The sequence below is a fragment of the Gammaproteobacteria bacterium genome, from assembly GCA_032250735.1.
In the GTDB taxonomy this organism is placed as follows: Bacteria; Pseudomonadota; Gammaproteobacteria; order SZUA-152; family SZUA-152; genus SZUA-152.
The window spans coordinates 115,344-172,265 of the sequence record JAVVEP010000003.1; the positions used below are offsets into that span (position 1 = coordinate 115,344).

General features: G+C 60.7%; 59 protein-coding genes and 2 pseudogenes (2 of these 61 running past the window's edge). 22 read left to right on the forward strand and 39 right to left on the reverse strand.

Annotated elements, in window-relative coordinates:
• The 5 genes from RRB22_03000 to RRB22_03020 form a co-directional block, all read right to left on the reverse strand.
• Positions 1-702: the 5' portion of a TolC family protein gene (locus RRB22_03000; GenBank protein MDT8383361.1), read on the reverse strand. 687 nt of this gene lie to the left of the window's left edge; the window shows 702 of its 1,389 coding nt (coding positions 1-702); it begins with the start codon at positions 700-702; its stop codon lies off the left edge, out of view.
• A 32-nt stretch (positions 703-734) separates the two neighbouring features.
• Positions 735-1,199: an outer membrane lipid asymmetry maintenance protein MlaD gene (gene mlaD, locus RRB22_03005; protein ID MDT8383362.1), complete on the reverse strand. Its 465-nt coding sequence runs from the start codon at positions 1,197-1,199 to the stop codon at positions 735-737.
• A 57-nt stretch (positions 1,200-1,256) separates the two neighbouring features.
• Positions 1,257-2,033, reverse strand: coding sequence for a lipid asymmetry maintenance ABC transporter permease subunit MlaE (mlaE, locus tag RRB22_03010; protein ID MDT8383363.1), 777 nt, complete (start codon positions 2,031-2,033; stop codon positions 1,257-1,259).
• Positions 2,033-2,872, reverse strand: a complete 840-nt coding sequence (locus RRB22_03015; protein ID MDT8383364.1) for an ATP-binding cassette domain-containing protein — start codon at positions 2,870-2,872, stop codon at positions 2,033-2,035. Before RRB22_03015 ends, mlaE begins: the two co-directional genes overlap by 1 nt.
• A 143-nt stretch (positions 2,873-3,015) precedes the next feature.
• On the reverse strand, positions 3,016-3,723 hold the full coding sequence (locus RRB22_03020) for a DUF72 domain-containing protein (protein MDT8383365.1): 708 nt from the start codon (positions 3,721-3,723) through the stop codon (positions 3,016-3,018).
• Positions 3,724-3,989: 266 nt separating this feature from the next.
• Between RRB22_03020 and RRB22_03025 the strand changes: the two genes are divergently transcribed.
• A complete protein-coding gene (locus RRB22_03025; GenBank protein ID MDT8383366.1) occupies positions 3,990-4,184 on the forward strand; it encodes a hypothetical protein in 195 nt (64 codons plus the stop codon).
• Positions 4,185-4,220: 36 nt separating this feature from the next.
• Here RRB22_03025 and RRB22_03030 read toward each other — a convergent pair whose 3' ends face one another.
• The 3 genes from RRB22_03030 to rpiA form a co-directional block, all read right to left on the reverse strand.
• A complete protein-coding gene (locus RRB22_03030; protein MDT8383367.1) occupies positions 4,221-4,994 on the reverse strand; it encodes a hypothetical protein in 774 nt (257 codons plus the stop codon).
• The gene (locus tag RRB22_03035) at positions 4,991-5,191 is read right to left on the reverse strand and encodes a DUF2905 domain-containing protein (protein MDT8383368.1); all 201 of its coding nucleotides are present in this window, start codon (positions 5,189-5,191) and stop codon (positions 4,991-4,993) included. Before RRB22_03035 ends, RRB22_03030 begins: the two co-directional genes overlap by 4 nt.
• Positions 5,192-5,257: 66 nt before the next feature.
• Positions 5,258-5,914, reverse strand: a complete 657-nt coding sequence (rpiA, locus tag RRB22_03040; GenBank protein ID MDT8383369.1) for a ribose-5-phosphate isomerase RpiA — start codon at positions 5,912-5,914, stop codon at positions 5,258-5,260.
• 154 nt (positions 5,915-6,068) lie between these two features.
• Between rpiA and ilvA the strand changes: the two genes are divergently transcribed.
• Together ilvA and RRB22_03050 are read left to right on the forward strand one after the other, a co-directional pair.
• On the forward strand, positions 6,069-7,622 hold the full coding sequence (gene ilvA, locus RRB22_03045) for a threonine ammonia-lyase, biosynthetic (GenBank protein ID MDT8383370.1): 1,554 nt from the start codon (positions 6,069-6,071) through the stop codon (positions 7,620-7,622).
• Positions 7,623-7,625: 3 nt separating this feature from the next.
• Positions 7,626-8,951, forward strand: a complete 1,326-nt coding sequence (locus RRB22_03050) for a mechanosensitive ion channel (GenBank protein ID MDT8383371.1) — start codon at positions 7,626-7,628, stop codon at positions 8,949-8,951.
• A gap of 70 nt (positions 8,952-9,021) precedes the next feature.
• Here the strand turns inward: RRB22_03050 and RRB22_03055 are convergent, their stop codons facing one another.
• Positions 9,022-9,969: a dihydroorotate dehydrogenase gene (locus RRB22_03055; GenBank protein MDT8383372.1), complete on the reverse strand. Its 948-nt coding sequence runs from the start codon at positions 9,967-9,969 to the stop codon at positions 9,022-9,024.
• 45 nt (positions 9,970-10,014) lie between these two features.
• Here RRB22_03055 and trmL point away from each other — a divergent pair, with 45 nt between their 5' ends.
• Entirely contained in the window at positions 10,015-10,485 is a 471-nt protein-coding gene (gene trmL / locus RRB22_03060) for a tRNA (uridine(34)/cytosine(34)/5-carboxymethylaminomethyluridine(34)-2'-O)-methyltransferase TrmL (GenBank protein MDT8383373.1), read from the forward strand.
• A gap of 79 nt (positions 10,486-10,564) precedes the next feature.
• Here trmL and RRB22_03065 read toward each other — a convergent pair whose 3' ends face one another.
• The 11 genes and pseudogenes from RRB22_03065 to RRB22_03115 form a co-directional block, all read right to left on the reverse strand.
• Positions 10,565-11,431 carry an ABC transporter ATP-binding protein gene (locus RRB22_03065; GenBank protein MDT8383374.1) on the reverse strand — a complete coding sequence of 289 codons (867 nt, stop codon included), beginning with the start codon at positions 11,429-11,431 and terminating at the stop codon, positions 10,565-10,567.
• 75 nt (positions 11,432-11,506) lie between these two features.
• On the reverse strand, positions 11,507-12,421 hold the full coding sequence (locus RRB22_03070) for an ABC transporter permease (GenBank protein MDT8383375.1): 915 nt from the start codon (positions 12,419-12,421) through the stop codon (positions 11,507-11,509).
• Positions 12,422-12,697: 276 nt separating this feature from the next.
• On the reverse strand, positions 12,698-14,020 hold the full coding sequence (locus tag RRB22_03075; GenBank protein ID MDT8383376.1) for a CmpA/NrtA family ABC transporter substrate-binding protein: 1,323 nt from the start codon (positions 14,018-14,020) through the stop codon (positions 12,698-12,700).
• A 423-nt stretch (positions 14,021-14,443) separates the two neighbouring features.
• Positions 14,444-15,028: an ANTAR domain-containing protein gene (locus RRB22_03080; protein ID MDT8383377.1), complete on the reverse strand. Its 585-nt coding sequence runs from the start codon at positions 15,026-15,028 to the stop codon at positions 14,444-14,446.
• A gap of 403 nt (positions 15,029-15,431) precedes the next feature.
• The gene (gpsA, locus tag RRB22_03085) at positions 15,432-16,466 is read right to left on the reverse strand and encodes an NAD(P)H-dependent glycerol-3-phosphate dehydrogenase (GenBank protein MDT8383378.1); all 1,035 of its coding nucleotides are present in this window, start codon (positions 16,464-16,466) and stop codon (positions 15,432-15,434) included.
• Positions 16,467-16,580: 114 nt separating this feature from the next.
• Entirely contained in the window at positions 16,581-17,066 is a 486-nt protein-coding gene (gene secB / locus RRB22_03090) for a protein-export chaperone SecB (protein MDT8383379.1), read from the reverse strand.
• Positions 17,067-17,261: 195 nt separating this feature from the next.
• Positions 17,262-17,696, reverse strand: coding sequence for a thioredoxin TrxC (gene trxC / locus RRB22_03095; GenBank protein ID MDT8383380.1), 435 nt, complete (start codon positions 17,694-17,696; stop codon positions 17,262-17,264).
• Positions 17,697-17,713: 17 nt separating this feature from the next.
• The gene (grxC, locus tag RRB22_03100; GenBank protein ID MDT8383381.1) at positions 17,714-17,992 is read right to left on the reverse strand and encodes a glutaredoxin 3; all 279 of its coding nucleotides are present in this window, start codon (positions 17,990-17,992) and stop codon (positions 17,714-17,716) included.
• 11 nt (positions 17,993-18,003) lie between these two features.
• Positions 18,004-18,303, reverse strand: a complete 300-nt coding sequence (gene grxC, locus RRB22_03105) for a glutaredoxin 3 (protein ID MDT8383382.1) — start codon at positions 18,301-18,303, stop codon at positions 18,004-18,006.
• Between the two features lie 162 nt (positions 18,304-18,465).
• Positions 18,466-18,846: pseudogene (locus tag RRB22_03110) on the reverse strand (rhodanese-like domain-containing protein).
• Positions 18,847-19,125: 279 nt separating this feature from the next.
• Positions 19,126-19,437, reverse strand: coding sequence for a metalloregulator ArsR/SmtB family transcription factor (locus RRB22_03115; protein MDT8383383.1), 312 nt, complete (start codon positions 19,435-19,437; stop codon positions 19,126-19,128).
• 575 nt (positions 19,438-20,012) lie between these two features.
• Between RRB22_03115 and gpmI the strand changes: the two genes are divergently transcribed.
• The 11 genes from gpmI to RRB22_03170 all read left to right on the forward strand — a co-directional run bounded on the left by gpmI (position 20,013) and on the right by RRB22_03170 (position 32,344).
• Positions 20,013-21,587 (forward strand): 2,3-bisphosphoglycerate-independent phosphoglycerate mutase, encoded by a 1,575-nt coding sequence (gene gpmI, locus RRB22_03120; GenBank protein ID MDT8383384.1) that lies wholly within the window; start codon positions 20,013-20,015, stop codon positions 21,585-21,587.
• Positions 21,574-22,818 carry a peptidoglycan DD-metalloendopeptidase family protein gene (locus RRB22_03125; protein ID MDT8383385.1) on the forward strand — a complete coding sequence of 415 codons (1,245 nt, stop codon included), beginning with the start codon at positions 21,574-21,576 and terminating at the stop codon, positions 22,816-22,818. The genes gpmI and RRB22_03125 overlap by 14 nt, the downstream gene beginning before the upstream one ends.
• Before the next feature lie 229 nt (positions 22,819-23,047).
• Positions 23,048-24,364 (forward strand): S41 family peptidase, encoded by a 1,317-nt coding sequence (locus tag RRB22_03130; protein MDT8383386.1) that lies wholly within the window; start codon positions 23,048-23,050, stop codon positions 24,362-24,364.
• Positions 24,365-24,387: 23 nt separating this feature from the next.
• Entirely contained in the window at positions 24,388-25,239 is an 852-nt protein-coding gene (locus RRB22_03135) for a divergent polysaccharide deacetylase family protein (protein MDT8383387.1), read from the forward strand.
• On the forward strand, positions 25,215-25,766 hold the full coding sequence (locus RRB22_03140; protein ID MDT8383388.1) for a DJ-1/PfpI family protein: 552 nt from the start codon (positions 25,215-25,217) through the stop codon (positions 25,764-25,766). Before RRB22_03135 ends, RRB22_03140 begins: the two co-directional genes overlap by 25 nt.
• 369 nt (positions 25,767-26,135) lie before the next feature.
• Positions 26,136-27,803, forward strand: coding sequence for a hypothetical protein (locus RRB22_03145; protein ID MDT8383389.1), 1,668 nt, complete (start codon positions 26,136-26,138; stop codon positions 27,801-27,803).
• Between the two features lie 24 nt (positions 27,804-27,827).
• On the forward strand, positions 27,828-28,868 hold the full coding sequence (locus RRB22_03150; protein MDT8383390.1) for a hypothetical protein: 1,041 nt from the start codon (positions 27,828-27,830) through the stop codon (positions 28,866-28,868).
• Positions 28,855-29,442 carry a redoxin family protein gene (locus RRB22_03155; GenBank protein MDT8383391.1) on the forward strand — a complete coding sequence of 196 codons (588 nt, stop codon included), beginning with the start codon at positions 28,855-28,857 and terminating at the stop codon, positions 29,440-29,442. The genes RRB22_03150 and RRB22_03155 overlap by 14 nt, the downstream gene beginning before the upstream one ends.
• Positions 29,439-29,987 (forward strand): TlpA disulfide reductase family protein, encoded by a 549-nt coding sequence (locus tag RRB22_03160; GenBank protein MDT8383392.1) that lies wholly within the window; start codon positions 29,439-29,441, stop codon positions 29,985-29,987. The genes RRB22_03155 and RRB22_03160 overlap by 4 nt, the downstream gene beginning before the upstream one ends.
• Positions 29,988-30,200: 213 nt before the next feature.
• Positions 30,201-31,361 (forward strand): methyl-accepting chemotaxis protein, encoded by a 1,161-nt coding sequence (locus RRB22_03165; protein ID MDT8383393.1) that lies wholly within the window; start codon positions 30,201-30,203, stop codon positions 31,359-31,361.
• On the forward strand, positions 31,358-32,344 hold the full coding sequence (locus RRB22_03170) for a nitrate- and nitrite sensing domain-containing protein (protein MDT8383394.1): 987 nt from the start codon (positions 31,358-31,360) through the stop codon (positions 32,342-32,344). The genes RRB22_03165 and RRB22_03170 overlap by 4 nt, the downstream gene beginning before the upstream one ends.
• 44 nt (positions 32,345-32,388) lie before the next feature.
• Here RRB22_03170 and RRB22_03175 read toward each other — a convergent pair whose 3' ends face one another.
• Positions 32,389-33,540, reverse strand: coding sequence for an HPP family protein (locus RRB22_03175; GenBank protein MDT8383395.1), 1,152 nt, complete (start codon positions 33,538-33,540; stop codon positions 32,389-32,391).
• A gap of 185 nt (positions 33,541-33,725) precedes the next feature.
• Between RRB22_03175 and RRB22_03180 the strand changes: the two genes are divergently transcribed.
• The gene (locus RRB22_03180) at positions 33,726-34,013 is read left to right on the forward strand and encodes a hypothetical protein (protein MDT8383396.1); all 288 of its coding nucleotides are present in this window, start codon (positions 33,726-33,728) and stop codon (positions 34,011-34,013) included.
• Between the two features lie 37 nt (positions 34,014-34,050).
• Here the strand turns inward: RRB22_03180 and ubiB are convergent, their stop codons facing one another.
• From ubiB to hslV, 7 genes are read right to left on the reverse strand one after another with little or no spacing between them, the layout of a single operon-like run.
• A complete protein-coding gene (gene ubiB / locus RRB22_03185; GenBank protein ID MDT8383397.1) occupies positions 34,051-35,727 on the reverse strand; it encodes a ubiquinone biosynthesis regulatory protein kinase UbiB in 1,677 nt (558 codons plus the stop codon).
• A complete protein-coding gene (locus tag RRB22_03190; protein MDT8383398.1) occupies positions 35,724-36,386 on the reverse strand; it encodes an SCP2 sterol-binding domain-containing protein in 663 nt (220 codons plus the stop codon). The genes ubiB and RRB22_03190 overlap by 4 nt, the downstream gene beginning before the upstream one ends.
• The gene (locus RRB22_03195; GenBank protein MDT8383399.1) at positions 36,383-36,862 is read right to left on the reverse strand and encodes an RDD family protein; all 480 of its coding nucleotides are present in this window, start codon (positions 36,860-36,862) and stop codon (positions 36,383-36,385) included. Before RRB22_03195 ends, RRB22_03190 begins: the two co-directional genes overlap by 4 nt.
• Positions 36,859-37,620 (reverse strand): bifunctional demethylmenaquinone methyltransferase/2-methoxy-6-polyprenyl-1,4-benzoquinol methylase UbiE, encoded by a 762-nt coding sequence (gene ubiE, locus RRB22_03200; GenBank protein MDT8383400.1) that lies wholly within the window; start codon positions 37,618-37,620, stop codon positions 36,859-36,861. Before ubiE ends, RRB22_03195 begins: the two co-directional genes overlap by 4 nt.
• Positions 37,621-37,644: 24 nt before the next feature.
• Positions 37,645-38,019, reverse strand: a complete 375-nt coding sequence (locus RRB22_03205; GenBank protein MDT8383401.1) for a DUF971 domain-containing protein — start codon at positions 38,017-38,019, stop codon at positions 37,645-37,647.
• A 47-nt stretch (positions 38,020-38,066) separates the two neighbouring features.
• Positions 38,067-39,443 (reverse strand): ATP-dependent protease ATPase subunit HslU, encoded by a 1,377-nt coding sequence (hslU, locus tag RRB22_03210; protein MDT8383402.1) that lies wholly within the window; start codon positions 39,441-39,443, stop codon positions 38,067-38,069.
• Complete coding sequence (gene hslV, locus RRB22_03215; protein ID MDT8383403.1) at positions 39,443-40,009, reverse strand: ATP-dependent protease subunit HslV; 567 nt, start codon at positions 40,007-40,009, stop codon at positions 39,443-39,445. Before hslV ends, hslU begins: the two co-directional genes overlap by 1 nt.
• Before the next feature lie 329 nt (positions 40,010-40,338).
• Between hslV and RRB22_03220 the strand changes: the two genes are divergently transcribed.
• On the forward strand, positions 40,339-41,127 hold the full coding sequence (locus RRB22_03220; GenBank protein MDT8383404.1) for a dienelactone hydrolase family protein: 789 nt from the start codon (positions 40,339-40,341) through the stop codon (positions 41,125-41,127).
• A gap of 209 nt (positions 41,128-41,336) precedes the next feature.
• Here the strand turns inward: RRB22_03220 and xerC are convergent, their stop codons facing one another.
• The 4 genes from xerC to moaC all read right to left on the reverse strand — a co-directional run bounded on the left by xerC (position 41,337) and on the right by moaC (position 44,694).
• On the reverse strand, positions 41,337-42,248 hold the full coding sequence (gene xerC, locus RRB22_03225; GenBank protein MDT8383405.1) for a tyrosine recombinase XerC: 912 nt from the start codon (positions 42,246-42,248) through the stop codon (positions 41,337-41,339).
• Positions 42,249-42,339: 91 nt separating this feature from the next.
• Entirely contained in the window at positions 42,340-43,077 is a 738-nt protein-coding gene (locus RRB22_03230) for a DUF484 family protein (protein ID MDT8383406.1), read from the reverse strand.
• A gap of 156 nt (positions 43,078-43,233) precedes the next feature.
• Positions 43,234-44,067, reverse strand: a complete 834-nt coding sequence (gene dapF, locus RRB22_03235) for a diaminopimelate epimerase (GenBank protein MDT8383407.1) — start codon at positions 44,065-44,067, stop codon at positions 43,234-43,236.
• 138 nt (positions 44,068-44,205) lie between these two features.
• On the reverse strand, positions 44,206-44,694 hold the full coding sequence (gene moaC / locus RRB22_03240) for a cyclic pyranopterin monophosphate synthase MoaC (GenBank protein MDT8383408.1): 489 nt from the start codon (positions 44,692-44,694) through the stop codon (positions 44,206-44,208).
• A 212-nt stretch (positions 44,695-44,906) separates the two neighbouring features.
• Here moaC and RRB22_03245 point away from each other — a divergent pair, with 212 nt between their 5' ends.
• Both RRB22_03245 and RRB22_03250 read left to right on the forward strand, forming a co-directional pair.
• Positions 44,907-45,140, forward strand: coding sequence for a MoaD/ThiS family protein (locus tag RRB22_03245; GenBank protein ID MDT8383409.1), 234 nt, complete (start codon positions 44,907-44,909; stop codon positions 45,138-45,140).
• 2 nt (positions 45,141-45,142) lie between these two features.
• Complete coding sequence (locus RRB22_03250) at positions 45,143-45,592, forward strand: molybdenum cofactor biosynthesis protein MoaE (GenBank protein MDT8383410.1); 450 nt, start codon at positions 45,143-45,145, stop codon at positions 45,590-45,592.
• 49 nt (positions 45,593-45,641) lie between these two features.
• On the opposite strand, the gene RRB22_03255 is transcribed toward RRB22_03250, so the two are convergent.
• The 3 genes from RRB22_03255 to ppa form a co-directional block, all read right to left on the reverse strand.
• Entirely contained in the window at positions 45,642-45,962 is a 321-nt protein-coding gene (locus tag RRB22_03255; protein MDT8383411.1) for an SET domain-containing protein, read from the reverse strand.
• A gap of 49 nt (positions 45,963-46,011) precedes the next feature.
• Positions 46,012-46,569: a metallophosphoesterase family protein gene (locus RRB22_03260; protein MDT8383412.1), complete on the reverse strand. Its 558-nt coding sequence runs from the start codon at positions 46,567-46,569 to the stop codon at positions 46,012-46,014.
• Positions 46,570-46,751: 182 nt separating this feature from the next.
• Positions 46,752-47,300, reverse strand: coding sequence for an inorganic diphosphatase (gene ppa / locus RRB22_03265; GenBank protein ID MDT8383413.1), 549 nt, complete (start codon positions 47,298-47,300; stop codon positions 46,752-46,754).
• 332 nt (positions 47,301-47,632) lie between these two features.
• On the opposite strand from ppa, the gene RRB22_03270 reads away from it, so the two are divergent.
• Positions 47,633-49,636: a sodium-translocating pyrophosphatase gene (locus tag RRB22_03270; protein ID MDT8383414.1), complete on the forward strand. Its 2,004-nt coding sequence runs from the start codon at positions 47,633-47,635 to the stop codon at positions 49,634-49,636.
• 108 nt (positions 49,637-49,744) lie between these two features.
• Here the strand turns inward: RRB22_03270 and RRB22_03275 are convergent, their stop codons facing one another.
• Positions 49,745-51,010, reverse strand: coding sequence for a 6-phosphofructokinase (locus RRB22_03275; protein ID MDT8383415.1), 1,266 nt, complete (start codon positions 51,008-51,010; stop codon positions 49,745-49,747).
• 522 nt (positions 51,011-51,532) lie between these two features.
• On the opposite strand from RRB22_03275, the pseudogene RRB22_03280 reads away from it, so the two are divergent.
• Positions 51,533-52,162, forward strand: a pseudogene (locus tag RRB22_03280) (adenylate kinase).
• A 796-nt stretch (positions 52,163-52,958) separates the two neighbouring features.
• On the forward strand, positions 52,959-53,978 hold the full coding sequence (gene hemB / locus RRB22_03285; protein MDT8383416.1) for a porphobilinogen synthase: 1,020 nt from the start codon (positions 52,959-52,961) through the stop codon (positions 53,976-53,978).
• A gap of 159 nt (positions 53,979-54,137) precedes the next feature.
• Here the strand turns inward: hemB and phoU are convergent, their stop codons facing one another.
• The 3 genes from phoU to pstA form a co-directional block, all read right to left on the reverse strand.
• A complete protein-coding gene (phoU, locus tag RRB22_03290; protein ID MDT8383417.1) occupies positions 54,138-54,851 on the reverse strand; it encodes a phosphate signaling complex protein PhoU in 714 nt (237 codons plus the stop codon).
• A gap of 96 nt (positions 54,852-54,947) precedes the next feature.
• Positions 54,948-55,748 carry a phosphate ABC transporter ATP-binding protein PstB gene (gene pstB, locus RRB22_03295; protein MDT8383418.1) on the reverse strand — a complete coding sequence of 267 codons (801 nt, stop codon included), beginning with the start codon at positions 55,746-55,748 and terminating at the stop codon, positions 54,948-54,950.
• A 90-nt stretch (positions 55,749-55,838) separates the two neighbouring features.
• Positions 55,839-56,922: the 3' portion of a phosphate ABC transporter permease PstA gene (gene pstA, locus RRB22_03300; GenBank protein ID MDT8383419.1), read on the reverse strand. The gene runs 566 nt beyond the window's last position; the window shows 1,084 of its 1,650 coding nt (coding positions 567-1,650); its start codon lies beyond the right edge, outside the window — the gene reads right to left on this strand; it ends in the stop codon at positions 55,839-55,841.

The following is a 56,922-nucleotide window of genomic DNA, read 5'->3' on the forward strand; positions in this document are numbered from 1 at the left end:
GGCGATATTCTCGAAGCCGGTCGCCTCGGCGATATAGCGTTGCAGCAGGGCGACGCCGGTCTGCAGGGCATACAGGTCGGACTGCTTGGCCTCGCCCTCGCCGTCATCCAGCCAGCCCTGCACCAGCTCACGCGCCGACTCGAGTTTTGCCAGCGAATCCTCCAGCAGCAGGCGGGTGTCCCTGGCCGCCAGATAACCGTTGTAGGCGCGGGTGACCTCCAGCAGGGTCTGGCCACGTTGCAGGGCGACATCCCCCTGCTTGATCTGCACATTGCCGGCCGCGGCGAGCGAGTAGTGCTTGATCTTGCCGAAGGTGTGCAGGGGTTTGATGAAGGAGAAATCCACGTAATACCAGGGCGACAGGCCGTCGATATCGAAGGCGTTGTCCGGGATGCCCACCGTCGTCTTCCCCGAGCTGTCGGTGGTCTCGAACAGGCCGCCGCGCAGGGACGGCGCAAAGCCCACAAACGTATTAACATTGAACGACCAGTCGTCACCGCCACGGGCCTCGGCCAGCAGGCCGCGGGCGGCCTCCACCAGCTTTTTCTTTTCGTCGATGCGGGCATCGGTGTTCAGGGCCCGCTCGATGGACTGCGGCAGGTCCAGCACCACCGTCTCCGCCTGGGCGGCGCCCAGCGCCAGCAGCAGACAGCAGGCGGGCAGCAGGCGGTTATGGGCTGCCGAATGAGGGGTTCGTATCATGCTCATGTCCAGAGGCTAGCCGTCAATGGCGCCTAGTCCTTGTCCGCCTGACTCACCAGAAACTGGCCGATGATCTGTTCCAGCACCACCGCCGACTGGGTCAGCTGTAGATGGCTCCCCGCCCTGAGCACCTCTTCGGCACCCCCCGCGTCCAGGCCGATGTACTGCTCGCCCAGCAGGCCGGCGGTAAAGATGCTGGCGCTGGTGTCCTCGGGGATATTGTCGTATTCGTTCTGGATATTCAGGGTCACCACCGCCTCATAGGCCTGCCGGTCAAAACCGATCTTCGCGACCCGCCCCACCACCACCCCGGCCATGGTCACCGGCGAACGCACCTTGAGCCCGCCGATATTGGCGAAATTGGCGGTCACCTCGAACCCCTCGGTCTCGGTAAAGGCGCTGATGTTACTCACCTTCATGGAAAGCATCAGCAGGGCGGCCATGCCGACCACCACAAACAGGCCCACCCAGATTTGTACCGATCTTGAATGCATCATTTTTTATCTCTCCACCCTCTGTCCAATAGACTTGCCCATCGCCTCGCCAATACCGTCTTAATCAAACATCAGCGCCGTCAGCACGAAATCCAGCCCCAGCACGGCCAGCGAGCCATGCACCACGGTATTGGTGGTGGCGCGGCTCACGCCCTCCGAGGTGGGTACGGTGTCATAACCCTCGAACACCGCGATCCAGGTCACCACAAAACCGAACACCAGGCTCTTGATGACGCCGTTCACGATATCCTCATACAGATCCACCTTGGCCTGCATCTGCGACCAGAAGGCGCCGTCGTCCACGCCCAGCAGACCCACGGCCACAAAATACCCGCCGACCACACCCAGGGCGCTAAAGATGGCGGCCAGCAGGGGCATCGCCAGAATGCCCGCCATGAGGCGCGGCGCGACCACCCGGTGCAGCGGATCCACCGCCATCATCTCCAGCGCCGACAGCTGTTCGGTGGCCTTCATCAGGCCGATCTCGGCGGTGAGCGCGGAACCGGCGCGGCCGGCGAACAACAGGCCGGACACCACCGGCCCCAGTTCACGCACCAGCGACAGCGCCACCATCACGCCCAGCGACTCGGTGGCGCCGAAGTCCACCAGGGTATTGTAGCCCTGCAGGGCCAGCACCATGCCCACGAACAGGCCCGACACCGCAATGATCAGAAAGGACAGCACGCCCACCGAAAACAGCTGCGTAATCACCATGCCGAAGCGCGGCAGCAGGGCCGGGAAACCCGTCAGCACATGCAGCAGGAACAGGTGGCCCCGACCAATGCGCTCGGCGACGCCAAGGGTGACGGCCCCCAGCCGCTGTAACAGGATCAGCATCAGGCCGCCCCTCCCGCCGAATCCCTGGCGGACGGACCCAACAGGTCCTCGGCATAGTCGATCGCGGGATAATGAAACGGCACCGGCCCGTCGCGCTGGCCCTGGATAAATTGCTGCACCCAGGCCGAGGTCGATTCATTCAGCGCTGCGGGCGTGCCGTGCTCCACCACCTTGCCCTCGGAGATCACGTACACGTAATCCGCGATGGAGAGGCTTTCCTTCACGTCGTGGGACACCATCACCGAGGTCAGCCCCAGCACATCGGTCAGGGTGCGCAGCAGCGACACCAGCACCCCCATGGAGATGGGGTCCTGGCCGGTAAAGGGCTCGTCATACATGATCATCATCGGGTCCAGGGCGATGGCGCGCGCCAGCGCCACGCGCCGCGACATGCCGCCGGAGAGCTCGCTGGGCATGAGCTCGCGCGCGCCGCGCAGGCCGACGGCGTGCAGCTTCATCAGCACCAGATCACGGATCATGGCCTCATTGAGTCTGGTGTGTTCGCGCAGGGGATAGGCGACGTTGTCGAACACATTGAGATCGGTCAGCAGGGCGCCATTCTGAAACAGCATCCCCATGCGCTTGCGCAACTCATAGAGCTCCCGGTAACCCAGTTCGGGCACCGACTCACCATCGACCTGCACCGTGCCTGCATCGGGCCTTAACTGACCACCGATCAGGCGCAGCAGGGTGGTCTTTCCCGTGCCGCTGGGGCCCATGATGGCGGTCAGCTTGCCGCGCGGGATATCGATATCCATGCCGTCAAAAATCACCCGCTGGCCACGTCGATAGACCAGGTCACGGATCCTGACCAGCGGCTCGTCGGGGCTCACGCTCATCGGCGCCGCCCTCGGGCCGGTCGCTTTTGGTCACACGCAAGATTGTCGGTAGTGAATAACATGGGTTTTATTATTTTTGTAAGGTTCTTGTCATTTATGCAAAAGGCTAGGTAAAGGGATCGGGCCGGGTCCAGCAAACGGAATCAATCCATGTCCGGGATCACCAGCATGTCGCCGATCATCATTGCCGCCCGCAGGGCATCGACATCGGGTGCTGCCTGTTCCACCATCAGCAACACGCGGCGCTTCGTGCCGTCCTGTATCTCACAACGCAGACACTGCTCAATAATCTCACGCCACTGACGCGGCGTGTAGCTTATAGTACCGGCAACCCGCGCCACGGCGAAGCCCCCCTGGGTCCACGACGGCGTCCCCTCGCCAACATTCCAGCACAGCGACACCTTCAGCTGCTGCAGGAGACGCCTGCCCACCTCGCTGGGTTGCCTATTTTCGGGTAACAGCACAGCCACCGGCGCCACCGCCACTGCGGTCTCCAGCTCGCCGGCAATCATCGCCAGATCGGGATCCACGTCAAGCGGCCGCAGCAGGATGCCCCCCAGGCGATCGCCCAGCGGGCTAACCGCCTGGGCCAGCTTCACCCAGTCCGTCTGCACACCCACTACTTCCAGATAAAAGATGAAATCGTCGCTGGTGTCCTCGACCCAGCGCTCAATCTCCAGCGCATCCTCGCCCGACCATGCCGAGGCCGGTACCACCACGGCCCGAAATTCATTGCTGTAATAGGCGAGCCGCCAATCCTCCGGCAGATCCTCCGGATAGAAATTTCCGCACCAGTCCGGAAAGGACCAGCCATAGGCGGCAACAATGATGTCGGTGTGTGGCTTTTTCATCCGGTTAATGGTGTCTATAGCGCTTATGTCGGTTCACCTGCGGTGGCGTTTGGGTATGGGTGCGCTATGCCTCATGTTATCGCCTTGCTGATAACCGTATTGCGATGGCTGTATTCTGATTCTTGTGCTCTGATTCTTGTACTACGATTCCTGTACTACGATAACCGTTCTGCGATCGTTGCATGACAGTCGTCGTACTAACGCGATGCGACAGTGTACTATCAAACCGCCTCAACCCCCCAAACCTGAATCAGGAGAGCCTCGCCATGGGTGACATTCTCCCCTTTAAACGCCCCGCCCCCCGTAAACCCGGTGACATCCACAAGGGTAAAACCCTGTGCAAGAGTGGTTTCCACAAATGGGAGATCTCCAGGGACAAACAATTCGACAGCCGCCTGGGCAAGCTGGTCACCCTGTATGTCTGCCAACGCTGCGGTGCCACCAAAACCAGGAACCTGTGACCGACCAACAAGGCCCGACAAACTAAAGACCCGCACTCACTCAATCCAGCGGATTTCGCGGGCGGTGTATTCGCCGACCACCACCGCCCCCAGGCTATCGACCTGCCGGGCCTCGGTCGGACTCAGGGGGACCCGCCCCGCCATCAGCTCCGCATACTCCTGGGGCAGAACCGGCTGCCGCTCGGGTTCGGCATAACCGATGGGGAAGATCGGCTGATTGTTCTGTGGATTGTATTTATCGGAGGCCCCCACCGTGTGCAGCAGCTCGTGGGCGATGATCACGTTGTTGCCTGCGGCCGCGCGCTCACCGGCAAAGGCGTGCACCACGCCGAGCAGGCCCTTTTGCAGCCCCAGGGAATGGGCCACGCGTGGGCTCTGCTGCGGATCGTTGTAGAGCACAAACATCTGGATGTGCGCGGGCGGACCCCGCTCGCGGCCCACCTGCCAGGCCCAGTAGCGCATCTTCAGGCTCCACCAGATCACCCCCAGGGTATTGCGATCCCGTGGCGGCGCGGGCGGGTGTTCGCTCAACACCGGCCCCATGACAATATCCACCGGCTGACGCACCGCGAGCCGATACTGCCCCGCCTCGTCGACAAAAAAGCGCTCGATCTCCTCAAAGGCCTGCAGCGACAGGCCTTCGATGTAGGCGGCCGACCGTTCGCTGCCATCGCCATTGATGGGATAGATCGCCACCACCAGCGGCTTCTCCCAGCTGGTGGTGCGCCACTGGCTCAAGCCGCTGCCCACCGCCACCAGCAGCAGCACGAACAGCAGGAATAACACGCGCAGCTGCTTGAAGGTGCTCATTTACGGAACAGCCAGAACAGCAACGACAGGATCAGGCTGATGATCAGCGAGGTCATCAGCGGAAAATAGAAGCGGGCGTTTTCCCGCTCCACCACGATGTCGCCCGGCAATCGACCCAGACCCAGCCGGGTCAGCCACGGCCACAGCAAGCCCACCACCACGAGAACGATGCCGAGAATAATGAGCAGCCGGGACACGATGCGTGATCAGAGCCGGTGAAAAAACCGTCGTCCGCAGTAGGTCAGGGGGATTTTCACAGGCTCTCAGGTGAGGGTTTTGACACCGGTAGGCGTACCCAGCAGCAGGACATCGGCCGGGCGCATGGCGAACAGGCCGTTGGTCACCACGCCGACGATGTCATTGAGCGTCCTTTCCAGCTCCACCGGATTCATGATCTGCAAGCCGTGCACGTCGAGAATCACATTGCCGTTGTCGGTCACGAAACCCTCACGATAGGCGGGCTGGCCGCCCAGCCTCACCAGCTCGCGCGCCACATAGGAACGCGCCATGGGGATCACCTCGATGGGCAGCGGGAACTTGCCCATGATGTCCACCAGTTTGGATTCGTCGGCGATGCAGACAAACTGCCGCGCCACGGCGGCGACAATCTTTTCGCGCGTCAGCGCGCCGCCGCCGCCCTTCATCAGGTGCAGGTATTTGTTGGCCTCGTCGGCGCCGTCCACATACACGTCGATGCTGCCGACCGCGTTGAGATCCTCCACCGGAATGCCGTGGCCCTTGAGGCGCTGGGCCGAGGCCTCGGAACTGGCCACCGTGGTTTCGACCTGCCCCTTGATGGTGGCCAGCGCATCGATAAAAAAGTTGGCCGTGCTGCCGGTGCCCACGCCCACGATCATGCCGGGCTTGATGTATTCGAGAGCGGCCTCGGCCACTGCCTTTTTCATTTCGTCTTGATTCATTATTCGTTCCTTTCAGGACATCCCTAGTTGCCACCCAAACGCGCACCAAGGTCGCGGTATTATAGACCATGTTTCCCGTCACCCGCCAAAGCACCGATGCGCGGCAGACCTCGCTAACACTGACAGAATAACAGCAAGCTGATACCTTACGCCCATGTTCAAAGACTACGTAGAAAAAATCCGCAATGCCCGCGTCTACGACGTGGCCAAAAAGACCCCGCTGGAACCGGCGCCGGGCCTGTCGGCACGGCTCAATAATCGTGTCCTGCTCAAACGCGAAGACCTGCAGCCGGTGTTTTCGTTCAAGCTGCGCGGCGCCTACAACAAGATTACCCGGCTCAGCGACGCGCAGCGGCATAGGGGCGTCATCGCCGCCTCCGCAGGCAACCACGCCCAGGGGGTTGCGCTGGCCGCCCAACGGCTGGGACTGAAGGCGCTCATCGTGATGCCCAAGACCACCCCGGAGATCAAGATCCACGCCGTGGAACAGATGGGCAGCGAGGTGATCCTGCACGGCAACGCCTACGATGATGCCTTCGAGCGCGCCATGCAGGTTGCCGAACAACGCGGCATGACCTTCATCCCACCCTACGACGACCCGGACGTAATTGCCGGCCAGGGTACCGTGGGCATGGAGATCCTCGAACAGCATGCCGCGCAATATGCCGCAGCGGATGCGACGCACAGCAACCGCTCCATTCACGCCATTTTCGTGCCCGTGGGCGGCGGCGGGCTCATCGCCGGCATCGCCGCCTATGTCAAAACCCTGCACCCGGCGATCCGCATCATCGGCGTCGAACCCGAAGACGCGCCCTGCATGCACGCCGCACTGGCCGCCGGCGAACGGGTGTTGCTGGGCCAGGTCGGTATCTTTGCCGACGGCGTCGCCGTGCGTCAGGCCGGCGCAGAACCCTTTCGCATCGCCCGCGAAACGGTGGACGAGATCATCCTCGTGAAAACCGATGAAATCTGTGCCGCCATCAAGGACATCTTCGACGACACCCGCTCCATCACCGAACCGGCCGGCGCACTGGCCGTGGCCGGACTGAAAAAATACGTCGAGCGCGAAGCCATCCATGACCAGGACCTGATCGCCATCGACAGCGGCGCCAACATGAACTTCGATCGCCTGCGCCACGTCGCCGAGCGCGCCGAAATCGGTGAGCGCCGCGAGGCCCTGCTCAGCGTCACCATTCCCGAGCAGCCCGGCAGCTTCCGCAAATTTTGCGGCATCATCGGCCTGCGCGGCATCACCGAGTTTAATTATCGTTATGCCGATCCCAGCCAGGCCCATGTATTTGTCGGCGTACAGATGCACGGCCGCGACACCGAAAAAGACGCGCTCATCGAGGAGCTGATCAACGACCACTATTCTGTGTTAGACATGACCGACAACGAAATGGCCAAGCTGCACATCCGTTACATGGTCGGCGGCCACAGCGCCGGGCGTGTCGCCGATGAGCGCCTGTTCCGCTTCCAGTTCCCGGAACGGCCCGGCGCCCTGTTGCGGTTTCTCAATCGCATCGGCGAACGCTGGAACATCAGCCTGTTTCACTACCGCAATCACGGCGCCGCGTATGGCCGGATCCTGGCGGGGATTCAGGTGCCGGCGGAAGACACCGCGGAGTTTCAGGTGTTTCTGGACGAATTAGGCTATGAGGCCTGGGAAGAAACGGATAATCCGGCCTACCAGCTGTTCCTGAGCTAGCCAGTGGACATCACACGCATACAGCAACAGGCCGAACAACTCTTTGCCAGGCTGGTTGACTGGGTGACCAGCCCGGTATTTTATGCCCAGCTCGGTTTCATCATCGTCGCCATCATTCTGGCCTACGCCCTCAGCCTGCTGCTAAGGCGCCATTCCCCCCTGCTCCGAGAGGCCCCGCGCGAAGGCCCGCTGCACTTCCTGCGCAACGGCATCTACCAGGCCCGGGACCTGCTGTTTCCGCTGTTCGTTATTCTCCTCATGACGGCGGCCGTCGACCTCAGCGAATACATTCTCCGCCAGGCCTGGCTGGTGCGCATTGCCGAGGGCCTGGCGGTGGTGCTGATGATCTACAGCGTGATCTCGCGCTTTATCGTCAACCGGCTGGTTCAATCACTAGTGAAATGGATTGCGATTCCTATCGCGATCCTGCAGGTCTTTGGGCTGCTGGATAATGCGGTTGGCTATCTGGAATCCCAGTTCGTCGAGATCGGCAATATCAGGATATCCGCCTATGGCGTGGTGCGGGTGATCATCTTCGGCGCCGTGCTTTTCTGGCTGGGCCGCATCTCCAACACGCTCGGACAGCGGGTGATACGCCAGCAGGCCCATCTGGAAATAGGCACCCGTGAGATCTTTGCCAAACTGTATCAGGTCGGCCTGTTTGTGGTGATTTTCATCCTGTTATTGCAGGTCATGGGGGTCAACATTACGGCCCTGGCCGTGTTTGGCGGGGCCCTGGGGGTAGGGCTGGGTTTTGGTTTGCAGTCCATCGCCTCCAATTTTATCTCCGGCGTGATCCTGCTGCTCGACCACTCGCTGGCGGTGGGTGATTACATCGAACTGGAGGACGGACGCGTGGGCACCATCCGCGAGCTGAACATGCGCTCCACCACCCTGGAGACCTACGACGGCAAGGACATCATGGTGCCCAATGAACAGTTCATTACCAGCAGCTTTACCAACTGGACGCACAAGAACAAGAAGCAGCGCTATACCATTGAGCTCCAGGTGGCCTACAGCACGGACCTGCACACACTGTTCCCCCTGCTCCGGGAGGTCGTCTCCAGCCATCCCCAGGTGCTCAGTGGTCCGCAGCTGCCCGTTGAAGAGCGTGCCGATGCGGAGATAAAGAGTTTTGGCGAATCGGGCGTCAACATCCTGATCGAATTCTGGATGGAGGGCATCGATGACGGCGAGCACCGGGTCGGCGCCGATCTGCTGCTGATGATCTGGGATACCCTGAAGCAACACAAGGTCGAGATCCCCTTCCCGCAACGCGAGGTCAGGATCGTCACGGTGGGGCAGGGGTCAGGCCCGGAGCCGGTTTAGGAATATCGTCTTGAAAGAGTGCCGGAGGGGACAGACCTTAGGTCTGTCCCCGGTTCGGTTCAAAACCGAATCACCCGTTCAGCACCAGGGTCCCCACCAGCTGCTCGACCTCGGCCAGCCCATGGCGCTCCAGGTAATCGACAATCCCGTCGTTGATCTTCTTGCACACCAGCGGGTCATAAAACAGCGCCGTACCCACACCCACCGCCGAGGCGCCGGCAATCATAAATTCAATGGCGTCACTGGCGGTGCAGATGCCGCCCTGGCCGATGATGGGGATGTCGTGTCCCTTGCACACCTGGTAGACCTGATGGGTCTTTAGCAGGGCCACGGGCTTGATGGCCGGGCCTGACAGGCCGCCCTGGTTATTGCCGATCACCGGGGTGCGCGATTCCACGTCGATGGCCATACCCATCAGGGTATTGATCACCGCAAAACCGTCGGTGCCCGCCTCGATGCAGCGGCGGGCGTTTTCGGCGATATCGGTCTGGTTGGGCGAGAGCTTGGTAATCAGCGGCTTCTTGGTCTGTTTGCGGCAGGCCTCCACCACCCGCGCGGACATGTCCGGATCATTGCCGAAGGCCACCCCGCCCTCCTTGACGTTGGGACAGGAGATATTGATCTCCATGGCGTCGATGTCGGAGTCGTCAAACAGCCGGGCCACCTCGGCGTATTCCTCCACCGTGGAACCGGAGATATTGGCGATGAAGCGCGTCTCTGCAAAGTCCAGCGTAGGCAGGATCTGGCTGATGACATGCGCGGCGCCGGGATTCTGCAGGCCGATGGCGTTGATCATGCCGGCCGGGGTCTCGGTCACCCGGTGCGGCTGATTACCGAGTCGCGGCAGCAGCGTGGTGCCCTTGAGACACACGGCGCCGACATCGCGATTGGTAAAGCCCCTGACCCGTGTGTATTCTTCGCCAAAGCCGACACAGCCGGATAACAGCACGATGGGCGAGTCGAAGCGCATACCGCAGAATTCGGACGCCAGCATGGATTGTTGCGATTTGTGCACCATCAATTCTCTACCCTAATTTATGCCTTTGGAGTTGCCCGCCAGCCTATGTTCCACGTCGTTCTTTTTCAACCCGAGATCCCGCCCAACACCGGCAATATCATCCGCCTGTGCGCCAACTGCGGTGCACAGCTACACCTGATTCGCCCGCTGGGCTTCGAGATGTCCAATAAACAGCTGCGCCGCGCCGGGCTGGATTATCACGAATTTGCCGAGGTGCAGATCCATGACGACTTTGCGTCCTTTGTGCAGCAACTCAAACCCGCGCGCCTCTTCGCCTGCTCCACCAAGGGGCGGCAGGATTATACCGCGCCCGACTATCGGGCGGGGGATGCCTTTTTATTTGGACCGGAGACGCGAGGCCTGCCACTGGAGATCCTGGAGGAATTACCGGCCGGGCAGCGCCTGCGCATCCCGATGCTGCCCGACAACCGCAGCCTGAACCTCGCCAACGCCGTGGCGATTATCGTCTACGAGGCCTGGCGACAACAGGGTTTTGCGGGTGCGGTCGAACGGTAATCCAGAATATAGAACTCACCACGGGGATGCGTGAAGGCTGACAGGTGGGAAGGCCACATCCCCGCAGTGAGTAAACCTTTTATGCGGCCTGCTCTTCCTCGGCCGCGCTGTGATCGGTGATGACTGCGCCGGCGGCCCCGGCGGCAGCCGGTGCCTCGCCCGGGCGCTGCTGCCGCTCATAGAGGAATTTCAGCACCTCGCTGCGGTAGTGGTTATAGGCCGGGTCATCCGCCAGGCGGATACGGTTGCGCGGGCGCGCCAGCGGGACATCCAGGATTTCACCCACCGTGGCGGCCGGGCCGTTGGTCATCATCACGATGCGGTCGGACAGCAATACCGCCTCATCCACATCGTGGGTGATCATGATCACGGTATTGCCCAGCGCAGCATGGATCTCCATCACCGAGTCCTGCAGGTGGGCGCGGGTCAGCGCGTCCAGCGCCCCGAAGGGTTCGTCCATCAGCAACACCCTGGGCTCCATGGCCAGGGCGCGGGCGATCCCTACCCGCTGCTTCATACCGCCGGAGATCTCCGACGGCAGTTTGTGTTTGGCATGGGTCATCTGCACCAGGGCCAGGTTGTGCTCAATCCACTCCACCATTTCCGCCCGGGTCTTGCGGCCCTTGAACACCTGCTTCACGGCCAGCTCCACATTCTGATAGGCAGTCAACCAGGGCAGCAGGGAGTGATTCTGGAACACCACCGCCCGTTCCGGGCCCGGCTCATTGACCTCCCGGCCATCCAGGATCACGCCACCGGAGGTCGCCTCATAGAGTCCCGCTACGATATTCAGCACCGTGGATTTACCGCACCCCGAGTGGCCGATCAGCGAAACAAACTCCCCGGCGTGCATTTGCAGATTGAAATTGTCCAACGCCCGAAAGGGGCCGTTGTCGGTGGGAAAGTCGATACACACCTGTGACAGTAATAGATGTTCTTTGCTCATCGTAAATCTCCTGAAACATTCAACGCCAATGGCGCGGTTGATCATCGCTATCGCGTGTTGCGCTGCGTGATGTGGTTAGCGAATCATTGCGCCCTTGTCCCATGACACCCGGCGCTGCAGGGACAGCATCAGGCGATCCAGCAAAAAGCCGATCAGTCCGATCACAAACACGGCCACCATGATGCGGCCCAGGGAGTTGGAACTGCCGTTCTGGAATTCATCCCACACAAACTTGCCCAACCCCGGGTTCTGCGCCAGCATCTCGGCGGCAATCAGCACCATCCAGCCGATGCCCAGCGACAGGCGCAGCCCGGTAAACATCATCGGGATGGACGAGGGCAACACCACTTTGATCACCTGGGTCATCCAGTTCAGACGCAATACCCGGCTTACATTGATCAGGTCCTTATCGATGCTCGCCACCCCCACGGTGGTATTGATCAGGGTCGGCCACAGACAGCACAGGGTGACGGTGATCGCCGAGGTGACGAACGACTTCGAAAACAGCGGGTCGTCGCTCACGTACACCGCGCTCACCACGATGGTGACTATCGGCAGCCACGCCAGCGGCGAGACCGGCTTAAAGATCTGGATCAATGGATTCATTGCCCGATACAGGGTGGCATTCAATCCGCAGAGTATGCCGAGGGGAATCGCGATCAGACTGCCCAGCAGAAACCCGGTCGCCACCGTCAACAGGCTGGTAAAGATCTGGTCGATGAAGGTCGGCTTGCCGGTGTAGGGGCGGACCTTTTCCACCGCAGCGGGATTTTCGGCCAGCTTTTCCAGATAGCGCTGTTTCTGCCGCGCATAAAATCCCGCCTCCCTCTCACGCTCGGCAACATGCTCATCCAGCAGCCCCATCGCCTGCGACCAGACCTGGGCCGGCCCCGGCAGCTGACCCAGGGAGGTCTCGATCTGCGCGGCCCCTACATTCCACAGCAACAGAAACAACACAAAGGCCACCACGGGGGCGACCGTTGCCTGCATGACACCCTTCAAGCGTGCTCGTAACCAGACCAGCCCGTCCGGCATCTGCCTTTTAAGGGGCACACGCTCGCCCTTTATCTCCTCACTGACTTCTGCCGTATTCATAGCTCACCTGTCGCCTTCTTTGTCTTGTCTAAAAGTCTTGTCTAAAAGTCTTGCCTGAAAAATCCATCATCGCCGAGCACTGCCTGTTGGTAATGTTTTCCACACGCCTTCCCGAGCGCCCCCTTCGGCCCGTAGTACCAGCGAAGGGGAATACCAACAGGCGTTCACCCGCTATTTCACTTCATCCTTGTCCTTCAGCCCGATATCAAAACTGGACAGATAGGCATTGGGTTGATGGCCGTCATAGCGAATGCCATCAATGAAGTGGGTCTGTGGCGCACGGAATCCATCCTCTTTCTCAAACTCGGGAAAGTCCTTCGCCGTCAGCTTGCCTTCGGCAATCAACTCCTTGGCGGCGGCGGCATAGATGTCCGGGCGATAGACCTTGCGGGCAATCTCCATGAACCAGCTGTCCGGTTTCGGCTCGGCGATCTGCCCCCAGCGGCGCATCTGGGTCAGATACCAGATCGCATCGGAATAGTAGGGATAGGTCGCGTGGTAACGAAAGAACACGTTGAAATCCGGCACCGCACGCTTGTCACCCTTTTCGTATTCAAAGGTGCCCGTCATGCTGTTGGCGATCACCTCGTAATCCGCGCCCACGTACTGGGATTTGGCCAGGATCTTCACCGCCTCCGGACGATTGGCGTTGTCGTTGGCATCCAGCCACTGCGCCGCACGAATCAGCGCCTTGACCACGGCCTTGTGGGTATTGGGATATTTTTCCGCCCACTCGCGGCTGACGCCGAACACCTTCTCCGGATTGTTTTTCCAGATCTCATAGTCCGTCACCACCGGCACGCCTATACCCTTGAATACCGCCTGCTGATTCCACGGCTCACCCACGCAGTAACCATAAATCGTTCCTGCCTCCATGGTTGAAGGCATCTGCGGCGGCGGGGTGACTGACAGGAAGACATCGGCACCCAGGGTTCCCGAGGTGTCGCCCTTTTTGGGCGCGTAATAACCGGGATGGATGCCGCCTGCCGCAAGCCAGTACCGCAATTCGTAGTTATGGGTGGAGACCGGAAACACCATTCCCATCTTGAAAGGCTTGCCTTGCGCCTTATAGCTTTCCACTACAGGCTTGAGCGCGTCGGCCTTGATCGGATGCACGGGCTTGCCGTTTTCATGCGGCACGTGCTTTTTCATCTGCGCCCAGATGTCGTTCGATACCGTGATCGCGTTGCCGTTCAGGTCCATACTGAAGGCGGTAATGATGTCTGCCTGGGTGCCGAAGCCAATGGTCGCACCCAGCGGCTGGCCCGCGAGCATGTGCGCGCCATCCAGCTCACCATCGATGACACGATCCAGCAACACCTTCCAGTTGGCCTGCGCCTCGAGGGTGACATACAGACCTTCGTCCTCAAAAAATCGTTTTTCGTAGGCGATGGCCAGGGGGGCCATATCCGTCAGCTTGATAAAGCCAAATTTGAGCTCCTCTTTTTCCAGCCCCGCCGCCTCGACCACCGAGCGTGGCGACAACATCGCCATGCCGTTGAGGGCGACCACCGCCGCGAGCGCTGCCAGCCCACCTCTCATATATCCCCGGCCTGCCGGTCTCGATATTCCTGCACCACGACTCACCCATAATCTTTTCATCACTTTCTCCACCTTTGTGTCTGCCTGTTGATTTAAAAACACTAACGCTCACCATCCTGTTTTTTAATGGTTGTCTTCCAGCAAAAATGCCGCAAAAAAAAGCGTCCACCTGTCTAGCAATTACTCGCTATACCAGTGGACGCCGTTGTCCGTGCAGACGCGCCCTGGCGGTCAAGCTCACCGCCTCGTTCGCGAATCGTGCGCCGAATCACCCGCCGTTGGGTGATCGGGAAACCTTGTTGGCCTGCCTCGTGCCGGCCGTTGTCTCTATCTGTTTATTGCTCAGCTTATGGCCTCACCTTATGGCCTCGCCGCCTAGCTCGCCTCGAACAGCGCCGCAGTGGCCACCACGTTCTCCGCCACCTCGGCCATGCGCTGATTACGATCCATCGCCAGCTTGCGCAAGCGGCTATAGGCCTCGTCCTCGGTGCAGCCCCGTCGCGCCATGATCACACCCTTGGCGCGATCAATGGCCTTGCGCCCCGCCAGCACCTGTCGGGTGTCGGCCAGCTCCCTGCGCAGACCGCTCATCAGGGCAAAGCGCGCCAGGGCGGTATTCACAATCGGTTCGATGCGCTCGGACTGCAGCCCATCCACCACATAGGCGCTGACGCCACACTGCATGACCCGCTCCAGCAGCTCCCGCCTATCCACCTCGACAAACAGGACCACGGCCAGGGGCTGCACGCGATTGAGTTCGGCGATCCTGCCCAGCAGGATGGCGTTCGCCGTCCTCAGGTTCAACACCAGCAGCCGCGGCGCGTGTCGTTGCACCGCCGCCAGCAGGTCCTCGCCCGGATCCTGCTCCGCCACCACCTCGTGCCCCGCCGCCTGCAGCCCCTGTCGCAGCAGCTGACTGGCGGCCGGCACTTCATTCAGCAGAATAGTCTGTATGCCCATATGCCCGACCTTTACTGGTGGACCATCCCGCTGGGGATGGCCGAGCTTGTCTCACGAGTGCATTGCAACAACCGTACCAGCACCGGAGATCTACACAGAATCAAACAGTTAGCGGATAAAGGCCTGCCCCTCGCAGGGGATGGAGCCGCCGACAGGCATCGCTTTTGCACACCATGACGGCCTCGCGCACCAAATGTGGGCGCAGACAAAGGGGGAAGGAAATAAGGGGAAAAGGGGATGATCCATGCCGGAGCGGCCGGCGGTCGATACGCCCGTGACGTTCATGGAGTCACGCGCTGTCCGTACAGCGCCTTTTCGATACGGCGGCACGCGGGAAATGGCTGTGGAGAAAAAACCCCTATGTAATCAATGCCCTATATGGGCGCGACGATAAGGATGTGGCCTAGCTCAACTCTGGTTTCTGGTCACGATTCAGCAGCGCCTGGACGGCGTCTTTTGGTGCGCGCGCCTCATACAGCACGGCATAGACCTGTTCGGTGATAGGCATGTCCACGCCCTGGCTCAGGGCCAGATCGTGTACCTCGCGGGCGGTCTGTACCCCTTCCACCACCTGGTCGATGCCGGCCAGCGCCTCTTCCAGCGGCCGGCCCTGCCCCAGGGCCAGGCCCAGACGCCGGTTGCGTGACTGGTTATCGGTGCAGGTCAGCACCAGGTCACCCAGCCCGGCCAGGCCCATGAAGGTCTCGCGGTGGCCGGCCTGTTGGCTACCATTCTGGCCACTCAGCCGCTCACCCAGGCGCATCATCTCCGCCAGGCCACGGGTGATGAGCGCGGTGCGCGCATTGGCGCCAAAGCCCAGACCATCGGAAATCCCCGCGGCGATGGCGAGCACATTCTTTACCGCGCCGCCCACCTCAACGCCGATCACGTCGTCACTGGTGTAGGCACGAAAGGCCTTGCTGTGCAGGCGCTCGGCGATATCGTGGGCAAAACGGGCATCGCGAGAGGCCACCGTCACCGCGGTGGGCAGGCCTTCGGCCACCTCACGGGCAAAGGTGGGGCCGGAGACCACCGCGGTGGGCACGCCCTCACCCAGCACCTCGTGCGCCACCTCGTGCAACAGCTTTCCGGAGCCGGATTCCAGCCCCTTGGTGGCCCACAACAGGCGGGCATCCTCTGTCAGGAATGGGCGCAGCGCCGTCAGCACCGCGCGAAAGGCATGGCTGGGCACCACCACCAGAATGTCACGCGCACCCCGCACGCAGGTCTCAAGGTTGGTGCTGATAACAATCCGCTCCGACAGGGGGATGTTCGGCAGATAACGCTGGTTTACCCGCTCACGGGCCAGCTTGGCCATCATCTCGGGGTCATGACCCCACAGCACCACCGGCCGGTCGCTGCGCGCCAGCTGGATCGCCAGCGCCGTGCCCCAGGAACCGGCGCCCAGGACCGTGATCGGCCGCTCTGCCTGATTCACGGTCTGGCCACCCTCAGGGCCTGTGAAAACAGCGACGGCCACGGTCGGCCGGCGGTTGTCTCTCGGGATTTCAGGGTCCGCACAGGGTGCGACGCTGTTCGTCTGGGCATGCGCCTAATGTACCTGCTCCTTGCTGTCGGCCGCGCCGGCCTGATGCTGGGCCAGCAGGGCATCAAAATTCACCGGCGCCAGTAACAACTGCGGAAAACCGCCCTTGCCGATGATGTCGGAGATGGCCTCACGGGCATAGGGAAACAGGATGCTCGGGCAGTAGCTGCCCTTCATGTGCCCCTGTTCGGCATCGCTGAAGCCCGCCATGGTGAACACGCCCGCCTGATGCACCTCGGCCAGGTAGGCCGTTTTGCCGCCCAGCTTGGCGGTGACCGTCACGGTCAGCACGATCTCGTGCACATTTTCCGCCAGCGGCTTGCCGCCGGTGCCCAGCTCGACATTGATGTCCGGCTTCCACTCGGCGGTGAAGATCTCCGGTGAATTTGGCGTCTCAAACGAGGTGTCCTTGAGGTAGATCTTCTGCAGACCAAACTGTTGTTCGTTCGGCTGGCCGGCAGCAACGCCGCCTGGGTTTTCTTGCTCTGACATGATGGTGGTCCCAGTAATAATTTCGGAAATGAAAGGGGTGTTGCAGCCGCCCAACTGCTGCCGGCCGCCTGAATCAACGGGCGGATTCTAACAGGTTGTTGAAAAAGTCTCAGGTTGGTGGGTGCAGCGGCGCGATTCGGCCTAGCAAGGTCACTGGTGAATCATCCCCGGGCCTTGCGGCCCGCCGGCCGCGGGTCACGCCTGCTGACGCACCCAGGCCAGCAGCTGCGGCAGTTGCAGCGCCCCGGACAGACGCGCCACCTCCCTGCCCTGCCGAAACAGCAGCAGGGTGGGGATGCTGCGGATATTCCACTGTGCGGACAGGGCCTGCTCCTGTTCGGTGTCGATCTTAACCAGCCGCAGCTGGGGTTCGAGTTGCCGGGCGGCCTCGGCAAAAACGGGCGCCATCATCTTACAGGGCCCGCACCAGGGGGCCCAGAAATCCACCAGCAGCGGCAGATCGCTGCGACCGAGATGGCGCTGAAAACGGGCCTGGTTGAGACTCAACGGCGTGCCGGTGAAGAGGGGCTGGTGGCAGGCGCCACACTGGCCACCGGCGGCCAGCTTCTCCTGCGGCACACGATTAATGCCATCGCAATGCGGACAGGCAATGTGCAGATATTCACTCATGCGGGCGGAGAATGGGCCTACTCGGCGAGGCCCAGCAACTCATCCAGCTCGCCATCCATGTCCAGATCGACGAGGTCGTCAAAGCCACCAACGTGGCGCTCGCCGATAAAGATCTGCGGCACGCTGTCGCGCCGGGCGCGTTGTTCCATCTCTTCGCGTTTACCGGCCTCTTTATCGATGCGGATCTCGGTAAACTCCACCCCCTTCTTGCCGAGCAGACTCTTGGCGCCCGCACAGTAGCCACAGAAGGCCGCAGTGTAAATTACGATCTCGGGGGTGTTATTGTCATCGATCATACAAGGGGTACCTATTTGTCGTTGTGCGTCTTTTCGCTGGCGGCGGTCGCGGCGCCTGCCGATTGACTGGCCCGCGCCAGCAGGGCATCCAGCTCACCGCGCGCCTCCAGCTCATACATATCGTCGCAACCGCCGACGTGCGCATCGCCGATAAATATCTGCGGCACGGAGGTGCGCCCGGCGCGGGTCTCCATCTCTTCCCGCCTTTCGGGGTAGGTATCGATGCGCACCTCGGTGTAGCCCACCCCTTTCTGATTCAGCAACTCAATGGCGCGTGTACAAAACGGGCACTTGCGCGTGGTGTAGACCAGTACATCCGGTTTCGCGGCGCCGGGCTGTGCCGCGGTGTCCGCCGACGGCGCGCCGCTCTCGGTATTTGTTATCTGCGCCACTTCCTGCTTCACCTCGGCAGCCATCGGCCGGGGGGGGACACCCGCCCTGGTGGTTACCGGCAGGTTGGCCCGCTCCCAGGCCAGCATGCCGCCACCCAGATTGTGCACCTCGGTAAAACCCTGCTTTTTCAGCTTGCTGACGGCCTGACCGGAGCGCGCGCCCGAGCGACACACCATCACAATACTGCTGTTCTTGTAGGCCTGTAATTCGTTGATGCGGTTCTCCAGCACCCCCAGAGGAATGTGCATGGCATTCATCACGTGTCCCTGCTGGTATTCCTTGTCGGTACGCACATCCACCACCAGGGCATCCTGGTGATTAATCAGCTGAATCGCCTCGGAGGGCATCAGCAGGCTGACCGCGCCCGGACCAAACCAGGTGCGCGCCAACAGAAATAGAATAACGACCAGGGCGAGAAACAGTTCCCAGTGACCCACAATAAAATTGCCTATCTGCTGCATACCAAGCCTTTACTCATTCCAGAATTCAACCGACAACAGGCCACCCGACAGCGGCGGCGATGATTAACGCCCACAATTTATAGTGAGGGTCCGCCGCCGCAATCGACAGCATCCACGATCGATAACATCGGCCACGGACTGCATGGACTACCGACAAAACGCGCGAAAGCGGCGCATAATAAAGAGGTTACAACAGAAATGCACCACCGATTGCCGCGTTCGGTGGGCCAGAAACGTAGATCAGGGAAATCACCGCAGCGGATAACGCAGCCCAGCCCGCTATTCCACCGAGCAGAAGACTTCGCGCATCATGCTGATCAATTTCAGGGTGCGGGCATCGCCGACCCGATAAAAAACACGGTTCGCATCCTTGCGGGACATCAGGATGCCCTTGTCGCGGAGGATGGCCAGATGTTGGGAGATGTTGCTCTGCGAGGTGCCGACCAGGGTAACGATGTCCTGCACGCTGACCTCCTTATCACCCAATGCGCAGAGAATCTTGAGCCGCAACGGATGCGACATCGCCTTGATGGAACGCGAGGCGCGCTCGATGTCCTCGTCCCGGGTAATCAGATGATCCATTACATTCATGCCCCAACCACCTTCACAAAACGAATATTTGATGATTCTGTTTGCAGCAAAACCTGCATTAACATTTGCCTGGAACCGGCGCTATCACTAACCTGAATCCGTGGCTTAAACGTGGATGTCTGGTGCTAAGCTTCCGCTTCCTGCTCACGCCCCTCACCTACATCCATGTAGGCGAGATATTGGTTTCACAGGGGTTTCAAAAAATCCTAGCTTCACCCTTAGGTTAGGCGGGCATTTTTTGATCCGCTGTGGAATCAAGAGCTTGTGCCAGGCGCCGCGGTTAAGCCACGGATTCAGGTCTAAGCCAAGGCTTGAAAGCGGCCGGTTATCGACTATACAGTATTCAATCATTTGAGCAATTAATAATATTAATAGTAATCATTATTCTCTTTTCGGCGAAGCCAGTGTCACTAGTCCCCCGTGACGGCCATCGGCGCCCAAAAAGCGGCCGAACGCGCATTTCATCCCATCAGGAAATCATCTAAAATGGCCTGCTTACATCCGTTGGCGTGATCGACTCGCCTACACTATTTACATTCCATGCAGATACACAAATAAAGAGTAAATTCACACCCATGCCAAGCACACCCGCTCCTGTAATGACGATTATTCTCGACGGCTGGGGCTATCGCGAAGAAACCGAGTCCAATGCCATTGCGCATGCCCACACCCCCAACTGGGACGCGCTGTGGGAAACATACCCGCACAGCCTGATCAAGGGCTCTGGCCCGGAAGTGGGCCTGCCCAGCGGCCAGATGGGCAACTCTGAGGTCGGCCACCTTAACCTGGGGGCCGGGCGTGTGGTCTATCAGGAATTCACCCGGGTCAGCCGGGCCATCCGCACCGGTTCGTTTTTCACCAATCACACCCTCACCGATGCCGTGGACCTCACCATCGCGACCGACCGCGCCGTACACATCCTCGGCCTGCTGTCCGAGGGCGGCGTGCACAGCCACGAAGAACATATCTGCGCGATGGCCAAACTGGCGGTCGAACGTGGCGCCAAACACGTCTACCTGCACGCCTTTCTGGATGGTCGGGATACCCCGCCGAAAAGCGCCGAGACCTACATCCGCTCCATGCAGGACACCTTCGATGCGCTGGGCGGCGGCCGCTTTGCCTCCGTCATCGGCCGCTATTACGCGATGGATCGCGACCACCGCTGGCCACGGGTACAGGCCGCCTATGACCTGATCACCCAGGGCAAGGCCGACTTCGAGGCCCCCGATGCCCAGGCCGCGCTTGAGGCCGCCTATACCCGCGGCGAATCCGATGAATTTGTGCAGGCTACGCGCATTGTGCCCCCGGGCAAGAGCCCGGTGGAGCTGCGCGATGGCGACGTGCTGATCTTCATGAACTACCGCTCCGACCGGGCGCGCCAGATCACCCGGCCCTTCATTGAGCCCGGCTTCACGGAATTCGAGCGCGCGGCCACGCCCAAACTCGGCGCCTTCATCAGCCTCACCGAATACAGCGCCAGTTTTGATATCCCGGTGGCCTTTCCCCCAGATCGCCTCAACAATGTGTTTGGCGAATACATCTCCAGCCTGGGCCTGCGCCAGCTGCGCATCGCCGAAACGGAAAAATACGCGCACGTCACCTTCTTCTTCAATGGCGGGCGCGAGGCGGTCTTCGACGGTGAAGACCGCATCCTGGTGCCCTCCCCGGATGTCGCCACCTACGACCTGCAACCGGAGATGAGCGCCCCGGAGCTTACCGACAGGCTGATCGAGGCGATCCTCAGCAAGAAATACGACACGATTATCTGCAACTACGCCAACCCGGACATGGTCGGTCACACCGGTAATTTTGAGGCCACGGTCAAGGCCATCGAGGCGCTGGACGTGTGCCTGGGGCGCGTGGTCACGGCGCTGAAAAGCGTGGGCGGCGAAGCGCTGATCACCGCCGATCACGGCAACGCCGAACAGATGCACAGCAATGACACCGGCCAGGCCCACACCGCGCACACCACCAACCCGGTACCGCTGATCTACATCGGCCGCCCGGCGACCCTGGCCGAAACCGGCTCGCTGTGCGACGTCGCCCCTACCATGCTGACCCTGATGGGACTCGACATCCCCGAAGAGATGGGCGGCCACAACCTGGTCACCCTGGCGACCGATGACGTGGCAGGAGATGACGCCGCTTAAGTTGTCCGGCGCCGTGCCGCACGTCCATAATCGCCGCCGATGCGCAACCCTCTTCCTGCTGCTGTGCTGCGGCTGGCCGCTGCTGTCCACGGCCGAATCCACCACCGACCACAACACCGGTCTCAAGCTCGAACAGCTGCGCCAGCAGATCCAGTCCCTGCGCCATGAGCTGGACACCGACCAGCAACGCAACCGCGACCTCCGCTCCCAGCTGCGCGATACCGAACGCCACATCGGCAAGGTCGTCGCCCTGCTCAAAGGCCTCAACCAGCAGCTGCACCTACAACAGCGCGAACTGCAGAAGCTGCACCGGGCCCGCAAGACCCAGCAGGCAAATCTGCAGGTGCAACGGGTATCGCTCGCCCGACAGATCCGGGCCGCCTACACGATCGGCCAGCAGGAGTACCTGAAAATCCTCCTCAACCAGCAGGACCCCGCGGCCGTCACGCGCACCCTCACCTATTATGATTATTTCAACCGGGCCCGCCTGACCCGCATCCGCAGCCTCGACACCAGCCTCGCCGAGCTGCACCGCCTCGAACAGGCGATCCAGTCCGAAACCGCAAAGCTGGAACGCAACCAGCAGGAGCAGTCCGCGGAAAAGCAGCAGCTCGAACAGACCCGCAGCCAGCGGGCCGAGGTGCTGGCCAAACTCCAGCAGCAGATCCTGGCCAAGGGCGAACGCCTGTCCCTGCTGCAGGAAGATGAACGCCGTCTGCAACAGTTGCTGGATCGCCTCGCCACGGCCCCGCCGGCCGATACCTCACCGCCCACCGACGCCGCCCCCAGCAGCGAAGGCACCGAGCACACCCCCTTCCACACCCTGCGCGGCCGTCTGCAATGGCCCTCCGCCGGGAGGCTCACTTCGCGCTATGGCGGCGCCCGCAACGTCGGCAAGCTCAAGTGGCAGGGAGTCACCATCGACGCCCCGGAAGGCACCGAGGTCCGCGCCATCTCCCACGGCCGGATTGCCTTTTCGGACTGGCTGCGCGGCTTTGGCCTGCTCACCATCATTGACCACGGCGACGGCTACATGAGCCTGTACGGCGGCAATCAGAGTCTGTTCAAGGAGGTGGGCGACTGGGTGGAGGCCGGCGATGTCATCGCCAGCGTTGGCAACAGTGGCGGCAACAAGAACGCCGCACTGTATTTCGAGATCCGCCACAACGGCAAACCCACCAACCCCCTCAAGTGGTGCCGAAATGAGCCGAAACAGGTTAAACACTCTTGATCTCGCCTCCATTGCGCCCGCCCTCACGAGACTTTTTTACCGTACAGGGACTTTTCCTGCGCGACCCTCGTGCAGGCCGGTACAATATTCAGATCAATGAAAGTGCAGGTTTATTCACAAGTTAGGCGGAGTACTGCATAATCGGCCGGAATCCTTCAGCAGACATTGCACTGGTCCACCTTTTAATCAACCCAATCACGGCCTCTTGTTTTGAGACCCGGAGTCATCCATGAAATCGAACTATCGCACGCTGTTTGTGCTCCTGACCGGCATCATCCTCGGCGTCAGCCTGGCCATTGGCCAGGGTGTGTTTGCGGAGAAGAGCGCGGACAAAATCGTCGGCAAGCTCGGGCTGCCTCTGGATGAACTACGCAGTTTCACCGAGGTGTTTGCCCGCATTAAAAATGACTACGTGGAAGAGGTCAGCGACAAGACGCTGCTGGAAAATGCGATTCGCGGCATGCTCTCCGGGCTCGACCCCCATTCCAGTTATCTGGACCCCGAAAATTTCAAGGAGCTACAGGTCGGCACCTCCGGTGAGTTCGGCGGTCTCGGCATCGAGGTCGGCATGGAAGACGGCTTTGTCAAAGTCATCTCCCCCATTGACGACACCCCGGCCATGCGTGCCGGCGTGAAGGCCGGTGACCTGGTGATCCGCCTTGACGAACAACCGGTGAAGGGCATGACCCTGCATGAGGCCGTCAAGATCATGCGCGGCAAGGTCGGCACCGACATTGTGCTGACCATCATCCGCGAGGGCGAGGAAAAGCCACTGAAGATCACCATCACCCGCGACGTCATCAAGGTAAAGAGCGTGCGCGCCCGTACCCTGGAGGACGGCTTCGGTTATCTGCGCATTTCGCAGTTCCAGTCGCACACGGGTGAAAACCTGGCCGAGGCCATCGAGCAGCTGAAAAAGGAAAACGGTGGCACGCTCAAGGGCATGGTGCTGGACCTGCGCAACAACCCCGGCGGCGTACTGAATGCCGCCGTTGAGGTCAGCGACGCCTTCCTCGACTCCGGACTGATCGTCTACACCGAAGGCCGCATTGCGGACTCCGCCATGAAATTCAGCGCCACCCCGCGCCGCCTGCTGGATGGTGCGCCGCTGGTCGTGCTGGTCAACGGCGGCTCTGCCTCTGCCTCGGAGATCGTGGCCGGCGCATTGCAGGATCACCGCCGCGCCGTGATCCTCGGCACCCGTACCTTTGGCAAGGGCTCGGTCCAGACCATCCTGCCGCTGAATGACCAGACCGCGCTGAAGCTCACCACCGCGCGCTACTTCACGCCATCGGGTCGCTCAATCCAGGCGGAAGGCATCAAGCCGGACATCGAGCTCGAGGCCGTCAAGATCACCCGTCTGGAAGGCACGGGTGAGCGTGTCAAGGAGTCCGACCTGTCCGGTCACCTGCAAAACGGCAAGGCCGACAAAAAGCCACTGGACAAGGTGCCGGACGAAAAGGAACTCTCCTTGGCGCAAACGGATTACCAGCTGTATGAGGCGCTGAATATTCTCAAGGGTCTGGAAATTCTCGGCCGCCGCTAACACCAGGGGATGTCCGCGCAGGCATGATGGATAACGCACCACAACCTTCATGCCTGCCGCGCCGCAACGGATGGCCACAACGGCTATGCCTATGGTTATCCCTTGCGGCCACCGCCGGCCTCGCACAGGCCGAGACCACACCGGACAATCAGCCGCCAACCGGCTTACCACCGATCAGCATCGGCATCATCATCGATGACCTCGGTTACCTTAACCAACGTGATGCCCGCGCCGTGCATCTACCGGGCGCCGTAACCCTGGCCTTCCTGCCACAGACACCGCACGCCCATGAGCTGGCCACACTTGCGCATCGACTCAAAAAAGAGATCATGCTGCACCTGCCGATGGAATCCATGCACAACCAGCGCCTGGGTCCCGGCGGCCTGACCCTGGACATGACGGCACGGCAATTCACCAAACAGCTACAGCTAGACCTGGATTCGGTGCCCCATGTCGTCGGCGTCAACAACCACATGGGCAGCCTGCTCACCCAGCACCCCGGCCACATGCAATGGCTGATGCTGGAGCTGCGCAAACGCAACAATCTCTATTTTGTCGACAGCTATACCACCAAAACCAGCATCGCCCAGCAACTGGCTAACGAGAACTGGATACCCAATCTGCGCCGCGATGTTTTTCTGGACCACGACCGCAATCCGGAGATGATCCGCTTTCACTTTCGTCGCCTGATCAATAAGGCCCGACAGAACGGTTCGGCGCTGGCCATTGGCCACCCCTTCCCCGAAACCATGAAGGTGCTGGAGGAAGAGTTACCCAAACTGCGGGCACAGGGCATCCGTCTACTGCCGGTCTCGCAATTGGTACAGCAAACAATGGAGGATTCAAAACTATGGCAAGCGTACTTGTCCCACTAGCGCAGGGCTGCGAAGAACTGGAAGCCGTTACCATTATTGATCTGCTGCGTCGGGCGGGCATCAAGGTCACCACCGCCGGTCTCGATGCGCAACCGATACACGCCAGCCGCGGCGTGGTGCTGATCGCCGACACCACTCTGGATGAGGCACTGAAAAGTGACTACGACATGGTGGTGCTGCCCGGCGGCCTGCCCGGTGCCGACCACCTGGATCAGGATGCGCGCATTCAGGCCCTGCTCAAAAAGATGGCCAACAGCGAACGATTTACCGCTGCCATCTGCGCCGCACCCAAGGTGCTCGCCAGTGCCGGCCTGCTCGACGGCAAGCGCGCCACCGCCTATCCCGGCACGCTGGAAAAACTCCAGCTCAGCAACACCGACATCACAGCCGAGACGATCATGATCGACGGCAAGGTCATCACCTCACGCGGTCCCGGCACCGCCATGGACTTCGCCCTCACCCTCATCGAAACCCTGGTGGGTGCGGAAAAACGCCAGCAGGTGGAGACGGGTTTGGTGCGGCCCTAAGCTGACCCGCGACCCGCCTGCCTGGCGAGTCGCACCGGACCAGCGCACAGCCCAGGAATAAGTGGACTCTGGGTATTTCGCTGTGGTTGATCTTAAACCAGTCGCGTCGCGGCTTTGATGTCACAGGGCATCTTAAAAAAGTGGCCTGGCACTGACCATGACTAGTACCCTGCACATAACTATAAGCGGCTTCACAACGGCCTCCGTTAAAAATCGTTCATCATCGTGACCGACGATTAGTCACAGAATGAATGCCTCAACGCAGAGGCAAGCACCCGCATCACACCAAACTGCGACACTGTGTCGCATTCCCCTGCCATTCCCATGGTATTAGCATGCTCGCCACTATTTCTGCCTGGAGAGCGCCGCATGTCGACCACAAACCCTCTGTCATTCACACACCACATAGCCACCCTGTGCCTCGCCGGCCTCGCCTGCATCGGCCTGGCCGGGTGCAGCAGCGACGATACCGCGCATGATCACGCCACGCATGCGCTGACCCTCACCGGCTCCGCCTTCGCCGCCGCCGTGAATGGCGCCCACTGTATGGTGAAGGACCCCGCCAACGGGGCCATCCTCGAAGGCCCCGTCACCACGGACGCCGCTGGCGATTACCGCATCACCGTGCACGAGGCCTACCTGCAAGGCGAGCTGCTGCTGGAATGCAGCGGCGGCAGCTATGTGGATGAGGCGACCGGCAGCAGCGTAGCCGACGCCGGCATCCTCAGCGCACACATCGCGGCCGACAGCCTCGACGAGGACGACCAGGTGCACGCCACGCCGGCCAGCACCCTGCTGGCGACTCTCATCAACCGCTTCGGCCACAGCCTCGCCGAGGCGCAGGCCCTTTTCACCAGCGCCTTCGGCTTTTCGCCCGATCACGCCATCGCTCCCGCCGATGCCACCCACGAAGCGCCCGACGCCACCGACGCGCAGCGCCTGGCCGGCCTGCGCGCGGCGGCATTCAGCCAGCTGGGCAACGACCTCGGCCTCGACCCGGCCCGGCAGTTCGATATGCTCAGCGCCCTGGCCGAGGACCTTGCCGACGGCCAGCTGGACGGGGCCGGCAGCGCCGGCGGCATCACCCTTGCCGGCACCGCGACAGCGCTCGGCGCCGACATCCAGAATCGATTTGGCCGCGCCCTGCTGAACTTCCGCGCCGGCGGCAGAGACCTGAGCGGGCTCACCAATGACAAGATCGGTGTGCTGCCTTTCGCCCGCACGGCGCTCACCGATCGCTATCGTCTCCGCTATCTGCCTGACAACCTGCCGGGCAGCATGGCGGCGATGCAGGGCAAGTCCCGCTTCCAGATCGCGGTGACCGACGCCGCCACCGGTCTGGCCCCGCAGACCGGGCTATCCCTCAGCCTGCTGCCCGTGATGCACATGGCCAGCCACAGCCACGGCACCCCGGTGGACGGCTGCACCGAGACCGCCACTGCCGGCACCTATGCCTGCACCGTCTACTACCTGATGGCCTCACAGATGATGAACGGCACGGCCATGGGCTACTGGGATCTTCGGCTGCTGATCGACGGCACCGATGAGACCCACTTCTATCCCCCGGTGATGATGGCCATGGGCGATTCCACCCGCGCCACCCTCAAGGGGGTGGACGACCGCATCGCCGGCATGGGCCAGCCGGAAAGCCGCAGCTATTACCTGTTCCGCTCCGGCCTGTCCGGTGAGACCGGCAATCACCGCTTCCAGCTGTTCATCGCCGCCAGGGAAAACATGATGGACTACCCCGCCCTCGCCTCGGGCAGCATCCTCAACCCTGGGGATGCCGAGCATGAACTGAGCGTGACCAGCATCAGCGTCGAGGTCTCCACCGATGCCGGCAGCTGGATCACGGCCAGCGAAGACGGCGGCGGCTACTGGACGGCCGAGGGCCTGGGCGGACTGGACAATGGCAGCCAGGGCGAGATCCATGTGCGCCTCAGCGTCAATGGCGAGCAAAAGAGCACGGACGGCAACCCGGCAACCGACGGCACGGCCTATGCGACCTTTCTGGCCACCCCGGCACCGAACCTGTAGTAGCTGAAAAGTGCCACCCGAAAAATGACCTTTGAAAAATGCCACTGGAAAAGTGCCGGCAACCGCTGCGCCAAGGTGTCCGCGTCGCTCCCCGGCACGGTCAGGCCCATCGCCCTTCTTGCCGTGGGGCTGATCGGCGTCGGCCTCTACGGCAACGCGTCGGCGGCCTCGTGTTGCGGCGGCGGTGCCTCCGGCTCGCTGCTGCTGCCGAAGACTTCCCAGGCGATGATCGATGTCAGTGTCGACGGGGAATACTACAACGGTTTCTGGAAGGGCGATGGCGACTGGTCGCCCGACCCGCCGGGCGCTGCGCTGCAGCAATACCGCCTCAACCTGGGTTACGCCCAGCGTCTGGCGCCCCGCTGGCAGCTGTCGGCATCGCTCCCCTATGTGTGGAACAACAACCGCTACGCCAACCTGGAACGCGCCACCCACGGCATCGGGGACGGCATGGTGACGATGTGGTACGAGGCCTTTGATGACATCACCTGTGTCTGGAACGTCACTGGCTGGCAGGACCTCAAACCTGCCATCTACTGGGGCGCCTCCCTGCTGATACCCACCGGCACCTCGCCCTACGACCAGGTGCAGGACAGCTTCGACATCACCGGCCGCGGGGCCTATCGCCTGGACGGCTCGGTGCTCATCGAAAAGACCATCTACCCCTGGAGCGCCAGCCTGCAGGCCAGCTACGGCCGCTACCTCGAGCGCCCGGTGAACCGCGAATACGGCCAGTACGTGGAACCCTATGACAAACAGCTGGGCGACCGTTTCAGCCGCAGCCTCGCGCTGGGCTACACCTATTTTACCGATCGGCTGGACTCCCTGACCGCGACCCTGACCTACGCCCATCTGACGGAACAGCAGACCCGCTTCGATGGCCACACCGACCCCACCTCCGGCCTGCAAAGGCGCTCCCTGACCGCCAGCCTGGCCTGGGCAACGGATGACCGTCGCTGGGTAAGCCGGCTCAGCTGGAACCATGCGCCGGCCCGCGATGGCTGGGGGGAAAACTTTCCGGCCACGGATATCATCAGCCTCGGAGTCAGCCATGTACTACGCTAGGAACCTGTCGGGTTTGGGATTGTTGCTCACCCTGCTGCTCGTCCTGCCGGGCTGTGACGGGCTGGGCGATGACCTGTCGCCCTCCGGCGCGGATCGACGCGCCGAGGTGGTCGCCGGCTCCATCGGCGCACAGCCGAGCCAGCAGGCGGCGGACTTCCGCCTCACCACCAGCACCGGCTCCGATTTCACCCTATCGGCCCACCTGCAGGGCGGCAGTGACCCCGCCGATGTCATCGTGCTCTACTTCACCATGTGGTGCCCGGTCTGCCTGGCCCACTCGGATTACCTCTACAGCCAGATCATTCCCCGCTTCCGAAACCGCGGCCGCGTGGTCTATGCGCTGGTGGATTACGTGTCCGGCAGTGTCAGCGGCAGCCGCATGCAGGAGCTGGCCAATGGCTATGCCGGCTCCGACTTCGTCACCCTGGCCGACGTGGATCAGGCCCTGCAACACCAGCTCAACGCCACCATGGCCACGGTGGTGGTCATCGACCGCACCGGCACCATCCTGCTCAATGAAGACTTCCGTGACGGCAGCGCCCTCACCGCCAGCCTCGAACAGCAGCTGCCATGAAGATTTTCACGGCGGCGCTGATCGGCCTGACGCTGCTCGCTGTTGTTCAAGCGACAGTTCAAGCGGCTGTCCCGGCGACAGACTATGCCGCCCAGGCGGCGATCCGGCCCGGTGACCTCCGCCCCCTGCCCCCTATCCGCTGGCAGGATGCGGATGACCACACCCACTCGCTCGCCGACACCCAGGGCAGGGCCCGCATCCTGCACTTCTGGGCCGCATGGTGCGTCCCCTGCCGCCGGGAGCTGCCGGCCCTGTTGCGGTGGCAGACGGCGCATCCGGAGATCGAGATTGTCGTGCTTTCCGTGGATCGGCGGCTGGCCCAGGCCCGGCACTTTCTGCACAAATACCGGCTACCCCTCCCGCCCCTGCTGCTGCATCCGGATGACCATGCGCTCCTCAGCCTGCCCGCCCTGCCCTATACCCTGTTCCTCTCCCGCGACGGGCTTGTGCTCGGCTACCAGCTTGGCCCCGCCCCGTGGGAGACCGAGGCCTTTACCCGCGCGGTGCAGACCCTGCTGGAGACCGATCCCGGCCAGCAACGCTAGGAATCCGCCGGGTTTAGGGTGAATTGGCCGCTATCCCACTCATTCGCTTCAGTCCCCCTAAATCCGACAGCCTCCCAGGGCCGTTCACTTAAGTTTTGCCATTCGCGGCCAATATCACTCTCATCAACGGGGTTTCTGCAGAGCCATGGCCGGCCTGGCGCAACCTTCAATTGTCCCGTTTTTACAACGCAACCGTCACGAAGACACCGAAAAATGCTGCAACACCTTACCTTACCCGCCGTATCGGTATTGTCCCGCCTGGGCCTGGGGCAGAAGCTCGTCCTGCTGGGCCTGCTGGTCCTCTCGCCCCAGTGGCTGCTGGCCCACCACTTTCTCGCGCACATCGCGGATGCGGCGGCCCGCAACGAGGTGCTGGTGTTTATCGGCCTCAGCAGCGGGCTGACGGTCTATCTCCTGCTGGCCTATTTTATTGCCGGACGCCATGCCCAGCGCGGCCTGCCGCAGCCGCTGTCGGGGGAATATGCCGCGCCCCAGCAGCGGCTGCGACGTGCGGCAACCGAGCATGGCCGCACCCTCTCGCGCATCTCGGCGGCGACCAACGAGGTCAATAGCGCCGCGGACGAGCTGTCGCAGATGTCGGCCAACAGCGCCGCCGGCACCCGCGAACAGGAGACGGCGGTCAACAGTATTGCCTCCGCCGTCGAGCAGATGGTGGCCAGCATTCACGAGATCGAACAACAGGCGGAGAACACCCGCGACATCTCCGAGCGCGCCGATCAGACCGCGGGCAAGGGTGCCCGGGTGGTGCAGGACGCAGTCGCCGAGATCCAGGCTGCGGCCGATGCCGTGGCCCAGGCCTCGGAGCAGATCTCGGCACTGGGAGCACGCTCGCAGCAGGTGGGTTCCATCATCCATGTGATCGAGGAGATCTCCGACCAGACCAACCTGCTGGCACTCAATGCGGCCATCGAGGCGGCCCGCGCCGGGGAATACGGCCGCGGCTTTGCCGTGGTGGCCGACGAGGTGCGCACCCTGGCCGGCCGTACCCATGCGGCGGCGGCCGAGGTGGCGCAGCAGATCAATCAGATCCAGGCCGAGATTACTACCACCGTGGACGGTATGGGCCGGGTGCAACACTCGGTGAGCGAGGGGGTCACCCTGACCCGGCACGCCGGTGAGGCGCTGGAGGACATCAAACGCGGCGCCCATGAGACCGCGCAGATGATTGCCACCATGGGCGCGGCCGTGAATGAGCAGGGCGCGGTAAGCGCCGATATCGCCCGCCATATCGAACATATCAACCAGCAGGCCCACAACCAGAACAGCATCATGGATGACGTGGCCACCACCTCCGCCTACCTGGTGCAGCTGTCGCAGCGCCTGAGCCGGCTGAGCACGATGCCCCGCCCATGAGCCTGAGCCTGCTGTTTCCCGCCTGTGCCCTGCTGTCCGCCGGCTACCTGCTGCCCGCGTATCGCAGTACCCAGACACGTGCCGCCGGGCAACGGCTGCTGGGGTTGCAGGCGGTCAAGCAGCTACGGCAGCTACTGGAGGCGCTGCCCCAGCATCGCGGCATGGCCAATGCCCTGTTACAGGGTGACGAGAGCTTTCGCCCCAAGCTCACCAGCCTGCAGGCGAGCATCGACCAGGATATGGCCCGCACCCAGGCCCTGCTGTCCGTGGAAGCACACTGGGGGGTGGGGCCGCGCAGCCAGACGCTGCTGGATGCCTGGTCCACCATCAAGCAACAGCTCAGCCGCTTTTCCGCAGCCGAGAGTTTCGGCCGTCATACCGCCCTGATGACCGAGCTGCTCTACCTCATCAATGATGTGGCCGATGCCGCCGGCCTACTGCTGGCCGCCGACCCCAATGCGCGGCTCATGGACACGGCCATCAACACCCTGCCGCTGGTGACCGAAACCCTGGGGCAGGCGCGGGGCATGGGCACCGGCGTGGCGGCGCGGGGCCGATGCAGTATCGAGATGCGGGTCAAACTGCGCTATCTGCTGGCCAACACCCGCCGCGTGGCGGAGCAGATGGGGCAGGACGTGCGGGGTGCGCTCGCCCAGCGGGATGCGGTACAGGAGGCCGATTTCGGCACCCGTGCCGGCCATGCCCTCGACCAGAGCCAGCGGACGATCCAGGCATTCCTGTCCCTGCTGGAGAACGACATTATTCATGAGCGCAGCGTGGAGCTGGCGCCGAGCGATTTCTACACCGCGGGCACCGAGGCCATCCAGCACAGCTTCAGCCTGCTGGACACCCTCCTCGGTTCGCTGCAGCACCGCCTCGCCCTGGTGGAACAGGCACAGCAACGACAGCTGTGGCTCTCCCGTGGCCTGGCGCTGGCCCTGCTGCTGCCCGCCGGGTATCTGCTCGTCGCCAGTCTGGCCTAATTCCGGTTAGCGCCAAGGGCTGGGAGCCTGTCGGCAATCGCCATTCACCCCGCGCCGGCCCTCGCGGCCATCACATCCTCACGGGTCAGCATACCCACCAGCCTGCGGCGCTCGTCCACCACCGGCATATGGTGGATGGCGTGCTGGGTAAACAGGGGTACCAGCTCACTCACCGGGTCATCCACCCACGCGGTAATCACCGGCGTGGTCATCAGCTGGCCCGCCACCTCCGGCTTGTCGGACTCGAAGCCCGGGGTGCGTTGACGCAGCCAGGCAAGGTGTTCGGCCATGCCCCCATGACTGTCATCCGTCGCCTCACCGTTGGCCCGAAACTCATTGGCCATGTGCACAAAGTCGCTGACCGTGATTATGCCCTGCACCCGCCGAAAGCTGTCCACCACCGGCAGACCCCGGATGTAGTGGCGTTCGAACAGCGCCCAGGCCTCACCCAGCTCCGTGCCGTATTCGACACTGATCACCGGCTGACTCATGATATCCCCGCAGCGAATCCCGTCCAGGGCGTACTGATGGGCACGCTGCATGGCGCGGGCATAGATCTCCTGCAGGTCATGCTCACTGATGTCCAGATAGGTGTCCATCTCGCCCATGGCGTGGAGCAGGTCCTGGTGGCTGAAGGGGGTCTCCCCCGCCAGCCACTCCTCCTCGCGACGTTGCCAGTCGTCGTGCAGACGCGGTCCCTCCTCGATGGGTGAGTGCCGGCGGATGCCGGCGAGGTGCCAGTACAGCATGGCGCAGGCCAGCATCACGGCCACATTCAGCAACACCGGGGTCAGCGCAAACTGATACCCCAGCTGCTGTACCGACTCGCCGCCCAGCACTACCATCAGGGCCGAGGCCCCCCCAGGGGGATGCAGACAGCGCAGATAGAACATCGCCACGATCGCCAGACTCACTGCGCTGGCCGCGGCCAGCGGCAGGCTGGGTATCCACCGGGCACAGGTGATGCCGATGAGCACCGAGACCATATGCCCGCCGACAAAGGCCCAGGGGCTCGAAAAGTTGCTGGTCGGGGTGGCAAACAGCAATACCGCCGAGGCGCCGATCGAGGCCGCCAGCAGGGGGACGTCCCGCCCGCTCAGACTGAGCTGGCTGATCAGGGCGACCAGCCCCACCGCAATCAGGGCGCTGGCGGCGGATAGCAGGATGCGTCGATGACTGAGTTCGACTTGGGTCACAAACCAGTGGTGAAACGGAAAGGGGGCCATGGCGGTCCTGTGTGTTTTTCCTGTGTATTGTCCAGAATCGACTATAAAGTGTATATTGAATACTGGTTTTGCCTCCGGCGCAAATGTCGTTAGCAAACCGGCACTGAATGGCATAATCTTTAACCAGACACAGAACGTGGCAGTAGGTACTAAAAATGATGACCCGTAGCAATATTCAACAGGATATCTTCCAGCCACCAACGGCGGAGCGGCTAGGCTGCCTGGGGGCCGGCTGTTACGTGCAGATCCACCGGCAGGGGCAGTGCCAGTGGGTGGAGATCAGCCGCAGCGAGGGCGACGAGCTGGTGGGGGTTTTGCATCCGGCCCTGTCCACCCCCCTGTCGGCAGGGGTCGCAACCGACACCTCGGCCGAGCCGCAGGAGTTGCGCCTGCGCAGAGAGCAGATCACCGCCCTCGGCTGTGAGCGCTACTGTTTCTGCTGAGACAGGGAATAGGGACAGGCGCCAACAAGCGCTCGGGCTAGCGGCCCCGGCCGGGCCAGGAGAAGATCAGCACGAAGCCGCCCAGGCCGCCCATCAGCCAGGTCAGCAACGGGGCGTTACCCAGCATGCTGGTGGTGGTGGGGTCGGCATAGACGTAGATAATCGAGGCGCTCAGCACCAGGGCCGAGCCGACAATGGCGCGAAACAGGCGACGGTTGGCGCGGCGAATCTCCCAGCGCAGGGCTCGCATCTGCTCGCTGGCGCCCGCCTCGGCCTTCGGCGATCTGGCAGCATCAGTCGCGGTCGCCTGGGTCAGCCACTGGTGCAGCAGACCGGGGATCTCCGGCAATTTTTCACTCCACTCCGGTGCGTTACGGCGCGCCGCGCGCCAGATGGCCCGTACGCCTATCTGTTCACTCATCCAGCGTTCAAGATAGGGCTTGGCGGTCTGCCACAGGTCCAGGTCGGGATACAGCTGCCGCCCCAGGCCCTCGATATTCAACAGGGTCTTTTGCAGCAGCACCAGCTGGGGCTGGATCTCCATATTGAAACGCCGCGCCGTCTGAAACAGGCGTAACAACAAATAGCCAAACGAGATGTCTTTCAGGGGCCGCTCAAAGATCGGCTCACAGACGGTGCGAATCGCCGCCTCGAACTCCTCGACACGGGTACCCTCCGGCACCCAGCCGGACTCTACATGCAGCTCCGCCACCTTGCGATAATCGCGCCGGAAAAAGGCCAGAAAATTGCCCGCCAGATAGTGCTGGTCATCGTGACTGAGGGTGCCCATGATGCCAAAGTCCACCGCGATATAGCGGCCACCGGGTTCGACAAAGATATTGCCGGGGTGCATGTCGGCATGAAAGAAGTTGTCGCGAAACACCTGGGTGAAAAAGATATCCACGCCGTGCTCGGCCAGCTTTTTCAGGTCGACCCCCTGCGCCCGCAAGGCGTCGATATCGCTCACCGGGATGCCGTGAATACGCTCCATCACCATCACATTGCGATGCGTCATCGGCCAATGGATCTCCGGCACGTACAACAGATCCGAGCTGGCAAAGTTGCGACGCAACATCGAGGCCGAGGCGGCCTCGCGCATCAGGTCCAGCTCGTCGAGCAGGGTCTTTTCAAATTCCGCCACCACCTCCCGCGGGCGCAGACGCTTGCCGTCCGCCCAGAAGCGGGTGGCCAGATCGGCAAGGGTATACAGCAGGCCAAGATCGCGGCGGATGGTGTTAAGGATATTCGGCCGCACCACCTTGACCACCACCTCCCTGCCGTCATGCAGGGTGGCGGTGTGCACCTGGGCGATGGAGGCCGAGGCCAGTGGTCGCTCGTCAAAGCGGGCAAATAATTCGCCCACCGGCCTGCCCAGATCCCTTTCGATAATCGCGCGCGCCTGATCACCGGGGAAAGGGGGCACATTGTCCTGTAGCTGGGCCAGCTCGAGGGCGATGTCATCCGGCAACAGGTCGCGGCGGGTGGAGAGGATCTGTCCAAACTTGACAAAGATCGGGCCGAGGTCTTCCAGGCTGCGGCGAATCCGCACGCCGCGGGCCAGTTTTTCGCGCCGAAACCAGCGCCAAGGCGAGAGGTATTGCAGGAAACGCACCGGCCGCAGCAGGTGGGTCGCCAGGATCACCTCGTCGAGGCCGTGGCGACCGAGGACATTGTTGATGTGGATGAGACGTAATGCCTGCCGAAATCCGATCACTCCGCTTCTCCGCTATGCGGCGCCGTACCGCTCTCGCCCCGCGCGGCCGGCAGATGTGACTGCAAGCGCTGTACCCGTGCCTCCAGACGATCCACGTCCGTGCGCAACCCATCAACCTGCGATAGATAGGCGTCGACCTCGTCGCGATTGGGCAGCATCTCGCTCTCTTCCTGCAGATATTCCGCCGCATCCTGCCCCAGGGTATCGGCCGTCTGCCGTCCCCAGGCAACCGCGCCACGCACCAGATTGCCCACCTTGTGTGCAACCAGGTCACCGGTGAAGTGCGACAGATGCTCTTCCCAGTCGATATCCAGGGCATCCAGAATGTCACGAAACTCCTGGCCCAGTTCTACGTCGCCACTGATTGTGACATCGCCGGCGAACACCACATCGCCCGCATGTTTCGCCAGCCCCATACGCATCAGGGCCAGTGGCGAACCGCGCAACACCGTGTCGGCCTCACCTTCAAAGCGGCCATAAACGGTCAACTTGCCGGCCTCGGGAATCAGATACAGGGCCACATCCAGGCCGCTGAACTCGATGGCGATCACCTTGCCCTGCAAACGGGACAGGCGTGCAACGCTATCCTCGTCTAACTGTAAGACGCGATTCAAGGCCGACTCGATAGCGGCAGTGATGGTGGTGGGCAGGTGTCTCATCGCAGTTCACCCATCAGCTGTTGCAGGCTTTTGGTGGATTCATCGTCGGCCTCGAGCCCCGCGCGGTACACCACCACGGTATTGGCGAGCTTGTCGTGAAAACCCTGCTTGCGTTTGTCATACGCCACCCAGAAAAATCCCAGCATCAGGGGCAGGACGGAGGCGAGATAGGCAACATATCGCAGCACCGCCTGCCGACTGGTCATCGGCAATAAGCTGTCGGCATCGACGATCTGGCATTCCAGCAACAGCTTTCCCGGCGTGCCCAGAAATTTCAGCCACAGCCCAACGGTAATGAGCAATACCAGAGCCATGCGCAGCAGGCCTTCGGTGGTCAGCATGCCCGCATTTATAAATGACGGATCCAGCAGCAAGCCCATCAACACCATGAGCATGACGCTGTCGATCAGGCTCGCGCCCACCCGTCGCCAGAATCCGGCATAGTGGACTGTGGCCAGGTCCAGGGCCTCACTCACAACTTATAACCCCGGTGCAGGGCGACAATGCCGCCCGAAAGATTGAAATATTCACACCGCTCCAGACCGGCGCTTTCCATCATCTCCTTTAATTCCTGCTGGCCGGGATGCATGCGTATGGACTCCGCGAGATAACGATAACTGGCATCATCCCTGGCAATCAGCCTGCCCATCAACGGCAACAATTTGAAAGAATAGGCGTCATAGAGGGGGGCCAGACCCGGCGCCACCGGTTTGGAAAATTCCAGTACCAGCAGCCGGCCGCCGGGTTTCAGAACACGGCGCATGGATCGCAATGCCGCATCCTTGTCGGTGACATTACGCAGCCCGAAGGCAATGGTAATGCAATCGAAATAATTGTCCGGGAACGGCAGGCATTCGGCATTGGCCTGCACATACTCCATGTTAGACAATACGCCGCGGTCGATCAGCCGTTCACGCCCCACCCTCAACATGGAATCATTGATATCGGCCAGTATCACCTGGCCCTGGTCACCCACCAGCGCGGAAAACTTTGCCGCCAGATCACCGGTGCCACCGGCGATATCCAGCACCCGCTGGCCGCCACGCACGCCGCTCATCTCAATGGTGTAACGTTTCCACAGACGGTGCACACCCATCGACATCAGGTCGTTCATCAGGTCATAGCTATCGGCGACCGAATGGAATACCCCGGCCACCTTGCCGGCCTTTTCTTCACGGCGCACTTTTTCGTAACCGAAGTGAGTGGTGTCCTTGTCCTGTGGCGAATGATTCATCTTTTTTCTTTTCTCTTTTCTCGTTTAGCTTTTATCTGCCGTCTTGCGTTTGTGACCGGCCTTTTCCAGGCGGTTCAAGTATTCGGCCCACTTTTCTGTCTTGTCCCGGCCCAGCACATACAGGGTATCCCAGGAGTAGATACCGGTGCGGTGGCCGTCATCAAATTCCAGTTGGACGGCATAATTGCCGACCGGTTCAATGCCGGCAATATTGACATTCTCCTTGCCCACCTGCAGCACCTCCTGACCGGGGCCATGTCCCGCCACTTCAGCCGACGGCGAATAAACGCGCAGGTATTCACAGGGATATTCAAACGTGTTGCCGTCGTCAAAGGTGATTTCCAGCATGCGTGAGGCCTGGTGCAGATTAATATCAGTCGGTCTTGGGGCCGAGGTCATAACCATTCTCCGTCAATCATTGGTTGGTTAACACACCGTAATGGTGGTTAAAGAATATAGCGACTCAGATCTTCGTCTTTGGCCAGCGCACCGAGATGCTCGTCAACATAGGCGGCGTCCACCGTCACGGAGGTACCGCTTCGATCCGCTGCCGCAAAGGAGATCTCTTCCAGCAGGCGTTCCACCACCGTGTGTAATCGACGCGCACCGATATTGTCGGTGCGTTCGTTCACCATCCAGGCGACCTCGGCGATGCGCAGAATCCCCTCGGCGGAGAATGACAGGCTGACACCCTCGGTGCCCAGCAGGGCGATGTACTGTTCGGTGAGTGAGGCATCGGGTTCGGTGAGGATGCGCACAAAGTCTTCGGTACTGAGTGCATTGAGCTCCACCCGTATCGGCAGACGTCCCTGTAGTTCCGGAATCAGGTCCGACGGCTTGGACAGATGAAACGCGCCCGAGGCGATAAACAGGATGTGATCGGTTTTTACCATGCCGTATTTGGTGGTTACCGTGGAGCCTTCCACCAGCGGCAACAGGTCACGCTGCACACCCTCGCGCGACACATCCGGGCCTGAGCTTTCGCCGCGTTTGCAGATCTTGTCCATCTCATCGAGAAACACGATGCCGTTTTGCTCGACGTTGTCCACCGCGCGCAGCTTGATCTCTTCCTCGTTAAGCAGCTTGCCGGCCTCTTCGTCCACCAGCAGCTTCAGGGCATCCTTGATGCGCAGCTTGCGGGTATGGGTGCGACCGCTGCCGATGTTCTGAAACAGGCCCTGCAACTGGCTGGTCATCTCCTCCATGCCCGGCGGCGCCATAATCTCCACGCCCACCGGACTGGCGCTGAGTTCGATCTCGACCTCCTTGTCATCGAGATCCCCCTCGCGCAGCTTTTTGCGGAATTTCTGCCGCGTCGATGACTCGGTCGCGTCCTCCGCTTCCGCTGTCCCCGTCCCGCCGAAGCCAAGATTACTGGGCCGGGCCGGGCGTAACAGGACATCGAGGATACGGTCCTCCGCCGCCTCTTCCGCGCGGAAGCGCACCTTTTTTATCTCCGTTTCCCGCACCAGTTTGATGGAAATGTCGACCAGGTCGCGGATAATGGATTCCACGTCACGCCCCACATAACCGACCTCGGTAAACTTGGTGGCCTCGACCTTCACAAAGGGGGCATTGGCCAGCCTGGCCAGACGTCGCGCGATCTCGGTCTTGCCCACCCCGGTCGGCCCGATCATCAATATATTCTTGGGCGTGATCTCGCCCTTCAGGGCATCCGCCACCTGCGAACGCCGCCAGCGGTTGCGTAGCGCAATGGCCACGGCACGCTTGGCATCGGCCTGGCCGATAATGTGCTTATCCAGTTCCTGCACAATCTCGCGCGGGGTCATCTGCGCCTGCAGTTCATCCTTCGGTGACGGCATTATTGACCTGCCCCCTTGTGTGCATCACCCACGCGCAATTCCTCGAGGGTGAAGTGGTCGTTGGTAAACACGCAGATCTCCGAGGCAATCTTCAACGCCTTTTCACAGATATCGCGCGCGCCCAGTTCGGTGTTCTGCATCAGCGCACGAGCCGCGGCCTCGGCAAAGGAGCCACCGGAACCGATGGCGATCACATCATACTCCGGCTCGATCACATCACCGTTACCCGAGATCACCAGCGAGGCGGTCTCATCGGCCACAGATAACAGCGCCTCCAGCCGACGCAGCATGCGATCCGTGCGCCAGTCCTTGGCCAGCTCCACGGCGGCACGCGTGAGGTGGCCCTGGTGTTTTTCCAGTTTGCCCTCAAAGCGCTCGAACAGGGTAAAGGCGTCCGCCGTACCGCCTGCGAACCCGGCCACCACCTTGCCGTGATAGAGGCGCCGCACTTTGCGTGCATTGCCCTTCATGATGGTATTACCCATGGAAACCTGACCGTCGCCGCCGATCACCACCGCGTCGCCGCGCCGTACCGAGAGGATGGTCGTGCCGTGATATTGTTCCAAATCCTTGAGTCCTCTTTCGTCGCCAGAAGGCGGGCTATGTGCATGCGCGCCGCGGTAGGGATCGCGTCGCAAAGCACGATTTTACATGATTTCATCGCGGGGCGAGGAATTCCTGGCCTTGTACTTTTAAGCTTGCGCTTTTAGCCTTGCACTTAATAACCCGCTAAGCTATCCCTCAACCGAAGCCACACCGAACTTATAACCAAACTGATAACCAGAGCTCAATTGCCATAAACACAGTAGCAAACACAGCAACAAAAAGCCGCCGGTAATCCATCACCGATGATCCGTGCGTGTACCGATCACCACACCACTTTCGAGGAATTCACATGAAGCAGCTCATCATCGCAGCCAGCCTTTTCATCGCCAGCGCCGTGTCGGCCTGGGCCGAGGTCAAGGGCACCGAAGTCAGCTATCAGGCGGGCGACACCACGCTCAAGGGTTATCTGGCGGTGGATACCGCGAAAACCGGCAAGCGTCCCGGCATTTTGGTGGTGCATGAGTGGTGGGGGCATAACGACTACGCCCGCAAACGGGCGCGCATGCTGGCCGAGCTGGGTTACACCGCCCTGGCGGTAGACATGTACGGCGACGGTAAACAGGCCGCGCACCCGGATGATGCCGGCAAATTCTCCGGCGAGGTGAGCAAGAACATGCCGGTGGCCGAGGCACGCTTCAAGGCGGCGATGGAGGTGCTGCAATCCCAGCCCAGCGTCACGGGCGACGAGATCGCCGCCATCGGCTACTGCTTCGGCGGCGGCGTGGTGCTGGAGATGGCGCGCCGCGGCCTCGACCTCGACGGCGTCGCCAGCTTCCACGGTAGCCTCGGCACATCGACCCCGGCGCAGAAAGGTCAGATACAGGCCAAAGTGCTGGTAATGAACGGCGAGGCCGATCCCTTCACCAAGCCCGAGCAGATCGAGGCGTTCAAACAGGAAATGCAGAACGCCGGCGTGGACTACCAGTTCATCAACTACCCCAACGCCAAGCACGCCTTCACCAATCCCGACGCAACCGCCAACGGCCAGAAGTTCAACATGCCGCTGGAATACAACGCCGAGGCGGATGAGAAATCCTGGGCGGAGTTGCAGCAGTTCCTTAACAAGGTTTTCCGCTAGACGCGGTTCGTAGTGCTGAATAGGAGGCCAGCCCCTGGCCGATGGGTCGGGTTGGTGAAATTGTTGAGGTTGAATCGCCGAGGGGGCTCGGCTCCTACAGTGCGTAGAGCGCAATTACCGAAGGGCATTGCGCCGCATGTTTTCTTACCGCTAAGTGCCACGCAACGATCTGCGGCTTTTACTCAGCACTTAGCACTTAATCCTCAGCACTATCCCTTCTTCTTCCGCGCCCGCGGATGGGCGCGGTCGTACACCTCGGCGAGGTGCTGAAAGTCCAGGTGGGTGTATATCTGGGTGGTGGCGATATCCGCATGGCCCAGTAGCTCCTGCACCGCGCGCAGATCACCGCTGGATTCGAGCAGGTGGCTGGCGAAGGCGTGGCGCAGTTTATGGGGATGCACCCGACTGTCGAGACCCTGCTGCACCCCGCGTTGCCGAAAGCGCAGCTGCACCGCGCGCGGGCTCAGCCGTCCCCCGCGCTGGCTCACAAACAGGGCCGGTTCATTTTCATGGGCCAGGCCCGCCCGCCGGGTCTGCCATTTCACCAGCGCCTCGCAGGCATAACGCCCCACCGGTACCACGCGCGCCTTTCCGCCCTTACCCGTCACCGCGACACTGCCCTCGTGCAGGTCGATCTCGCCCACATTCAGCGACACCAGCTCGGCCAGTCGCAGACCGGCGGAATACATCAGCTCCAGCATGGCGTTATCCCGCAACATCAGCGGGTCATCGGCGGCCCCGGCGGGTGACAGCAGCCGCGTCATCTCGTCCACATCCAGGGGCTCGGGGAGTTTGCGCGGCGCCTTCGGGGCCTGCACGCCCTGCGCGACGTTGTTTTTCAGCTCGCCCTCGCGCACCAGATAGCGCAAAAAGCTGCGCAGGGTCGACAGCGCCCGCGCCAGGCTGCGCCCGCCGATACCCTGTCGGTGGCGGGCCGCCAGATAGCTCCGCAGCTGTTTTGCATCCAGCGCCGACCAGTCGGCCACGCCGGCCACAGCGCAATAGTCTGCCGTGGCCAACAGGTCGCACCGGTAATTGCTGAGGGTGTGCGGCGAGAGTCGCCGCTCGTTTTGCAGGTGGGACAGGAAACGATCAATCCACCGCCGGGCGCTCTCCTGCATGATGGCCAGCCGCCCTTAAAATCTCAGGGCCTGTGAAAAAACCGTCGGCCTACTGCGGCCGACGGTTTTTTCACAGGCTCTCAGGCCCCGTTTAGTCATCGGCCCGCAGATACCCCTGCAGGGTGGCCGCGATGATCTCCGACATGCGGCCCAGAAAGGCCGTATCCACCGCGCTGTGAAAACGCCGGCGCTCGAAGCTGCCGATGGCGATCAGGCCCAGCTCGCCCTGCCCGCCTCCATTGCGCCGACTCAGGGGCATTAGCGCGGCGGAACCCACCTCGGCGGCCTGTTCGCCAAACAGCGCCTCCAGCTGTTCCGCCTTGAGCTGGCCGCAATAGGGTTTTCCTGCGCCCAGCAGGCGCTGAAAAAGGCCCCGCAAGGCATCCGCATCGCGCACAAACTCGGGGCGCGTGGCCAGCGCCCCGTCCTTCGGCGTCGACAACAGTTGCACGGTCACCCGATCCGCCGAAAAGTCCTGGCGCAGACGGATGTCGATCAGGGCCAGCAGGTCGCCCAGATTGCCGCACTCGATCAACCGCAGGGTCAGTTTCTGCAACAGGCCATTGAGCCGGTCATTTTCTCTCGCCACCTGGATCAGGCTCTGTAACTGATCCTGCAGGCCGGTATTGCTGTCACGCAGTACGGCGACCTGACGCTCCACCAGCGACACCGCCGAACCCGCGGTATGGGGAATCCGCAGGTCGGCCAACAGGGTAGGCTTGTTTTCAAAAAAGTGGGGATGCCGACGCAGGTAATCGGCGACAGCCTGCTCATCCAGCGACTGAGCCGGCCTGGTGGATTCTGGTGCCGTGGTTTCTTGCTTGCTCACATTATTTACCCGTGTTTTTACCTATTTTTCACCCGTACCGACCGTCCATCTTTATAGCAACGAGGAATCTGTCGGTCTTAGGTGGTATGGCGCGCCGATGACTGCATCCTCGATACAACACGATTACAGTACACGTACAAAACCATGACCGCAGGCTCACCCCAGATCGATCGTCCCCTCAAACACCGTCTGTGCCGGCCCGGTCATCAGCAGTGGCGACCGCCCACCCGCCCAGCGTATCAAAAGCTCCCCGCCCGGCAGCTGCACCGTTACGGCATCATCCACCATTCCCCATTGATGCGCCACCGCCATGGCGGCACAGGCGCCGGTGCCACAGGCCTGGGTTTCACCGGCGCCGCGCTCATAGACACGCAGCCGCAACTGCGCGCGCGACAGGACCTGCATAAACCCCACGTTGACCCGCTGCGGAAAACGGGGGTGGCCTTCGATCGCCGGCCCCCAGCTGGAGACCGGGGCCGCATCGACGTCTTCCACCTGCACAACCGCGTGTGGATTACCCATGGAAACAGCTCCAATCTCCACCTCGCCATCAATTAAAGCCAATTTATAGCGATCGGACTCCACATTCGCCTCAAACGGCAGGCTTTGAGGGGCAAAATTCGGCACGCCCATGTCCACCGTCACCTGACCATCGGCCTCCAAGCGCGGCCGGATCACCCCGGAGGCGGTTTTCACGACGATCTCGGTCTTGTCGGTAAGGTGGTTGTCTACCACAAATCGCGCAAAACAGCGGGCTCCATTGCCACACTGACCCACTTCTCCACCATCCTGATTATAAATACGATACCTGAAATCCACTTCATCAGAATCCGGGGGCTCCACCAGCAAAACCTGGTCACAGCCCACCCCACGGTGACGGTCGGCGATAAATCGCACCTGCTCCGGGCTCAGGTGAAATGACTGATGAATGGCATCGATCACCACAAAATCATTCCCCAGGCCCTGCATTTTTGTGAAGGCTATTTTCATGCGCTGATGGTTGCAGACTGTCGGCGAGTATTCAACTGCCGGCCCTCTCTGACGCCCTCGATTCCGGCATTGGGCAGCAGGCCGCCCCACCACCCTCTATATATAGGCTGCGATATAGGCTGCGGCACCCGCCACCCCTCACTCACGCCGCCAATGCCCCGATTTACCCCCGCGCTTTTCCAACAGTCCGATACCGCCCATCACCATGCCGCGATCGACGGCCTTGCACATGTCATACACCGTGAGCAGGGCAATCTGCACCGCGGTGAGGGCCTCCATCTCCACCCCGGTCTGGCCGCTGGTTTGCACCGTGGCGCGGCACACCACGGCGTTTTCGTCCTCCGCCGGTTCCAGTTCCACAGTCACCCTGCTAATGGCCAGGGGATGACACAGCGGTATCAGTTCCGCGGTCTTTTTCGCCGCCATGATGCCCGCCACCCGCGCGACGCCCAAAACGTCGCCCTTGCCATGCTGGCCGCTGATGATGAGCCGCAGGGTCTCGGGTAACATCACGATGCGCCCTTCGGCGACGGCGCTGCGCTGGGTCACGGCCTTATCGCCCACATCCACCATGTGGGCCTCGCCGGCCTGGTTAAAATGGGTCAATCCGGAATCAGTTTTGCTCATGCTGTGGCTCTCACTGTAGACGTAGGCATTCTCAATGGGGGTATGGATTTTTCGCGCCGGGCCGCGGAACACTCAGAGCCTGTGAAAAAATCGACAGCCGCAGTAGGCCGACGGTTTTTTCACAGGCTCTCAGCGCTGAAAAACACCCAGCGACGGAACAATCGCGACCTCACTGCATCAAACGCAGAACCGATAGTATACTGAGAGGCGTCATGAGCATCACTGTGAAATTTTTTGCCAGCCTGCGGGAATCCATCGGCCGCGCCGATTGCCAGTTGACGGCGGACGGCATCGCCACGGCCGCCGAGGCCTGGGCAGTCGCCACCGGTGGGCGGGAACGCCCGGCCAACACCCTGATCGCCGTCAATATGGAATATGCCGATGGCGAGCAGGCGGTCAAGGATGGCGATGAGGTCGCCTTCTTTCCCCCGGTCAGCGGCGGCTGACCGTGGACACGCCGTCCAACGTAAAACTGTTTGGCCAACCCTTTGATCCCTGGAATGAGATCCAGGACTTTCAGGATGCCCAACCGCAACTCGCGGGCAAGTTTGGCGCCACGACCCTGTTCATCGGCACCATGCGCGACTTTAATGACGGCGCCGACGTGCAAGGCATGGTGCTGGAACACTACCCCGCGATGACCCGGAGACATCTGCAAAGCATTGCTGACGAGGCCCGGCAGCGCTGGGATATTCTCGACACCCTCATCGTTCACCGCTACGGCGAGATCCAGCCCAGCGACCCCATCGTGCTGCTGGCGGTATGGTCCGCGCATCGCAGTGCGGCCTTTGAGGCCTGTCGCTATCTGATTGAGGAACTCAAGTCCCGCGCCCCGTTCTGGAAGCAGGAACAGACGGAGCAGGGTCGCCGTTGGGTGGCGCACAATACGCCGGATTAGCGTTACTGATTAACAGCACTACACGCGGGCTACCGACCCGACGGGCGGGCTACTCAAACGCCCCCTCCGACTGATAATCATGGGTAATCTCTTCGCCCGGCCTGATATCCCGCAAGGCACACACCTCCAGGGTATCGTAATAGGCGGCATTGGGTTCGGGGCTGTGATTGATGAACCGAAAATCGCATTCCACCCGAAAGCCCTTATCCTCTTCCACCCATAACACATACGGGCCGTTGCGTTTTGTCCATCTGCCGGACACCGTACCCAGCACCTCGCCGGCCTCAATATGGCGTGCGGCAAACAGGCCCTTGCCATGGATAGGACTCTCTTCGGCATAAAAGCTGGCGGTCGATTTTGATTTGTTCATGCAGGGGCTCCGTTTTTAGCGCTGCGCCGTTATCGACGCTACGGACACATCACGTGTGCGCGGTGACATGCGGCATATTGTAGGCCATGTTGGGATCCACCGGCACCGAGATGATCTCAAACTGCATGTCGGCCAGATCACCCATGATATAGGTGGGCAGGGCGCCAACCCCGGCGACGGTGCCGGGATTCAGGAACAGGGTAGTAGAACCGGTGATGGTGGTAATGCTGTCGATCTCGGCGCGATGATCGTGGCCGCAACAGACCATGTCCCAGTCACCGGTGACACCCATGGCGCGCGCGTAGTGTGGATAGTGCACGATGAATATTTTACGCCCCGCCAGCTCCAGGCCCACATCCTGACCGTGATAGGTAACCACGCTGTCCGGCTCATTCGACAGCATCGAGGTGGCGAACAGATCACCGGTGTTGTTGCCATGAATGACATGCACCGGCAGGCCGTATTTTTGCAACACCCGCAGGGTGGTAGGCGCCACCACGTCACCACAGTGCAGCACCGCCTCGGCGCCGCGCTGTTTGGCATCTTTTACCGCAATGTCTAGCAAGCGACGGTTGTCATGGCTGTCGGAAACGATACAGATTTTCATGGGCTTATCTTGCTTACCTTTTTACTTCATTACTTAATTACTTCATTACTTCAAACTGACTTCAAACCTGCTGCGGACTTCACCCTGCCCGGCGGGCATTCTGTGCATGCTGTTGACCTCTCTCCGGCAGGTAAGTTCTTGGCTGAAGTTTTCAACAGGCGTAACTGACAAAAGCCGGTCGACTAGAAGACCGGTTTTTCCGGCGCTGCTTTGTAGCGTTCGACCGAGGCCACTATCTCTGCCTTGGCCTCGTCGATACCCACCCAGCCATCGATCTTTACCCACTTGTTGTTTTCGAGATCCTTATAGTGCTCAAAAAAATGGGCGATCTGGTCCAGCAACAGCTGCGGCATATCGTCCAGTTTTTCGACACCCCGATACTGGACGGCCAGCTTGTCCACCGGCACGGCGAGAATCTTGCCATCCACACCGGATTCGTCCGTCATCTTCAGCATGCCGACAGGGCGACAGCGGATCACCGAACCGCTGATCAGTGCCGTCGGCGTCACCACCAGCACGTCGGCCGCATCGCCGTCCTCAGACAGGGTATGGGGGATGTAGCCGTAGTTACACGGATAAAACATGGCAGTGTTCATGAAACGGTCCACAAACATGGCGCCGGTTTCCTTGTCGACCTCATATTTTACCGGGTCGCTGTGCGACGGAATTTCAATAATGACATTAATGTCATTCGGCACGTCAGCGCCGGAGCTGACTCGATCAAGATTCATGTATTTACTCCCGGATAATGGCGCCCTACGCTGGGCATCGAATTTGAATAACTAACACCACATACCATCACAAACGGAAAAGGCCGCGATACGGCCTTTTTCAGAAAGTGCATTAAAGACAGCCTCGCGCCTGCTGTCGATCGTGAAGCGCCCGCCAACGCGGTGTATGGCTTCTGCCGATCCTTGCGAGTAGAGTAAGTGTACCGCAGATCGCGGGGGCGAGGAACTCTGCAGACCCCGGCGCTGCTGGCATTTGCACCATTCAAGCACTAATGAAGGACGTCGTTTATCCACCAACAATAAATCAGGTTAACAAGGGGGAAGTCGTGGCAATGGATATCACACTCGCACCACCAGTTTTAGGCGTTTTGGGGCTCTTTATCGCGTTACTCCTTTACGGCGTCGTCAAGCGCAAGCCGGTGGGGGGAGGCAAGGTCGCCGAGATCGGCGAGGCCATCCACCTGGGCGCCATGGTATTCATCAAGCGTGAATATACCCTGCTGGCGATGTTTGCCGGCGTCATCATCGTGCTGCTGTATTTCTCTCTCGGCGTGGATACGGCCATTGCCTTTATCGTCGGCGCGGTGTGTTCCGCCTCGGCGGGTTACATCGGCATGTACACCGCCACCCAGGCCAATACCCGCACCACCACCGCCGCACACAACGAAGGTGCCGCGGCGGCGCTGACGGTGGCCTTCTTCGGCGGCTCCATCATGGGCATGACGGTGGCCTCGGTCGGGCTGCTGGGGCTGGGCTCTCTGTATCTCTTCTATGGTGGCGACCCCCACACGGCTCACGTGATCCACGGCTTCGGCATGGGCGCCTCCAGCGTTGCGCTGTTTTCCCGCGTCGGTGGCGGCATCTTCACCAAGAGCGCGGATGTGGGTGCCGACCTGGTCGGCAAGATCGAGGCCGGAATCCCGGAGGATGACCCACGTAACCCCGGCGTGATCGCCGACAACGTCGGCGACAACGTCGGCGATGTGGCCGGCATGGGCTCGGACATCTTCGAGTCCTACTGCGGGGCGATCATCGCCACCATCGCCATCGCCTCCACCATGGCCGTGGACATCATGGACCCGCTAGGCCAGCAACAGGACCTGATGTTCCTGCCGCTGGCGCTGGCCTCGGTGGGCCTCATCTGTTCCGTGCTGGGTATCCTGCTGGTGAAATCCTTTTCCGCCAAGGCCCCGGAGGTGGCACTGCGCATCGGTACCATGGGCGCGGCAGTCCTGTTTATCATCGCCGCCTATTTTGTGATTGGCGCCGTGGGCATCAGCCCCCGCGTCTGGGGCGCGGTGCTGGTCGGCGCGGTGGGCGGCATCATCATTGGGCTGGTCACCGAGTACTACACGGCCGGCGCACCGGTGCGTCATATCGCTAAATCCGGTGAGACCGGACCGGCGACGGTGATGATCACCGGGCTCTCCGTCGGCATGCAATCCGTGGTACTGCCGCTGCTCACCATCGCCGCCATCATCCTCATCTCCACCAACCTGGTGGGCCTCTATGGCGTCGGCATCGCGGCCGTGGGCATGCTGGCGACCGTGGGCATCACCATGGCCATCGATGCGTACGGGCCGGTGGCCGACAATGCCGGCGGCATCGCCGAAATGGCCGGGCTTGGTGAGGAGACCCGCAAAATCACCGACTCGCTGGATGAGCTGGGCAACACTACCGCCGCCATCGGCAAAGGCTTCGCCATCGGCGCCGCAGCCCTGGCGGCATTGGCCATCATTGCGGCCTATGTGGAAGTGGTGTCCGCCAACATCGCCGACTTCGATCTGCAACTCACCAACCCGGTGGTACTGGCCGGCATGTTCATCGGCGGCATCTTTCCCATGCTGGTGAGTTCACTGACCATGACCGCGGTCGGTGATGCCGCCTTTGAAATGATAAAGGAGATTCGTCGTCAGTTTCGCGAGATCCCCGGCATCATGGAAGGCACCGGCAAACCGGACACCGCCCGCTGCATCGAGATCGCCACCAACGCCGCGTTAAAGAAGATGATCCTGCCCGGCATACTTGCCGTTGCCGCGCCACCGGTGGTCGGCTTCGGTCTCGGTGCCGAGGCCCTGGGCGGCATGCTGGGTGGTGCACTGGTGGCCGGCGTGCTGATGGCATTGATGATGGCCAATGCCGGCGGCGCCTGGGATAACGCCAAGAAATATGTCGAAAAGGGCAACCTCGGCGGCAAGGGTTCGGATGTGCACAAGGCCTGCGTGGTGGGCGACACCGTCGGCGACCCCTTCAAGGACACCTCCGGCCCGTCCATGAACATCCTCATCAACGTGCTGGCGATTGTCTCACTGGTGATTGCGCCGCTGCTGACCTAAGCCGCGCCATCACCCCAACAAAAAAAGGGCTGCCCCTGTGGACAGCCCTTTTTTATTCGCCTCGGGGTATCGCCCAGATATTCATCGGCACCCGAACCAGACCGCAGGCTATTTCACCGTAAAACCCTTCTCCAGTTTCTTTTTCACCGCCACGTTTTTCAACGTCACGTACTGGGGCAGGCCATTCTTGAACGGCGGATAGTCCTCGCCCTGAATCAGGGGCTGTAAATAATTCCGACAGCGCTGGGTGATATGGAAGCCATCCTTGCTGATGTAATTGTCCGGCATCATCTTCTCGACATTGGCAACGCGTGCCAGCTTCGCCTCACCGATCTCCCACTTGTAGGGGCTGTTCGAGGTCCGCTTGATCGTCGGCATCACCGCATTCTTGCCCTTCAAGGCCATCTCCACGGCGGCCTTACCCACGGCGTAGGCCTGCTCCACATCGGTCCTGGATGCGATATGCCGTGCGGCGCGTTGCAGATAATCCGCCACCGCCCAGTGATATTTATAACCGTGCTTGGCCTGGATCATCTGTGCCACCACCGGCGCAACCCCACCGAGCTGGGCATGACCAAAGGCATCGCGCGTGCCTGCCTCGGCCAGAAAGGTGCCGTCCTTGTAGCGCACACCCTCTGATACCACGATAGCGCAGTAACCATAGGCATCCACCGTCTTCTTCACCCGGGCCATGAACTTGCGCTCATCAAACACTACCTCCGGGAACAGAATGATATGCGGCGCATCACCCTCCTGTTCTGCCGCGAGCCCACCGGCAGCCGCAATCCAGCCGGCATGGCGGCCCATCACCTCCATCACAAACACCTTGGTCGAGGTTTTTGCCATGGAGGCCACGTCAAACGCCGCCTCACGAATGGACACCGCCACATACTTGGCCACCGAACCAAAACCGGGGCAGTTATCGGTAATCGGCAGGTCATTATCGACCGTCTTCGGCACATGGATCGCCTGAATGGGATAGCCCAGGGATTTTGAAATCTGCGATACCTTCAGACAGGTATCCGCGGAATCACCCCCCCCGTTATAAAAGAAATAACCGATGTTATGCGCCGCAAATACCTCGATCAGACGCTCATACTCGGCACGATTCGTATCCAGACCCTTAAGTTTGTATCGACAGGAGCCAAATGCACCGGAAGGGGTATGCCGCAGCGCCGCAATGGAACGCGCTGAGTCCTTGCTGGTATCGATCAGGTCTTCGGTTAAGGCGCCGATGATGCCGTTTCGACCCGCATACACCTTGCCGATTTTATCCTTGTGCTTGCGAGCCGTTTCGATCACCCCGCAGGCACTCGCATTGATCACCGCGGTAACCCCGCCTGATTGCGCGTAAAAAGCATTTTTTTTAGTCATACCGTCATCTCTCCCGAATACATTTATTTAATGGTTAATTTTCACTGGATAGAATCAATCACCCTGCACCAACCCAACACCCGATAACCGCCAACACACCAGACATACGTTTCAGCCTACAAAAACCGTACTCAAACACACCTGCTTAAACTGGACACGCTACCCCGACAAAACCGCGCGACCATTTTGTAGAGCAAAATACACCAACAGGAAGCATCTCGAATAATAAATTTCATCGCACCAAGTATTGACTTACCTAATAACATAAGAGTACGTTTAGCGAAAATTATGTATAGATGCAATGCATTACATACGCATTACATACAGTTACGTCAAAAAGGTATCCTGGATTCGGCGGCTTCAACACCGGGTTTTGATGTTATGGCTTGTTAGATTGGGTTAAATACGCTTGTAGAGGATCACCTGGCAGTACGTTTTACAGCTGTTTTTAACAACCTTTTTATCAACGTTTTTAAACACCGTTTTTAAACACCAGAGTTCACCAAGGGGGAGGCTGCCGAGTTGAGGATCGTACTAGTCGGCGCGCCTGGGTCCGGAAAGGGCACACAAGCAATAAAATTAGCGGCGAAATACAAGATACCGCAGATTTCCACCGGTGATCTGCTTCGAGCCGCAGTCGCTGAGCAAACCCCCCTGGGATTAGAGGCCAAGGCCGCGATGGATGCCGGCCAGCTGGTTTCGGATCAAATCGTACTTGGCATGGTAGAGGAACGGCTCAGCAACACAGACACGCAAAAAGGTTTCATCCTCGACGGTTTCCCACGAAATTTACCCCAGGCAGCAGCCCTCGACACCCTCCTCAATCGATTAGGTCGCCCGCTGCAGCTTGCCATACTGATCAATGTGGATTTTGATCTGCTGATACAGCGCATCGCCGGCCGCCGTACCTGCAGGTCATGCGGGCAGATGTACAATATCTACACCTCGCCGCCAAAAATGGATGGTCATTGTGATTTATGCGGAGGCACCCTGCATCATCGTGCCGACGATAACGAAGACACCATCGTCAATCGTCTCCGTATCTTTGAAACACAGACCGAGCCGATGGTCCGGCACTATCAGATACAAGGTAAGCTATCGGTCATCGAAGGTAGCGGCGAAATTGATAGAATTTTTGCCCGTGTGTGTAAGGCAGTAGAACAAATGCCAGCGGACACAGGCAAATTTGCAGCGCCTAAACAGGCAAAAACGGCAGAGGCACCCACCCCAAAGGTGGAAACTTCTGAAAAAACAACTAAATTAGATCTAAAAGCTAAAGAAGTTCCAGAAAAAACCGAAACAAGGTCAGCAGTAGAATCAAAACAAGCAAACAATGGTGCCACTAAGGAGACGAAGATCATGGCGGTGAAAAAGAAAGCAGTGAAGAAGAAGGTCGTTAAGAAAAAAGCCGTGGCCAAAAAGCCAGCCGCGAAAACAGCAGTAAAGAAAAAAGCAGTAAAGAAAAAAGTAGCCAAGAAAAAACCGGTTGCTAAAAAGAAGGCAGTAGCCAAGAAAAAGCCGGCCGCCAAAAAGAAGGCGGTAGCCAAGAAAAAACCAGCTGCCAAAAAGAAGGCAGTAGCCAAGAAAAAGGTAGCCAAGAAGAAACCGGCCGCCAAAAAGAAAGCGGTAGCCAAGAAGAAACCGGCTGCCAAAAAGAAGGTTGCTAAAAAGAAAGCACCAGCCAAAAAGGCATCATAAACGGCTGAAGGCTTGCCCCCCTGGCTTGTTTCCAGCAGGGGGCGCTATTACAATCGGGCACACAGGATATCCTGCGTGCCCGTTTTTTTTGGGCTTTTTTCGCGCAATATCGCCGTAAATCAGGGCATCCAGCCGGCGATACCGTCATTAATGATACACAGCGCGCCTATCGCAACCTTCTTCCGCCGATATTCATGCCCCATTACAGAACACACTTATTCCCACCAACAGCCAGCAGGAGTTAATCATCGTGTCCAGACTTGAAACGGGCAAAGGCCGCTATCCCACCGTTCGCATGCGCCGTATGCGCCGTGATGACTTCAGCCGTCGCCTGATGCGCGAGTCCCGCCTCTCCGTGGATGACCTGATCTACCCGATGTTTGTCCTCGAGGGCACCGGGCAACGTGAGGCCATACCCTCCATGCCCGGCGTGGAACGGGTCAGCATTGACGAGTTACTGAAAGAGGCCGCTGAGCTGGTTGCACTGGGCATCCCCGCGGTCGCGCTGTTTCCGGTTACACCTGCGGGGGTCAAGTCCCTGGATGCCCGCGAGGCCTTTAACCCGGACGGCCTTGCTCAGCGCGCCGTGCGCGCCCTAAAGGCCGCCCATCCTGAGCTGGGGGTGATTACGGATGTGGCGCTGGACCCCTTCACTACCCACGGGCAGGACGGCCTGATCGATGACACTGGTTATGTGATGAATGATGAGACCATCGAGGTGCTGGTCAAACAGGCCGTATCACACGCCGAGGCGGGTGCCGATGTGGTGGCGCCCTCGGACATGATGGATGGCCGTATCGGTGCCATCCGTGCCGCACTGGAGGCCAATGGTTACATCCATACCCGCATCCTGGCCTATGCCGCCAAGTACGCCTCCAGTTTTTACGGCCCCTTTCGTGATGCCGTCGGTTCCTCGGCCAATCTGGGTGCGGGCAATAAATACACCTATCAAATGGATCCCGCCAACAGCAACGAGGCCCTGTGGGAGGTCGGCATGGACCTGGATGAAGGCGCCGACATGGTAATGATCAAGCCCGGCATGCCCTATCTCGATATTGTGCGCCGCGTCAAAGACCAGTTCGGCGCGCCCACTTACGCCTACCAGGTCAGCGGTGAATACGCGATGCTGATGGCCGCCGCGCAAAATGGCTGGCTGGATGAAAAGGCGGTGGTCATGGAATCATTATTAAGCTTCAAACGCGCCGGCGCCGATGGCGTGCTCACCTATTTTGCCAAGCGGGTGGCCAGCTGGCTGAAGGAAGGCGGCTGAGGGCCGCGCCAGAAAGAGCACACCCATCCCCGCTGCATACCGCGCCCTGCATCGCGCAACCAATCGCGCAACTAAAAAGGCCGGAGACGACTGATCGCCTCCGGCCTTTTAGTGTCGCCGCCCTGCTCGGGCGCTGTGTGGGTTTACTGAAGGCTGGCGCTATTCACGCGCCTCTTTCGACATCTCTTCCAGACTGATGTGGCGGACATCCTTGCCCTTCACCAGATAAATCACGTATTCGCACATATTGCGCGCATGATCGCCGATGCGCTCCAGCGCGCGTGCCGACCACATGGTGTCCAGGGTCCGTTTCACGTTGCGCGGATCTTCCATCATGAAGGTGATCATCTGGCGCATGATGGCATCATATTCCGCATCCACCCTGAGGTCTTCCTGCGCCACGTTGGCGGCGGCCTCGGCATCCATGCGCGCAAAGGCATCCAGCGCGCCGTGCAACATCTTACTGACCTGGTCACTCAGGTGGGCCAGCTCGCTGTACTGGTTTTTGGGCCGCTCCATGTCGGCCAGATGGATCGCCATGCGGGCCACCTTCTCCGCCTGATCGCCCATCCGTTCCAGATCGGTGATGGTCTTGATCACCGCGACGATCAGGCGCAGATCCCCGGCCGCAGGCTGGCGCCGCGCCAGCACCTGTGTCGACTCCTCGTCAATCTCCACCTCGTAGGCGTTCACCTGATAGTCGCGACTGATCACACCCTCCGCCTGCGCCACATCGCCGGAAACCAGGGCGGCGATCGCATTATTGATCTGTTCTTCCACCAGGCCGCCCATGGCCAGCACCTTGTGGCGAATCGCCTCCAGCTCTTCATTGAACTGTTGCGAAATGTGGTGGCTGATATTCCCTGTTCCCATGCCTGGCCTCTCTTGTGTCGTTCTGTGATAACTCTAGTTGTGTTTCCGCCAAATTCATCCCGTCCTGACGCGGCAACAGGATAACCGGATCGCCGCCTAACCGTAACGGCCGGTAATATAGTCTTCGGTCTGTTTCTGACGCGGATTGGTGAACAGCTTGTTGGTATCACCGTATTCGATCAGTTTCCCCATGTACATAAAGGCCGTGTAATCCGACACCCGCGCCGCCTGCTGCATATTATGGGTGACAATCACGATGGTGTACTTGTCCTTCAGCTCGTAGATCAGCTCCTCGATCTTCAGGGTGGAGATTGGATCCAGCGCCGAGGCCGGCTCATCGAGCAACAGCACCTCGGGCTCGATGGCGATGGCGCGCGCAATCACCAGCCGCTGCTGCTGACCGCCGGAGAGGCCAAAGGCGCTGTCGTGCAGACGGTCCTTCACCTCATCCCACAGTGCGGCGCCCTTGATCGCATTCTCCACCACCTCGTCCAGGGTGCGGCGATCCTTCACGCCCTGCAGACGCAGGCCATAGGCGACATTCTCATAGACGGATTTGGGAAAGGGATTGGGTTTCTGGAACACCATACCCACCCGCCGGCGCAGATCCGACACGTTCACCGACTTGTCGTAGATGTCCTGTTCATCCAGCAGGATCTTGCCGTCGATGCGCACCCCGTCCACCAGATCGTTCATCCGATTGATGCAGCGCAACAGGGTCGACTTGCCACAACCGCTAGGGCCGATGTAGGCCGTGACCCGCTGCTTGGGGATCACCATGTTGATATCGTACAGGGCCTGCTTGTCTCCGTAGAACAGATTGAGGTCCTTTACCTGTAGGCAAGGGGTCTCGTTGGCCAGGTTCAGTATTTTGCGGCCACGTCCGAGGTCACCCATCTTGATGGCATGACCGGGGGCGGTCGCCTTGTTCGTCATTTCTGTTTCACTCATCCGCTCGACTCAACCTTTTTAACGCAAAATATTCCATCAATTTTCCAGGGTCCGATATTTTTCACGCAGGTGATTGCGTATCGCAATGGCCGCCAGGTTCAAGGCCACGATCACCAGCACCAGCAACAGTGCCGTGGCGTACACCAGGGGTCGCGCGGCCTCGACATTGGGGCTTTGAAAGCCCACATCGTAGATATGAAAACCCATGTGCATAAATTTACGGTCCAGATGCAGGTAGGGGGCATTGACATCCAGGGGAAGTGATGGCGCCAGCTTCACCACACCAACCAACATCAATGGTGCAACCTCCCCCGCGGCACGGGCAATGGCCAGAATCATGCCGGTCATGATCGCCGGACTGGCCATGGGCAACACCGTGCGCCACAGGGTCTCTGCCTTGGTCGCGCCCAGGGCGAGACTGCCCTCGCGCACCGACTTGGGGATCCGCGACAGACCCTCTTCGGTGGCCACGATCACCACCGGCACGGTCAACAGGGCCAGGGTCAGCGAGGCCCACATCAGGCCCCCTGTGCCAAAGGTCGGTGCCGGCAGGGCCTCGGGGAAGAACAGCTGATCCAGATTGCCGCCCAGAAAATACACAAAAAAGCCCAGGCCAAACACGCCATAAACGATGGAAGGCACACCCGCCAGATTGTTCACGGCAATCCGGATCAGCTGGGTTAGCGGCCCCTGCCGGGCATATTCCCGCAGGTACACCGCGGCCACCACCCCGAACGGCACCACCATGATGGACATGATGATCACCATCATCACCGTGCCAAAGATGGCCGGAAAGATACCGCCTTCGGTATTGGCCTCACGGGGTTCGTCACTGACAAATTCCCAGACCTTGGCGAAATAAAATCCGAGCTTGCTGATCAGCGACATATCGTTAGGCCGGTAGGCATCCACCACCTTGGCCAGCGGCACCATCACCGTCTGCCCATCGGCCACGGTCACCATCATCTGGTCGCGGTTGATTTGCTGGTACAGGTCCGACAGCCGTTGTTGCAGATCCTCATATTCGACATGCAGTGCGGCGCGCTCCTGTTCGATCGCCGCCCGCTTGCCGGGATCGCTGTCACCCTTCAGTTGCAGACCCCGTTCACGCAGGCGCAGA

Coding starts and splice junctions, on each gene's coding strand:
- RRB22_03160 (MDT8383392.1), top strand. CDS start 29,439: ATGAAGATTTTCACGGCGGCGCTGATCGGCCTGACGCTGCTCGCTGTT.
- RRB22_03135 (MDT8383387.1), top strand. CDS start 24,388: ATGATGGATAACGCACCACAACCTTCATGCCTGCCGCGCCGCAACGGA.
- ilvA (MDT8383370.1), top strand. CDS start 6,069: ATGTTCAAAGACTACGTAGAAAAAATCCGCAATGCCCGCGTCTACGAC.
- RRB22_03255 (MDT8383411.1), bottom strand. CDS start 45,962: ATGAACAAATCAAAATCGACCGCCAGCTTTTATGCCGAAGAGAGTCCT.
- RRB22_03130 (MDT8383386.1), top strand. CDS start 23,048: ATGAAATCGAACTATCGCACGCTGTTTGTGCTCCTGACCGGCATCATC.
- RRB22_03075 (MDT8383376.1), bottom strand. CDS start 14,020: ATGGCGATGTTGTCGCCACGCTCGGTGGTCGAGGCGGCGGGGCTGGAA.
- ppa (MDT8383413.1), bottom strand. CDS start 47,300: ATGAATCTTGATCGAGTCAGCTCCGGCGCTGACGTGCCGAATGACATT.
- pstB (MDT8383418.1), bottom strand. CDS start 55,748: ATGGGTGACCTCGGACGTGGCCGCAAAATACTGAACCTGGCCAACGAG.
- RRB22_03020 (MDT8383365.1), bottom strand. CDS start 3,723: ATGAAAAAGCCACACACCGACATCATTGTTGCCGCCTATGGCTGGTCC.
- RRB22_03155 (MDT8383391.1), top strand. CDS start 28,855: ATGTACTACGCTAGGAACCTGTCGGGTTTGGGATTGTTGCTCACCCTG.
- RRB22_03245 (MDT8383409.1), top strand. CDS start 44,907: ATGAGCATCACTGTGAAATTTTTTGCCAGCCTGCGGGAATCCATCGGC.
- gpmI (MDT8383384.1), top strand. CDS start 20,013: ATGCCAAGCACACCCGCTCCTGTAATGACGATTATTCTCGACGGCTGG.
- mlaE (MDT8383363.1), bottom strand. CDS start 2,033: ATGCTGATCCTGTTACAGCGGCTGGGGGCCGTCACCCTTGGCGTCGCC.
- RRB22_03260 (MDT8383412.1), bottom strand. CDS start 46,569: ATGAAAATCTGTATCGTTTCCGACAGCCATGACAACCGTCGCTTGCTA.
- secB (MDT8383379.1), bottom strand. CDS start 17,066: ATGTCAGAGCAAGAAAACCCAGGCGGCGTTGCTGCCGGCCAGCCGAAC.
- trmL (MDT8383373.1), top strand. CDS start 10,015: ATGTTCCACGTCGTTCTTTTTCAACCCGAGATCCCGCCCAACACCGGC.
- RRB22_03145 (MDT8383389.1), top strand. CDS start 26,136: ATGTCGACCACAAACCCTCTGTCATTCACACACCACATAGCCACCCTG.
- rpiA (MDT8383369.1), bottom strand. CDS start 5,914: ATGAATCAAGACGAAATGAAAAAGGCAGTGGCCGAGGCCGCTCTCGAA.
- RRB22_03140 (MDT8383388.1), top strand. CDS start 25,215: ATGGCAAGCGTACTTGTCCCACTAGCGCAGGGCTGCGAAGAACTGGAA.
- trxC (MDT8383380.1), bottom strand. CDS start 17,696: ATGAGTGAATATCTGCACATTGCCTGTCCGCATTGCGATGGCATTAAT.
- RRB22_03125 (MDT8383385.1), top strand. CDS start 21,574: ATGACGCCGCTTAAGTTGTCCGGCGCCGTGCCGCACGTCCATAATCGC.
- RRB22_03170 (MDT8383394.1), top strand. CDS start 31,358: ATGAGCCTGAGCCTGCTGTTTCCCGCCTGTGCCCTGCTGTCCGCCGGC.
- RRB22_03025 (MDT8383366.1), top strand. CDS start 3,990: ATGGGTGACATTCTCCCCTTTAAACGCCCCGCCCCCCGTAAACCCGGT.
- RRB22_03030 (MDT8383367.1), bottom strand. CDS start 4,994: ATGAGCACCTTCAAGCAGCTGCGCGTGTTATTCCTGCTGTTCGTGCTG.
- grxC (MDT8383381.1), bottom strand. CDS start 17,992: ATGATCGATGACAATAACACCCCCGAGATCGTAATTTACACTGCGGCC.
- hslU (MDT8383402.1), bottom strand. CDS start 39,443: ATGCCGTCACCGAAGGATGAACTGCAGGCGCAGATGACCCCGCGCGAG.
- RRB22_03205 (MDT8383401.1), bottom strand. CDS start 38,019: ATGACCTCGGCCCCAAGACCGACTGATATTAATCTGCACCAGGCCTCA.
- xerC (MDT8383405.1), bottom strand. CDS start 42,248: ATGCAGGAGAGCGCCCGGCGGTGGATTGATCGTTTCCTGTCCCACCTG.
- moaC (MDT8383408.1), bottom strand. CDS start 44,694: ATGAGCAAAACTGATTCCGGATTGACCCATTTTAACCAGGCCGGCGAG.
- RRB22_03065 (MDT8383374.1), bottom strand. CDS start 11,431: ATGAGCAAAGAACATCTATTACTGTCACAGGTGTGTATCGACTTTCCC.
- RRB22_03055 (MDT8383372.1), bottom strand. CDS start 9,969: ATGGTGCACAAATCGCAACAATCCATGCTGGCGTCCGAATTCTGCGGT.
- RRB22_03220 (MDT8383404.1), top strand. CDS start 40,339: ATGAAGCAGCTCATCATCGCAGCCAGCCTTTTCATCGCCAGCGCCGTG.
- RRB22_03115 (MDT8383383.1), bottom strand. CDS start 19,437: ATGAATGTAATGGATCATCTGATTACCCGGGACGAGGACATCGAGCGC.
- dapF (MDT8383407.1), bottom strand. CDS start 44,067: ATGAAAATAGCCTTCACAAAAATGCAGGGCCTGGGGAATGATTTTGTG.
- mlaD (MDT8383362.1), bottom strand. CDS start 1,199: ATGATGCATTCAAGATCGGTACAAATCTGGGTGGGCCTGTTTGTGGTG.
- phoU (MDT8383417.1), bottom strand. CDS start 54,851: ATGGGAACAGGGAATATCAGCCACCACATTTCGCAACAGTTCAATGAA.
- RRB22_03270 (MDT8383414.1), top strand. CDS start 47,633: ATGGATATCACACTCGCACCACCAGTTTTAGGCGTTTTGGGGCTCTTT.
- RRB22_03190 (MDT8383398.1), bottom strand. CDS start 36,386: ATGAGACACCTGCCCACCACCATCACTGCCGCTATCGAGTCGGCCTTG.
- ubiE (MDT8383400.1), bottom strand. CDS start 37,620: ATGAATCATTCGCCACAGGACAAGGACACCACTCACTTCGGTTACGAA.
- RRB22_03275 (MDT8383415.1), bottom strand. CDS start 51,010: ATGACTAAAAAAAATGCTTTTTACGCGCAATCAGGCGGGGTTACCGCG.
- RRB22_03015 (MDT8383364.1), bottom strand. CDS start 2,872: ATGAGCGTGAGCCCCGACGAGCCGCTGGTCAGGATCCGTGACCTGGTC.
- RRB22_03180 (MDT8383396.1), top strand. CDS start 33,726: ATGATGACCCGTAGCAATATTCAACAGGATATCTTCCAGCCACCAACG.
- RRB22_03165 (MDT8383393.1), top strand. CDS start 30,201: ATGCTGCAACACCTTACCTTACCCGCCGTATCGGTATTGTCCCGCCTG.
- RRB22_03070 (MDT8383375.1), bottom strand. CDS start 12,421: ATGCAGGCAACGGTCGCCCCCGTGGTGGCCTTTGTGTTGTTTCTGTTG.
- RRB22_03150 (MDT8383390.1), top strand. CDS start 27,828: ATGACCTTTGAAAAATGCCACTGGAAAAGTGCCGGCAACCGCTGCGCC.
- RRB22_03080 (MDT8383377.1), bottom strand. CDS start 15,028: ATGGGCATACAGACTATTCTGCTGAATGAAGTGCCGGCCGCCAGTCAG.